This is a genomic window from Nocardioides pacificus (genome assembly GCF_054775955.1).
This window is the reverse complement of record NZ_BAAHCI010000011.1, coordinates 110193-167402: the sequence shown is the minus strand read 5'-3', so window position 1 is coordinate 167402 and position 57210 is coordinate 110193. Positions and strand designations below refer to the sequence as shown.

49 protein-coding genes (2 of these 49 running past the window's edge) are annotated in these 57210 nt (G+C 72.4%); 13 read left to right on the top strand and 36 right to left on the bottom strand.

Going from position 1 to position 57210, the window contains the following annotated elements:
* Window positions 1–1721, top strand: partial view of a glycoside hydrolase family 65 protein gene (locus ACYU7L_RS14400; protein WP_460798806.1) — the 3' portion only. 826 nt of this gene lie to the left of the window's left edge; only the last 1721 of its 2547 coding nucleotides appear in the window; its start codon lies beyond the left edge, outside the window; its stop codon occupies window positions 1719–1721.
* Between the two features lie 160 nt (window positions 1722–1881).
* On the opposite strand, the gene ACYU7L_RS14395 is transcribed toward ACYU7L_RS14400, so the two are convergent.
* Entirely contained in the window at window positions 1882–2961 is a 1080-nt protein-coding gene (locus ACYU7L_RS14395; protein WP_460797827.1) for a WD40/YVTN/BNR-like repeat-containing protein, read from the bottom strand.
* 245 nt (window positions 2962–3206) lie between these two features.
* Here ACYU7L_RS14395 and ACYU7L_RS14390 point away from each other — a divergent pair, with 245 nt between their 5' ends.
* The 4 genes from ACYU7L_RS14390 (at window position 3207) to ACYU7L_RS14375 (ending at window position 6628) form a co-directional block, all read left to right on the top strand.
* Window positions 3207–4058, top strand: a complete 852-nt coding sequence (locus ACYU7L_RS14390) for an EamA family transporter (RefSeq protein ID WP_460797824.1) — start codon at window positions 3207–3209, stop codon at window positions 4056–4058.
* Between the two features lie 122 nt (window positions 4059–4180).
* Window positions 4181–4426, top strand: a complete 246-nt coding sequence (locus ACYU7L_RS14385) for a hypothetical protein (RefSeq protein WP_460797822.1) — start codon at window positions 4181–4183, stop codon at window positions 4424–4426.
* Window positions 4427–4523: 97 nt separating this feature from the next.
* Window positions 4524–5465 (top strand): alpha/beta fold hydrolase, encoded by a 942-nt coding sequence (locus tag ACYU7L_RS14380; RefSeq protein ID WP_460797819.1) that lies wholly within the window; start codon window positions 4524–4526, stop codon window positions 5463–5465.
* Entirely contained in the window at window positions 5462–6628 is a 1167-nt protein-coding gene (locus ACYU7L_RS14375; protein WP_460797817.1) for a PQQ-dependent sugar dehydrogenase, read from the top strand. The genes ACYU7L_RS14380 and ACYU7L_RS14375 overlap by 4 nt, the downstream gene beginning before the upstream one ends.
* Here the strand turns inward: ACYU7L_RS14375 and ACYU7L_RS14370 are convergent.
* The 10 genes from ACYU7L_RS14370 to ACYU7L_RS14325 form a co-directional block, all read right to left on the bottom strand.
* The gene (locus ACYU7L_RS14370; protein ID WP_460797813.1) at window positions 6625–7467 is read right to left on the bottom strand and encodes an ECF transporter S component; all 843 of its coding nucleotides are present in this window, start codon (window positions 7465–7467) and stop codon (window positions 6625–6627) included. The two genes, ACYU7L_RS14375 and ACYU7L_RS14370, sit on opposite strands and share 4 nt — an antisense overlap.
* Window positions 7464–9068, bottom strand: coding sequence for an ABC transporter ATP-binding protein (locus ACYU7L_RS14365; protein WP_460797811.1), 1605 nt, complete (start codon window positions 9066–9068; stop codon window positions 7464–7466). The genes ACYU7L_RS14370 and ACYU7L_RS14365 overlap by 4 nt, the downstream gene beginning before the upstream one ends.
* On the bottom strand, window positions 9065–10291 hold the full coding sequence (locus tag ACYU7L_RS14360) for an energy-coupling factor transporter transmembrane component T (protein WP_460797809.1): 1227 nt from the start codon (window positions 10289–10291) through the stop codon (window positions 9065–9067). Before ACYU7L_RS14360 ends, ACYU7L_RS14365 begins: the two co-directional genes overlap by 4 nt.
* Complete coding sequence (locus tag ACYU7L_RS14355) at window positions 10288–11205, bottom strand: hypothetical protein (protein ID WP_460797807.1); 918 nt, start codon at window positions 11203–11205, stop codon at window positions 10288–10290. Before ACYU7L_RS14355 ends, ACYU7L_RS14360 begins: the two co-directional genes overlap by 4 nt.
* A gap of 3 nt (window positions 11206–11208) precedes the next feature.
* Window positions 11209–12879 carry a prenyltransferase/squalene oxidase repeat-containing protein gene (locus ACYU7L_RS14350; protein WP_460797805.1) on the bottom strand — a complete coding sequence of 557 codons (1671 nt, stop codon included), beginning with the start codon at window positions 12877–12879 and terminating at the stop codon, window positions 11209–11211.
* A gap of 240 nt (window positions 12880–13119) precedes the next feature.
* Window positions 13120–14334: a prenyltransferase/squalene oxidase repeat-containing protein gene (locus ACYU7L_RS14345; RefSeq protein WP_460797803.1), complete on the bottom strand. Its 1215-nt coding sequence runs from the start codon at window positions 14332–14334 to the stop codon at window positions 13120–13122.
* Between the two features lie 94 nt (window positions 14335–14428).
* Entirely contained in the window at window positions 14429–15937 is a 1509-nt protein-coding gene (gene gatB / locus ACYU7L_RS14340; RefSeq protein ID WP_460797801.1) for an Asp-tRNA(Asn)/Glu-tRNA(Gln) amidotransferase subunit GatB, read from the bottom strand.
* Window positions 15934–17457 carry an Asp-tRNA(Asn)/Glu-tRNA(Gln) amidotransferase subunit GatA gene (gene gatA / locus ACYU7L_RS14335; protein ID WP_460797799.1) on the bottom strand — a complete coding sequence of 508 codons (1524 nt, stop codon included), beginning with the start codon at window positions 17455–17457 and terminating at the stop codon, window positions 15934–15936. Before gatA ends, gatB begins: the two co-directional genes overlap by 4 nt.
* Window positions 17457–17756 carry an Asp-tRNA(Asn)/Glu-tRNA(Gln) amidotransferase subunit GatC gene (gatC, locus tag ACYU7L_RS14330; protein ID WP_460797795.1) on the bottom strand — a complete coding sequence of 100 codons (300 nt, stop codon included), beginning with the start codon at window positions 17754–17756 and terminating at the stop codon, window positions 17457–17459. Before gatC ends, gatA begins: the two co-directional genes overlap by 1 nt.
* A gap of 22 nt (window positions 17757–17778) precedes the next feature.
* Window positions 17779–17982, bottom strand: a complete 204-nt coding sequence (locus ACYU7L_RS14325; RefSeq protein ID WP_460797793.1) for a YgaP family membrane protein — start codon at window positions 17980–17982, stop codon at window positions 17779–17781.
* Between the two features lie 72 nt (window positions 17983–18054).
* Between ACYU7L_RS14325 and ACYU7L_RS14320 the strand changes: the two genes are divergently transcribed.
* From ACYU7L_RS14320 to ACYU7L_RS14310, 3 genes are all read left to right on the top strand, one after another.
* Window positions 18055–18414 (top strand): ArsR/SmtB family transcription factor, encoded by a 360-nt coding sequence (locus ACYU7L_RS14320; protein WP_460797791.1) that lies wholly within the window; start codon window positions 18055–18057, stop codon window positions 18412–18414.
* A gap of 187 nt (window positions 18415–18601) precedes the next feature.
* The gene (locus ACYU7L_RS14315; protein WP_460797787.1) at window positions 18602–19963 is read left to right on the top strand and encodes a PP2C family protein-serine/threonine phosphatase; all 1362 of its coding nucleotides are present in this window, start codon (window positions 18602–18604) and stop codon (window positions 19961–19963) included.
* Window positions 19960–20991, top strand: a complete 1032-nt coding sequence (locus ACYU7L_RS14310; protein WP_460797785.1) for a cobalamin B12-binding domain-containing protein — start codon at window positions 19960–19962, stop codon at window positions 20989–20991. The genes ACYU7L_RS14315 and ACYU7L_RS14310 overlap by 4 nt, the downstream gene beginning before the upstream one ends.
* A gap of 39 nt (window positions 20992–21030) precedes the next feature.
* Here ACYU7L_RS14310 and ligA read toward each other — a convergent pair whose 3' ends face one another.
* Window positions 21031–23181: an NAD-dependent DNA ligase LigA gene (gene ligA, locus ACYU7L_RS14305; RefSeq protein WP_460797783.1), complete on the bottom strand. Its 2151-nt coding sequence runs from the start codon at window positions 23179–23181 to the stop codon at window positions 21031–21033.
* 104 nt (window positions 23182–23285) lie between these two features.
* Between ligA and ACYU7L_RS14300 the strand changes: the two genes are divergently transcribed.
* Window positions 23286–23939: an alpha/beta hydrolase gene (locus ACYU7L_RS14300; RefSeq protein ID WP_460797781.1), complete on the top strand. Its 654-nt coding sequence runs from the start codon at window positions 23286–23288 to the stop codon at window positions 23937–23939.
* Window positions 23940–23962: 23 nt separating this feature from the next.
* Here the strand turns inward: ACYU7L_RS14300 and ACYU7L_RS14295 are convergent, their stop codons facing one another.
* From ACYU7L_RS14295 to ACYU7L_RS14285, 3 genes are all read right to left on the bottom strand, one after another.
* A complete protein-coding gene (locus ACYU7L_RS14295) occupies window positions 23963–24961 on the bottom strand; it encodes an LLM class flavin-dependent oxidoreductase (RefSeq protein ID WP_460797779.1) in 999 nt (332 codons plus the stop codon).
* 303 nt (window positions 24962–25264) lie between these two features.
* Window positions 25265–26749, bottom strand: a complete 1485-nt coding sequence (locus ACYU7L_RS14290) for an HNH endonuclease signature motif containing protein (RefSeq protein WP_460797777.1) — start codon at window positions 26747–26749, stop codon at window positions 25265–25267.
* A 204-nt stretch (window positions 26750–26953) separates the two neighbouring features.
* Window positions 26954–27289: a hypothetical protein gene (locus tag ACYU7L_RS14285; protein WP_460797775.1), complete on the bottom strand. Its 336-nt coding sequence runs from the start codon at window positions 27287–27289 to the stop codon at window positions 26954–26956.
* A gap of 169 nt (window positions 27290–27458) precedes the next feature.
* Here ACYU7L_RS14285 and ACYU7L_RS14280 point away from each other — a divergent pair, with 169 nt between their 5' ends.
* Window positions 27459–28118: a TetR-like C-terminal domain-containing protein gene (locus ACYU7L_RS14280; RefSeq protein ID WP_460797774.1), complete on the top strand. Its 660-nt coding sequence runs from the start codon at window positions 27459–27461 to the stop codon at window positions 28116–28118.
* A complete protein-coding gene (locus ACYU7L_RS14275; protein ID WP_460797771.1) occupies window positions 28115–29713 on the top strand; it encodes an MFS transporter in 1599 nt (532 codons plus the stop codon). The genes ACYU7L_RS14280 and ACYU7L_RS14275 overlap by 4 nt, the downstream gene beginning before the upstream one ends.
* Before the next feature lie 98 nt (window positions 29714–29811).
* On the opposite strand, the gene ACYU7L_RS14270 is transcribed toward ACYU7L_RS14275, so the two are convergent.
* From ACYU7L_RS14270 to ACYU7L_RS14220, 11 genes are all read right to left on the bottom strand, one after another.
* Window positions 29812–30348, bottom strand: coding sequence for a type 1 glutamine amidotransferase domain-containing protein (locus ACYU7L_RS14270; RefSeq protein WP_460797769.1), 537 nt, complete (start codon window positions 30346–30348; stop codon window positions 29812–29814).
* 47 nt (window positions 30349–30395) lie between these two features.
* Window positions 30396–30953, bottom strand: coding sequence for a hypothetical protein (locus tag ACYU7L_RS14265; RefSeq protein ID WP_460797767.1), 558 nt, complete (start codon window positions 30951–30953; stop codon window positions 30396–30398).
* A gap of 69 nt (window positions 30954–31022) precedes the next feature.
* Window positions 31023–32030: a uroporphyrinogen decarboxylase/cobalamine-independent methonine synthase family protein gene (locus ACYU7L_RS14260; RefSeq protein WP_460797765.1), complete on the bottom strand. Its 1008-nt coding sequence runs from the start codon at window positions 32028–32030 to the stop codon at window positions 31023–31025.
* Window positions 32027–33148 (bottom strand): tRNA 2-thiouridine(34) synthase MnmA, encoded by a 1122-nt coding sequence (mnmA, locus tag ACYU7L_RS14255; protein WP_460797763.1) that lies wholly within the window; start codon window positions 33146–33148, stop codon window positions 32027–32029. The genes ACYU7L_RS14260 and mnmA overlap by 4 nt, the downstream gene beginning before the upstream one ends.
* On the bottom strand, window positions 33148–34404 hold the full coding sequence (locus ACYU7L_RS14250) for a cysteine desulfurase family protein (RefSeq protein ID WP_460797761.1): 1257 nt from the start codon (window positions 34402–34404) through the stop codon (window positions 33148–33150). Before ACYU7L_RS14250 ends, mnmA begins: the two co-directional genes overlap by 1 nt.
* 21 nt (window positions 34405–34425) lie before the next feature.
* Window positions 34426–35577, bottom strand: coding sequence for a glutamate 5-kinase (proB, locus tag ACYU7L_RS14245; protein WP_460797759.1), 1152 nt, complete (start codon window positions 35575–35577; stop codon window positions 34426–34428).
* An 11-nt stretch (window positions 35578–35588) separates the two neighbouring features.
* On the bottom strand, window positions 35589–37136 hold the full coding sequence (gene obgE / locus ACYU7L_RS14240) for a GTPase ObgE (protein WP_460797758.1): 1548 nt from the start codon (window positions 37134–37136) through the stop codon (window positions 35589–35591).
* A 94-nt stretch (window positions 37137–37230) separates the two neighbouring features.
* Window positions 37231–37485 (bottom strand): 50S ribosomal protein L27, encoded by a 255-nt coding sequence (gene rpmA / locus ACYU7L_RS14235; RefSeq protein ID WP_460797757.1) that lies wholly within the window; start codon window positions 37483–37485, stop codon window positions 37231–37233.
* A gap of 46 nt (window positions 37486–37531) precedes the next feature.
* Window positions 37532–37840, bottom strand: coding sequence for a 50S ribosomal protein L21 (rplU, locus tag ACYU7L_RS14230; RefSeq protein WP_460797756.1), 309 nt, complete (start codon window positions 37838–37840; stop codon window positions 37532–37534).
* Window positions 37841–38086: 246 nt separating this feature from the next.
* Window positions 38087–41737 (bottom strand): Rne/Rng family ribonuclease, encoded by a 3651-nt coding sequence (locus ACYU7L_RS14225; protein ID WP_460797754.1) that lies wholly within the window; start codon window positions 41735–41737, stop codon window positions 38087–38089.
* A gap of 336 nt (window positions 41738–42073) precedes the next feature.
* Window positions 42074–42790: a TIGR03936 family radical SAM-associated protein gene (locus tag ACYU7L_RS14220; RefSeq protein WP_460797752.1), complete on the bottom strand. Its 717-nt coding sequence runs from the start codon at window positions 42788–42790 to the stop codon at window positions 42074–42076.
* A gap of 60 nt (window positions 42791–42850) precedes the next feature.
* Between ACYU7L_RS14220 and ACYU7L_RS14215 the strand changes: the two genes are divergently transcribed.
* Window positions 42851–43594 carry an SDR family NAD(P)-dependent oxidoreductase gene (locus ACYU7L_RS14215; protein ID WP_460797750.1) on the top strand — a complete coding sequence of 248 codons (744 nt, stop codon included), beginning with the start codon at window positions 42851–42853 and terminating at the stop codon, window positions 43592–43594.
* 367 nt (window positions 43595–43961) lie between these two features.
* Here the strand turns inward: ACYU7L_RS14215 and ACYU7L_RS14210 are convergent, their stop codons facing one another.
* Window positions 43962–45143, bottom strand: a complete 1182-nt coding sequence (locus ACYU7L_RS14210) for a winged helix DNA-binding domain-containing protein (protein ID WP_460797748.1) — start codon at window positions 45141–45143, stop codon at window positions 43962–43964.
* An 85-nt stretch (window positions 45144–45228) separates the two neighbouring features.
* Here ACYU7L_RS14210 and ACYU7L_RS14205 point away from each other — a divergent pair, with 85 nt between their 5' ends.
* On the top strand, window positions 45229–46533 hold the full coding sequence (locus tag ACYU7L_RS14205; RefSeq protein WP_460797746.1) for an MFS transporter: 1305 nt from the start codon (window positions 45229–45231) through the stop codon (window positions 46531–46533).
* A gap of 120 nt (window positions 46534–46653) precedes the next feature.
* Here ACYU7L_RS14205 and ACYU7L_RS14200 read toward each other — a convergent pair whose 3' ends face one another.
* From ACYU7L_RS14200 to ACYU7L_RS14160, 9 genes are all read right to left on the bottom strand, one after another.
* The gene (locus ACYU7L_RS14200; RefSeq protein WP_460798804.1) at window positions 46654–48660 is read right to left on the bottom strand and encodes a TIGR03960 family B12-binding radical SAM protein; all 2007 of its coding nucleotides are present in this window, start codon (window positions 48658–48660) and stop codon (window positions 46654–46656) included.
* Between the two features lie 75 nt (window positions 48661–48735).
* Window positions 48736–48903 (bottom strand): hypothetical protein, encoded by a 168-nt coding sequence (locus ACYU7L_RS14195; RefSeq protein ID WP_460797744.1) that lies wholly within the window; start codon window positions 48901–48903, stop codon window positions 48736–48738.
* Window positions 48904–49107: 204 nt separating this feature from the next.
* Entirely contained in the window at window positions 49108–50604 is a 1497-nt protein-coding gene (locus ACYU7L_RS14190; RefSeq protein ID WP_460797742.1) for an HNH endonuclease signature motif containing protein, read from the bottom strand.
* Window positions 50605–50855: 251 nt separating this feature from the next.
* Window positions 50856–52073 (bottom strand): rod shape-determining protein RodA, encoded by a 1218-nt coding sequence (gene rodA / locus ACYU7L_RS14185; RefSeq protein WP_460797740.1) that lies wholly within the window; start codon window positions 52071–52073, stop codon window positions 50856–50858.
* Entirely contained in the window at window positions 52073–54199 is a 2127-nt protein-coding gene (gene mrdA, locus ACYU7L_RS14180) for a penicillin-binding protein 2 (RefSeq protein WP_460797738.1), read from the bottom strand. Before mrdA ends, rodA begins: the two co-directional genes overlap by 1 nt.
* Window positions 54200–54226: 27 nt before the next feature.
* On the bottom strand, window positions 54227–54739 hold the full coding sequence (gene mreD / locus ACYU7L_RS14175; RefSeq protein WP_460797736.1) for a rod shape-determining protein MreD: 513 nt from the start codon (window positions 54737–54739) through the stop codon (window positions 54227–54229).
* 19 nt (window positions 54740–54758) lie between these two features.
* The gene (gene mreC, locus ACYU7L_RS14170; protein ID WP_460797734.1) at window positions 54759–55709 is read right to left on the bottom strand and encodes a rod shape-determining protein MreC; all 951 of its coding nucleotides are present in this window, start codon (window positions 55707–55709) and stop codon (window positions 54759–54761) included.
* On the bottom strand, window positions 55709–56737 hold the full coding sequence (locus ACYU7L_RS14165) for a rod shape-determining protein (RefSeq protein ID WP_460797732.1): 1029 nt from the start codon (window positions 56735–56737) through the stop codon (window positions 55709–55711). The genes mreC and ACYU7L_RS14165 overlap by 1 nt, the downstream gene beginning before the upstream one ends.
* 120 nt (window positions 56738–56857) lie before the next feature.
* Window positions 56858–57210: the 3' portion of a hypothetical protein gene (locus ACYU7L_RS14160; protein WP_460797730.1), read on the bottom strand. Its footprint extends 250 nt past the window's final position; only the last 353 of its 603 coding nucleotides appear in the window; its start codon lies beyond the right edge, outside the window; it ends in the stop codon at window positions 56858–56860.

Sequence of the window (57210 nt, the reverse complement as noted above, 5' to 3'; positions counted from 1 at the left end):
GACGGATCCGGCTCACCAAGACCGTCTCCTACCACACCTCGCGCGGCGTGCCCGTGCGCGAGCTCTCCGACCGCTGCGACCGCACCCTCGACCGGGCCCGCCACCACGGTGTCGAGCGCTACCACGCCGAGCAGCGGGAGTGGTTCGACCGCTTCTGGGAGCGCAGCGACGTCCTCGTCGACGCCGGCACCGAGACCCAGCAGGCGATCCGGTTCACGCTCTTCCAGCTCGCGCAGGCGAGCGGGCGGGCCGACCACCAGGGCATCCCCGCGAAGGGGGTGAGCGGAGCGGGCTACGAGGGCCACTACTTCTGGGACACCGAGATCTATGTGACCCCGTTCCTCGTCTACACCCAGCCCGAGATCGCCCGCAGCACGCTGCACTTCCGCACTCGGATGCTGCCCGCGGCGCGCGACCGGGCCCGCGAGCTCGCCACCCGGGGCGCGATGTTCCCCTGGCGCACGATCAACGGCGAGGAGGCCTCGGCCTACTACGCCGCGGGCACCGCCCAGGTCCACATCGACGCCGACATCGCCTATGCCCTGAGCAAGTACGTCGCCGCGACCGGCGACGTCAGCTTCCTGACCCGCGACGGCATCGACGTGCTCGTGGAGACCGCCCGGATGTGGGCCGACCTGGGGTTCTGGCGCTACAACGGGGGCCCGTCCTTCCACATCCACAGCGTCACCGGGCCCGACGAGTACACGACCGTGGTCAACAACAACCTCTTCACGAACGTGATGGCGCGCTTCAACCTCGAGCGCGCCGCCCGGGCGGTCGAGGAGGTCCGCGGTCTGGACCCGGAGGCCTACGACCAGATGGTCACCCGGCTCGCGCTGGGCGACGACGAGGTCGCGGAGTGGCGCGCCTGCGCCGAGGGGATGTACATCCCCTTCGACGACGGTCTGGCCATCCATCCCCAGGACGACCACTTCCTCGACCGCGAGGTCTGGGACCTCTCCCGCACTCCCGCCGAGCTGCGGCCGCTGCTGCTGCACTACCACCCGCTGGTGATCTACCGCTTCCAGGTGCTCAAGCAGGCCGACGTGGTGCTGGCGACCTTCCTCCAGGGCGACCGGTTCACCATGGAGGAGAAGAAGGCCAACTTCGAGTACTACGACCCGATCACCACCGGCGACTCCACGCTCTCGGCCGTGGTCCAGTCGGTCATCGCCGCCGAGGTGGGCTACCACGAGGTGGCGATGGACTACTTCCGCCGCTCGCTCTTCGTCGATCTGGGCAACCTGCACGGCAACACCGCCGACGGGATGCACATCGCCTCCGCAGGCGGGCTCTGGACCTGCCTGGTCAACGGCTTCGGCGGGATGCGCGATCACGACGGCTACCTGACCTTCGACCCGCGCCTGCCGGTCTCCTGGCCCTCGCTGAGCTACAAGCTGCTGTGGCGCGGCACCCGGGTGCGGGTGGACCTCACCCAGACCGACCTGTCGGTGACGGTCGACGAGGGCACCGGCGAGGTGCCGTTCAGCGTCCGCGGCACCGAGTACGTCGTGCGGCCGGGCGAGCCGGTCTCGATCGGCCTCGACGGCCACGGCCCGCGCCAGGACGGCACCCTCGGCACCCGGCCGCTGCTCGGCGGGCGCCGCGCCGACGGCTCCCGGATCACCGCCGGGGTGCCCGACCCCAGCCGGATGCCCGAGCACATGCCGCCCATCGACGCCGGCGCCCAGCCGCTGCCGGTCCAGCCCGGCCAGAGCTGACGGAGGGGCTGACGGGTTCGGCTGACGGGCTGGTCCTGCCTGTCGGTTTCCCCGGTCAACACGCGATTCCCGCACTTCCCACGCGATCCTTCACGTGGGAAGTGCGGGTTTCGTGTGGGGACCGGGGAAACCTGGGGAGCCTGGGACTCAAGGTGCTCGCTCAGACGACGCCGGCGCGGACCACCATCACGTCGGGGAGGTCGCGGGCCACCTCGCGCCAGCTGTCGCCCACGTCCGCCGACGCCCAGACGCTGCCGTTGCGCGCTCCGACGTACACCCCGGGCGTGGGGTGGGCGTCGACGCACATGGCGTCGCGCATCACGCCCACGTAGAACCCCTCGGGCAGGCCCTTCGAGAGCCGGGTCCAGCTCTCCCCCGCGTCGCCCGAGCGCCAGACCGAGGCCTGGGCACCGGGCGGGTAGCGGCCCTCGGCTCCCGCCAGCGGGAAGACGAAGACGGTGTCGGGCTCGTGCGGGTGCACCGCGATCGGGAAGCCGAAGTCGGCCGGCAGCCCGTCCGCGATCGACACCCACGAGCCGCCCTCGTCGTCGGAGCGGTAGACGCCGCCGTGGTTCTGGGCGAAGAGCCGCTCGGGCCGTGCGGGATGGCGGGCCACCTTGTGCACGCACTGGCCGAACTCGGGGTACTGCTCGCCCTCCGGCAGGAACTCCGCCCGGATGCCGGTGTTGCGCGGGTGCCAGCTCGCTCCCCCGTCCGTCGTGCGATAGACCCCGCCGGTGGAGAGCGCCACCGTCACCGAGTCGGGGTCCGTGGGGTGCGGCAGCACGGTGTGGAAGGCCTGACCGCCGAAGCCGGCCGACCACTGGGGGCGGTGCGGGTGGTCCCACAGCGCCCGCTCGAGGGCGAAGGTCTCGCCGCCGTCCTCGGAGCGGAAGACCGCGCCGGGCTCGGTGCCGGCCCAGACCGTCCGCTCCCCCACCCCGGGCTGGAGCTGCCAGACCCGCTCCACCGAGGCGTCGGTGCCCTCCGGGAAGCCGATGCCCCCCGGCGTCTCCTGCCAGCTCGCGCCCAGGTCGTCGGAGCGGCAGACCTGGGGGCCGGTCCACGGCGACGACGCCCCCACCAGCAGCCGCGGCGTCTCTCCCCTGGTGTCGACCAGGCAGGAGTAGACCTCCATCATGTTGAAGTGGGGACCGTCCCACTCCCACTGCTCGCGGGCGTCGTCCGAGCGCCCGATCCACAGCCCCTTGCGCGTCCCGACCAGCAGCACCGTCGTCATGTCGCCTCCACAGCTGAGCTCCGGGCCCGGCCGGGCCCCTCGGTGAGCGGACTCCCCCCAGCCCACAGATTCATCGCCGACCCGTCAATCCCTCGACCGATCTCCCGCGTGTCGGTCGAGGGAGTGACGGGTCGGCGGGGTGGGGGGTGGCGGTGGGCTATAGCGTGTGCGCGATCTGGGGTGCGGCGGGTGCGTGGCTGGTGATGGCTGGCGGGTTGCCGGTCGGGGGAGCTGGGAGGACTGGCGTGAGCCGAGCGGTGTGGCTGGTCCTCGTCGGGATCGCCTCGGTCCAGGTCGGGGCGGCGGTCGCCAAGGACCTGTTCGACCTCGCCTCGCCCACCACGCTCGTCTGGCTGCGACTGGCCACCAGCACGCTGGTCCTCACCCTGGTCGCCCGGCCGGTGCTGCGGGGCCGCTCGCGGCAGGACTGGCTCGTCGTGTGCGGCTTCGGCGCCAGCCTCGCGCTGATGAACTGGGCGATCTACCAGTCCTTCGCCCGGATCCCGCTGGGCATCGCGGTGACCATCGAGTTCGTCGGGCCGCTGACCCTGGCGGTGCTCGGCTCACGACGGGCCCGCGACCTGCTATGGGTCGCCCTGGCCGGCCTCGGTGTGCTCCTGCTGGGTCTGCGCCCGGCCGACCTGGACTGGGCCGGGGTGGCGTTCGCGCTGCTCGCCGGCGCCGGCTGGGCGTCGTACATCCTGCTGAGCGCGAGCACCGGCGCCCGGTGGCCGGGCTTCAGCGGACTGGCGGTGGCGAGCATCGTGGCGACGCTGCTGCTGAGTCCCGCCGCGCTGTACGGCGGGCACAGCGAGCTGGTCGACCCGCGGATCCTGCTGCTCGGCGCGCTCGTCGGGCTGCTCAGCTCGGTGGTCCCCTACAGCTGCGAGCTGGTCGCGCTGCGCACCATGCGCCCGGCGGTCTTCGGCATCCTGATGAGCCTGGAGCCGGCCGCTGCGGCGCTGGCCGCGGTCGTCCTGCTGCAGGAGTACCTCAGCCCGCTCCAGTGGCTCGCCATGGCCTGCGTGGTCGTGGCCAGCGCGGGCGCCACGCGGTCCTCCGGGGGCCCGGCGCACACCGAGCCGGCACCCGACTGAGCGCTGACGCCTCGTTCACCCAGATGTCACAGAGCGTTGACGCCTGCGACGCGACGCCCTCCTAGGTTTGTCCGCATCGGGCCCGACGGCTCGTCTCGGACCGCCAGTGATCGGGGCCAGCAATGACTCATCTGCGCCGCTCGTTGACGGCTATCCCGCGCTGGACCACCTCGCTCGCGAGCGCTCGCGCCGCGGCCTGGTCGGTCCAGTCCCAGCAGGGATCACGCCGCAACGCCATGATCGCCTCCACTGCTCTCGCCCAGCGTCGTGCGGAGCTCAACGAGGTCGAGGAGTACCTCGCCGCTGTGGGCGAGGCCTCCCTGCCCCTCACCTCACCGGAGGACGCAGCGACAGCTGCCCACGGTTGAGCCCGTCGGTCGGCCTCCCCCGGCCGGCGGGCTCGATCGGTGGCCCTCCCGCCGAGATCCGACCACCGGCGTGGCGCCGTGAGGCACAATCGCCGCTGTGAGCGCACTCCGCAGTCCTGGGCCGGGCATCCCTGATCCGGCGACCGACCACGCCCCCACCGTGCACGTGTACGACGTGGAGAGCGGCGACGGGACCGTGCTGCAGGCGTGGACCAACGACCCGGACGGGCTCATCGACGGGCCCACCGTGGTGCTCTGCAACGGTCTGGGGACCAACTTCTGGGCCTGGCCAGCGCTGCTCGACCCCGCGTGCGGTGTCCGGGTCGTGTCCTGGTTCCACCGCGGTACCGGCGGCTCCGAGCGCCCCCTCGAGGCGCACCGGGTGGGCGTCGAGCACCTCGTCGAGGACGCGCTCGCGGTGATGGACCACGCCGGCATCGAGCGGGCCCCGCTGATGGGGTGGTCGATCGGCGTCAACACGATGTTCGAGCTGGCGACCCGCCACCCCGACCGGGCCGCCGGCCTCTTCGCCGTCGCCGGTGTGCCGGGCGAGACGTTCGCGACGATGCTGCGCCCGCTGCACCTGCCCCGCCCGGTGCGTCAGGCGGTGGCGGTCTCCGTGGCCCGGGTGCTGCGCTACGGCGGTCCCGCGCTGAGCCCGATCGCCCGGCGCCTGCCGATCGGGCCGCGCGCCATCGCCGCGCTCTCCCACAGCGGCTTCATGCTGCCGGTGGCAGATCCGGAGGTCACGGCGCGCGCCGTCAAGGAGTTCCTCACGACGCCGCTGGACTGGTACGGCCACCTCGCGCTGCACACCCACAAGCACGACCGGGTCTCCCTGAGCCAGGTGCAGGTCCCGGTCTTCCTGGTCGCCGGACGCTACGACCTGATGGCCGGAGCCCCGGACATGCTCAGCGCCGCCGAGCGGCTCGACGACGCGACGTACGTCGAGCTGGCGGGCAGCCACTTCCTCCAGCTCGAGCAGCCGGAGGTCGTGCACGAGCTGCTGGTGGAGTTCCTGGGCAGGCTCGAGCCGTGACCCGCCGACCCCTGGCCCGCCTACCCCTGGCCCGCCGACGCACAGCCGTCACGCTGGCGGCCCTCCTGCTCGCCGGGGCGCTCGCGGCATGCGGCGAGGACGAGCAGGACCCGGGGTCGCCGACGGTCACGGCCGGCTCCACCCCCGGCGTGGAGTCCTCCCCCTCCGAGCCGGAGACGAGCGAGTCGAGCCCGGGCGGCGGCAGTCCCACCGTCGTCGAGACGGTGGTGACGGGTCTGGCCGTCCCGTGGGGCGTGGACTTCCTGCCCGACGGCGCCGCGATCGTCACCGAGCGCGACTCCCGACGGGTGCTCGTCGTACGGCAGGGGCGGGCGCGCGAGATCGGCGTGATGGAGGCGGCGGCGCCGCAGGGCGAGGCCGGTCTGCTGGGGGTGGCGGTGTCGCCGGACTTCGCGCAGGACCAGACGCTGTTCTTCTACCTGACGACCGCTGACGACAACCGCGTGGTGCGTGCGAGCTTCGACGGTCGGCGGCTCGGCGAGCCCGAGGTCGTCCTCGACGGGATCCCCGCCGGCTTCATCCACGACGGGGGACGCCTGGAGTTCGGGCCGGACGGGCACCTCTACGTCTCCACCGGGGAGATCGGCGAGCGCTCGCTGGCCCAGGACCCCGACTCGCTGGGCGGCAAGATCCTGCGGATCACCACCGACGGCGACCCGGCGCCCGGCAACCCCGTCCCCGACTCCCCCGTCTGGTCCCTGGGGCACCGCAACGTCCAGGGCCTCGCCTTCGACGACGACGGCGACCTGTGGGCCTCCGAGTTCGGCGACTCGAGCTTCGACGAGCTCAACCTGATCGAGGCGGGCAACAACTACGGCTGGCCGGAGGTCGAGGGACGCGGCGAGCGCGGCGGGCTGACCGACCCCCAGGTGGTGTGGTCGACCGGAGAGGCGTCTCCGTCGGGGCTGGCCCACCTCGACGGCAAGCTCTACCTCGCGGCGCTGATGGGCGAGCGGCTGTGGCGCGTCGACGTCGCGAACGGGCGCGCATCGGCACCGAAGGACTTCTTCGTCGGCGAGTACGGCCGGCTGCGCACCGTGGTCGTCGCCCCCGACGGCAACCTGTGGGTCACCACGTCCAACCGCGACGGGCGCGGCGACCCGGCCGCCCAGGACGACCGGATCCTGCTGGTCCGTCCCTAGCTCACGGCAGGCTCGACGGCCGGGACGCGGTGCACGACGACCCGGCGCGACGCTCGCCGCAGCGTGGTGAGGATCGCCGGGCCCAGGATCACGAGGGCCAGGGCGGTGGTGATGGCTCGGCCGGTGTCGAAGCTGCTGGTCGAGGTGAGCAGGGTGTAGACCCCGAACCGCTCGAGGTTCTCGAGCAGCGGGGCGCCGGCGACGTAGGACAGCTCGCCCTCGTGTCCCGGGACCGCGATCCCCAGGACGTAGGGCCAGCCCTGCAGGTTGAGCAACAGGCCATAGACGTAAGCCGCCACCACGCCGTACGCCGCGAGCAGCGCGATCTCGGCGCGGCCGGTCAGCGTGCGCCTGCCCAGCCGTCCGGGCAGCAGCCCGGCACCCATCCCCACCCAGCCGGCGACGAGCATCTGGAACGGCAGCCACGGGCCGACGCCGGCGGTGACCAGCGCGGAGGCGAACAGCGACGTGCACCCGAGCACGAACCCGAAGCCCGGCCCGAAGACCCGCCCGGCCAGGATCAGCAGGAAGAAGACCAGCTCGACCCCCGCCGTACCGGCGCTGATGCCGCGCAGCACGGCGTTGACGGCCGTCAGCACCCCGAGCACCGCCAGCACCCGGGCGTCCATGCCGCCCTCGCTGAACTCCGCGAGCACCACCGCCAGGACGACCGGCAGCAGCAGCAGGAACAGGAACGGCGGGTCGACGCGCTGCTCCTCGGTGACCTGCACCAGCAGCGGCCAGACCATCATCATCAGCCCGGCCACCGACGCGACGGCGAGGACGGCCGCGGAGCGCAGCCCCAGCGGGACGGCGCTCGGAGTGGACGACGGGGTCATCCCACCGCCTCCAGGCAGGCGGCCACCTGGTCGACCGAGAACCACGGTGGGCCGAGGATCTTGGTGACCTGCGGCGCGAACGACGGGGACTCCGCCATCACCCGACGCACCGGCCCCGACGAGACGACCTCCCCCTCGGCGAGGACGACGACGTCGTCGGCGACCTGCGCGACGAACTCGACGTCGTGGGTCGCGACGAGCACGGCGCGGCCGTCGGCGGCCAGGTCGGTGAGGATGCGGGTGAGGACCCGCTTGGCTGCATAGTCGAGGCCGCGGGTGGGCTCGTCGAGGAGGAGTACGGCGGGGCGCGCGGTGAGCACGATCGCGAGCACCAGCGCGAGCCGCTGTCCCTCGGAGAGGTCGCGCGGGTGGGACGCGTCGGGGATGCCGGGGACCAGCCGCGTCAGCAGGGCCCGGCAGGTGCCCGGATCAGCGTCGGCGGACTCGTCGGCGGCGGAGCACTCCTCGGCAACCGTCTCGAGGTAGAGCAGGTCCGCAGCGGTCTGCGGCACCAGACCGACCCGCTCGCGGCGGGCCGCGGCGCCCAGGGTGGCGGGGTCGGCGTCGAGGACGCTGACGGTCCCCGCGCGCCGGCGACCCGAGCCCTGCAGCGCCCAGATCAGCGACGACTTGCCCGACCCGTTGCGCCCCATCAGCGCGGTCACCCGGCCGCTGTCGAGGTCCAGGTCGACGCCGCGCACGGCCACGCACGCGCCGTGGGCGACCGTGACGCCGTGGGCGCTGAGCACGGTGCTCCGCCCGCCGTCGACGGGAGTGACCGGCGGCGGGTCGGTGAGCCGGCCGCGCAGGTCGCGGGCGAGGCGACGCGCGTCGCGGACGCTGAGCGGCAGCGGCTCCCAGTGGGCCAGGCGACCCAGCTCGACGATCGGGGGTACGACGGGCGAGGTGCGCAGCAGGTCCGCGGGCTCGCCGACCTCGACCCGTCCGGCTCCGGTGAAGAGCGCCATCCGGTCGGCGAAGGGGACCACGCGCTCGAGGCGGTGCTCAGCCAGCAGCACGGTCAGCCCCAGGTCCTGCACCAGCCGGGTGAGGATCGCGAGCACGTCCTCGGCCGCGGTCGGGTCGAGGGCCGACGTGGGCTCGTCGAGGACCAGCACACGTGGGTGCATGGTGAGGACCGAGCCGATCGCGACCCGTTGCTGCTGGCCGCCCGAGAGGGTGCGCAGGTCGCGGTCGCGCAGCTCGGCGATGCCGAGCAGGTCGAGGGTCTCCTCGACCCGGCGGCGCATGGTCTCCGGGGGCAGCCCGAGCTGCTCCATCCCGTAGGCGAGCTCCTCCTCCACGGTGTCGGTGACGAACCCGGAGGCGGGGTCCTGCCCGACGTAGCCGATGGCGTGCGCCCGCTCGCGCGGGGGGAGGTCGATGATGCTGGCCCCGTCGAGCAGCACGTCGCCGCTCAGGACTCCCCCGCTGAAGCGGGGCACCAGCCCGGTCACGACCCCGAGCAGCGTCGACTTGCCCACGCCCGTGCGTCCCGAGACGAGCATCAGCTCGCCCTCCTCGAGGGTGAGGTCGACGGCGTCCAGCACCAGCGGCGCGGCCGCGTCGTAGCGGAAGGTGATCCCACGCAGCTCGATCATGCGGCCGGCTCCTTGCTGTGACGACGGGTGGTGGCTCGGGCGCCGGAGCCTTCCGGGCGGGAGTCAAGGGGTGCGGGGGGAGGTGACGACGGAGGGATGGGAGTTGTCGTGGCGGCTCCACCGGCGCTGCGGGCGCCGGCGGCGAGGCGAGGCGGCGGCGTCGCCACCGCCGGGACCAGCGCGGCCAGCAGTCCGACGAGCGCCACCACGCTCAGCACCGGCCAGGAGGTCACGCCCGGGTGCGCGGCGAGCACGTCGTAGCGTCCGACCCACCACAGTGCCACGCCTGCCGCGGCCCCCGAGGCGACCGTGACGAGCTCGGCGGTGTGCCACCCGTCGGGGCGGTAGCGACTGCGCTCCACCCGACGGCCGGCGCTGACCAGCCCCAGCACCGCGGACCCGACGCCGAGCGCCAGCATCGGCAGCGCCAGCCAGCGGGGGGCGGTCTGGTCGAGCACCGCGTAGGTGCCGACGCAGACGCCGCCCAGCCCCAGGAGCATCAGGGCGCCGGTCCCGGCGCGGCGACGGCGCGTCAGGGCACCGCTGCGCCCGTAGCCCCGCGTGTCCATCCCCGCCGCCAGGCTCAGCGACCGCTCGAGCGCGTCCTCGAGGATGGGCACCAGGAGCCGGCGCACGCTGCGGATCCGGCCCTTCGGCCCCCCGCGCAGCTGCTGGGCCGCGCGGACCCGCCGCACGCTGTCGGCCAGCTGCGGGAGCACGCTGACGGCGACGACGAGCGAGGTACCGATCTCGTAGAGCGCGGGCGGCACCGACTTCAGCAGCCGCTTGGGGTTCGCCAGCGCGTTGGCCGCCCCGAGGCTGATCACGATCGCGGCGAGCCGCATCCCGTCGTACAGGCCGAAGAGGAGGGACTCGCGGGTCACCGGCCCCAGCAGCCGGATCCCCAGCACCCAGCCGGGCAGCGGGATCTCGGGCAGGGTGAAGAGCACCGTCTGCCCGTCGCTGCCACCGAGCAGGATCCGGAACAGCACCCGCAGGACCACGATGACCAGGCCGATCAGCAGGTAGAGCTTGAACGCCCGCGCCCAGGGCTGGTCGGAGCGCCGCGCCGCGACGACCACCACCGCGACCCCGACGACGAGCGTCAGGGCCAGCGGGTTGGTCGTGCACGACGCGGCGACGGCCAGACCGATCGCCCACAGCCACCACGAGACCGGGTGGAGGTCACGTGGCAGCCGGGTGGCGCGGGCGGGAGTGGTCACGGCAGGGAGGCCCCCCGCCGCCGGCGTACGACGGTCGCCACCGCGGCCGCGACGACCAGCAGGACCAGCACCAGCGCGGTCACCCAGCCGGGCACGCCGCTCTGGTCGTCAGCGGGATCAGCTGCCTCCGGTGTCGCCGACGCCGGGTCGGTCGCGTCCGTCGACTCCGCAACGGCCGTGGGTGTCGCCGAGGGGGACGCCGACGGATCGGCGCCCTCGCCCTTGCCCTTGCCGGGCCGGTCCTCGCCCTTGGCCGGGGCGTTCGAGGCCGCAGATGACGGATCGTCCGACGGCTCGGCGCCTGGGGCGCTGGAGGTCCCGGCTGGGCTCCCGGGGTTCGAGGTTCCCCGGTCCGCCGCGCCGCCCTTGCCGCCGCCGGAGGCGCTGCCGTCCCCGCTCCCACTGCTCGTGGCGGGCGCGGAGGGCGCCGCGGTGCGCGGGCTCGGCGTGGTCCCGGGCGGGCTCTTGGCCTGGCTGCCCTGCCAGGCGAAGGCGACGTAGCCACCGTCAGGCACCTCGAGCGACCCGGCCCCGGCGGTCGCGTAGGACCAGGAGCCGCTCGTGCCGTCGGACCAGTACAGCGCCCAGTAGGCGTCGGCCGGAGGGGTGTTCACACAGGGGTCCGCCGACGGAGCGCCCTTGACCCGGCACACGAAGCTCGGCTGGCGCTGGACGTAGTCCAGCGAGAACCCGGCAGCCGGGAAGATCGCACTCGCGGTCTTCCCACCCCCCGAGGACGCGCAGACCTGCTGGACCCCGCCGCCGAGCTCGTTGAAGTCGACGACCACGGTGACGCCCGACGTTCCCGAGCAGCCTGCGGCGGAGGCCGGGGCCGCCAGGAGCACGGGCGCCACGAGCCCACCCGCCGCGGCCAGGACTGCCACGGCGAGCGAGCGCAGGATTCGCGAGGCCACGACTCAGGCCACCTCGAACCGCACGGTGCCGGCCCGGTCGGCGAACTGGCCCCGGACCCGCACCTTGGCGGGACCGGGCTTGCCGCGGACCACGAAGCGGGCGACGAAGGCGCCGGCGCCCGTCGCCCGGCCGGCCGCGACCTTCGTCCCGCGCACGCGGACCGTGACCTTCTCTCCGGCGGCGAGGCCACGCACCCGGACGACCTGCTTCTTGCCACGGGCGACGCTGGCGCGCCGTACGCTCGGGCGCAGCGCCTTGTCCCCCAGGACCGCCAGGCTCACCTGGGTGCTGCCGGTGGCCGTGGTGATCGTCCAGCGCTGGGTGCCGGTCCGCTCGGTGGGGGTCACGGAGACCTGCGCCGTGCCGTCCTGCGACGCCGACGCCGCGACGTGCGTGCGGCTGTCGCTGACGCAGAGCGCGCGCGCCGGGGGCAGCGCCGTCACGCTCAGCCGGACGGCGCTGCCCCCGCGGACGTAGCCGTTGCGCGCCGCGACCTGCGGCGCCTGGTCGACGTCCGGGCGCGACCACAGCAGCGACGGAAGCGCCTGGGCCGTGGCGCGCTGCCACTGGTCGGCAGTGGCGTCGCCGATGCCCTTGTCGATGCCCTGCCGCAGAGCGGCGGCGTCATAGGCCAACGCGCCACCCTGACCCGTCAGCCCGGTCACGCAGGGCGCGAGGTCCTCGGCCTGGTGCCGGCGGACCCAGCTCGCGGCGGACTCGGCGGCGTCGGTCTCCCCGGCGACGCCGAGCGCCCAGCCGGCGAGACCGGTGCTGTTGACGTTGGGCGCCTCCGTGGCGGTGCCGCCGCCGAAGCTTCCGTCGTCGCCCTGCTCCAGCCTCAGCCAGGCCACGGCCTCGTCGCGCGCGGCGGTGATCTCCGGCGTCGCGGGCATCGCGTCGAGGGCGAGGACGGTCATCGCGGTGACGTCGGTGTCCGGGGTGCTCTTGTCCGCGGGACCCGCGTCACAGCTCTGCTCGGTGGCGGTCTTCGAGTCGGTGAAGTAGAGGCGGAAGTAGCCCTCCCCGCACTGCTGGGCCAGCAGGTACGACGTGGCTGCCGCGGCCTCGTCCGACCCCGCCAGGGCGAGAGCCCGGGCCGCGAACCCCTGGCCGATGACGTTGGCGTAGTCGGCGCCGTACTCGTTCGTCGGGTCGACCCCGTCCTCGATCCGTCCGGCGATCGGAGCAGCGTCGGCGGTGCGCGTCTCGAGGCGCTCGATCAGGTCCACTCCGCCGAGCACCGCGTCATCACGTCCTGCGACCTGGGCCAGCACGGCGGCCTTGGCGGTGGCACCGGCGTAGACGTCCGTGGTGTCGTAGTCCGCACCGGTGGTGTAGGAGTCGATCGCACCGGCCACCGCGTCGGTGATCTCCTGGACCGTGGCGTCGTGCCCGCCCACCGCGTCGAGCGCCAGGGCGGTGTCGATGCTCAGCCCGTAGTCGACGAAGCCTTCGTACTGCCTGCTGTGGATCAGCCCGTCGGTCAGCTGGCCCACCAGCCAGCCGGCCCCCGCCTGCGCGGGCGCTTCGTCGTACCCGGGGCCCGGGTCGGCCACCGGGGCCGCCTGGGACGGGAGCATCGTGGCGGTGCCGATGGCACTCGTCGCCAGGGCTCCGGCGGCCAGCAGAGCCGAGAGGCGACGTCCGGCCGGACGTCGCGGAGAGTTCTTCATGGGGTGCCCTTTCCGCTGCAACAGCGGACAGCACCCGGCTGGGCACCACCCGCTGCGTTCCTCGACAGCGTGTGATCTCAGGACGCTCCGAAATGGGTGCTCCGGCTCGCCCCTCGGAAGGGACCTACGGTTGCGGGTCAGCGCCGGACTTGGACCGGCTTTCCCCAGTAACGGGCGTGATGAATTTGTGGCGCTGCGACCCGAACGGCCTCAGCAAACGCAATGTACCAGCGCTGGGCCTCAGCAGTCCTGCCAGCCCTGCGTCTCGTCGTCGCCGGCCCAGCGAAGGGCCGGCAGCGCTTGGACCGTCGAGCTGCGCCACTGGACGCGGGCCTTGTCCAGCGTCTTCGCGTCCCCCTCCTCGGCCGCGCTGAGCGCGGCGTCGTCGTAGGCCACCGCCCCCGCCTCACCGGCCAGCCCCGGCACGTCGCAGGCCTGATCGGTGATCTGCCGGGCCGCCAGCCAGTCGGCCGCCCGGCTCGCGGCGTCCTCCTCGCCCTGGCTGCCCAGCGCCCACCCGACGAGCCCGGTGCTGTTCGCGTTGGGGGCCTCCGTGGAGGTCCCCCCGCCGAAGCTGCCGTCCTCGAGCTGCTGGCCGAGGAGCCAGGAGACGGCGCTGTCGACGGCCGCCTCGACGTCCGGGTCGTCCTGCTGCGGGGCGAGTGAGAGCACCGCCAGCGCCGTCACGTCGGGGTCCGGGGCGCTCGCCTCGGCGTCGCCGTCGTCGCAGCCCTGCTCGGCGGCGTCGGGGGCGGTGAAATAGAGCCGGAAGAAGCCGGCCTCACACTGCTGCGAGAGCAGGTACGACGTAGCGGCGCCGGCCTCGTCGGACCCGGCGGCGGCGAGCGCGCGCGCGGCGTACGCCTGGCCGATCACGTTGGCGTAGTCGGTGCCCTTCGGGTCGGTGACCTCGTCACCGAGCCGGCCCGCCACGGGCGCCTCGTCGGCCACCCGCTGCTCGAGCCGGTCGATCAGGTCCACCTCGCCGAAGTCGGTCGCCTCGGCCCCGGCGACCTGCGCCAGGACCGCGGTCTTCGCGACGGCTCCCGCGTAGACGTCGGCCGAGCCGAAGGCGACCCCGGTCGTATAGCTCGCGACGTGCTTGGTCATCGTCTCGGCGATCTCCGCGAGGGACTCGTCGTAGGCCGGCAGCGGCTCGAGGGCGAGGGCGGTGTCGATGGTGAGCCCGTAGTCGGCGCCGTACTCGCCGACGAGCACGCCCTCCTCCCGCTGGTCCAGCAGCCAGTCTGCGGCTGCGTCGGCTCTCGGGGAGTCCGGCGCGGGGACCGACGGCGAGCCGCTGTCGGAAGCACCCTCCTTCGTCGCACCCGGGTCAGACGACTCGCCACCGCAGCCGGCGACGGCCAGCGTCAGCGCCAGGACGGGAGCCGCCAGCACCCCCGCCGTACGACGTGCGCGGGCGGAGCTGGAGACAGGAGCAGGACGCGACAGCATCAGAGGCCTTTCTGGGGCACGGAGAGAGCACGACGACCCGTCACTCCCTCCTCCGGACACGGCGTGTCTGGTCGAGGGAGTGACGGGTCGGCGGTCAGGACAGCTTTTCCACGATCAGCTCGCGGACGCGGCCGGCGTCGGCCTGGCCGCGCATCTCCTTCATCACGGCACCGATGAGCGCGCCGGCGGCGGCGACCTTGCCGTCGCGGATCTTCTGCGCGACGTCGGGGTTGGCGGCGATGGCGTTGTCGACGGCCGCACCGAGCGCGCCGTCGTCGGAGACGATCGCGAGCCCGCGGGCCGCGACGATCTCGTCCGGCGTGCCCTCGCCGGCGACCAGGCCCTCGAAGACCTGGCGCGCCAGCTTGTCGTTGATCTTGCCGTCGTCGACGAGCGTCTGGACCCGGGCCACGTCGGCCGGGCTGACGCCCAGCTCGGCGATGTCGGCACCGGAGTCGTTGGCGCGGCGGGCCAGGTCGGAGAGCCACCACTTGCGGGCGGCCTGCGGGGTGGCGCCGGCCGCGATCGTGGCCTCGACCAGCGCCAGCGCGCCGGCGCCGACGGTGTCGCGCATCTCCAGGTCGGTGAAGCCCCAGTCGGACTGCAGCCGCGCCCGACGCTCGCGCGGGGGCTCGGGCAGCGAGGCCCGCAGCTCCTCGACCCACTCGCGCGACGGCGCCACCGGCACCAGGTCGGGCTCGGGGAAGTAGCGGTAATCCTCGGCGTCGGACTTCTCGCGACCGCTGGTGGTCACGCCGGTGTCCTCGTGCCAGTGGCGGGTCTCCTGCAGGATCGAGCCCCCGCCGTCCAGGATCGCCGCGTGGCGCTGCATCTCGTAGCGCACCGCCCGCTCCACCGAGCGCAGCGAGTTGACGTTCTTGGTCTCGGTGCGGGTGCCGAGCTTGCCGTCGTCCTTGGGCGAGAGCGACAGGTTGACGTCGCAGCGCATCGAGCCCTGGTCCATCCGCGCGTCGGAGACGCCGAGGGCCAGGATCATCTCGCGCAGGTGCGCGACGTAGGCCTTGGCGATCAGCGGCGCCTTCTCGCGACTGCCCATGATCGGCTTGGTGACGATCTCGATCAGGGGGATGCCGGCGCGGTTGTAGTCGACCAGCGAGTAGTCGGCGCCGTGGATGCGACCGGTGGAGCCGCCGACGTGCAGCGTCTTGCCGGTGTCCTCCTCCATGTGGGCGCGCTCGATCTCGACGCGGAAGGTCTCGCCGTCGACCTCGACGTCGGTCCAGCCCTCGAACGCGATCGGCTCGTCGTACTGCGAGGTCTGGAAGTTCTTCGGCATGTCCGGGTAGAAGTAGTTCTTCCGCGCGAAGCGGCACCACTCGGCGATCTCGCAGTTGAGCGCGAGCCCGATCCGGATCGCGGACTCCACGGCCTTGCGGTTGACCACGGGCATCGCACCGGGCAGGCCCAGGCAGGTCGGGCAGACCTGCGTGTTGGGCTCGGCGCCGAACTCGGTGGGGCAGCCGCAGAACATCTTGGAGTTGGTGTTCAGCTCGACGTGGACCTCCAGGCCCATCGCCGGGTCGAACTTCTCGAGCGCCACCTCGAAGGAGAGCAGGGGCTCACCGGTCACGGACGTGGTCATCGGGCCGCTCCTTCCAGGGCAGGCGCCTGGGCGAGCAGCGGGCCGCCCCAGGTCTTCTCGAGCAGCGTCTCCAGAGCGGCACCGACCCGGTAGAGCCGGTCGTCGGCGAGCACCGGCGCCAGGATCTGGAAGCCGACCGGCAGGCCGTCCTCCTCGGCGAGCCCGGCGGGCACCGAGATGCCGGGGACGCCGGCGAGGTTGGCGGGGATCGTGGCGAGGTCGTTGAGGTACATCGCCAGCGGGTCGTCGAGCTTCTCGCCGAGCTTGAACGCCGTGGTGGGCGCGGTCGGCGAGACGAGCACGTCGACCTTCTCGAACGCCGCGTCGAAGTCGCGCTTGATCAGCGTGCGCACCTTCTGCGCCTGGCCGTAGTAGGCGTCGTAGTAGCCGCTCGACAGTGCGTAGGTGCCGAGGATGATCCGGCGCTTGACCTCGTCGCCGAAGCCGGCGTCGCGCGATGCGCGCATGACCTCCTCCGCGGACGGGGCGTCGACGCCCTCGGGCAGCACCCGCAAGCCGTAGCGCATCGCGTCGAACTTTGCGAGGTTGCTGGACGCTTCGCACGGCATGATCAGGTAGTAGGTCGCGAGCGCGTGCACGAAGCTCGGGCACGACACCTCGACGACCTCGGCGCCGGCCTCGACCAGCAGGTCGAGCGACTCCTGGAAGCGGCCACGCACACCGGACTGGTAGCCCTCGCCGCCGAGCTCGGTGATCACGCCGACCTTGACGCCGGTCATGTCGCCGCTCGCACCCTGGCGGGCGGCGTCGACGAGCGCGGGGAGCGGCTGGTCGACGCTGGTCGAGTCGAGCGGGTCGTGCCCGCCGATGACCTCGTGCAGCAGCGCCGCGTCGAGCACGGTGCGGGTGACGGGACCGACCTGGTCGAGCGAGTTGGCCATCGCGACCAGTCCGTAGCGGGAGATGCCGCCGTAGGTCGGCTTGACGCCGACGGTGCCGGTGACGGCACCGGGCTGACGGATCGAGCCTCCGGTGTCGGTGCCGAGGGCCAGCGGCGCCTCGAAGGCCGCCACGGCCGCAGCCGAGCCGCCGCCGGAGCCGCCCGGGATCCGGTCGAGGTCCCACGGGTTGCGCGTGGGGCCGTACGCCGAGTGCTCGGTCGACGATCCCATCGCGAACTCGTCCATGTTGGTCTTGCCGAGGATCGGCAGTCCGCCCGCCTTGAGGCGGGCGACGACCGTCGCGTCGTACGGCGGGATCCAGCCCTCGAGGATCTTCGAGCCGCAGGTCGTGGGCAGCCCAGTCGTGGTGAGGACGTCCTTGACGGCGATCGGCACGCCGTCGAGCGGGCTCGCGAGCGTGCCGGCGGCCCGGCGCTCGTCGGACGCCGCGGCCTGGGCGAGCGCGCCCTCGGCGTCGACGTGCAGGAAGGCGTGGACGGGGCCGTCGACCTCGGCGATGCGGTCGAGGTGGGCCTGGGTCAGCGCGACCGAGGTCGTCTCACCCGAGGCCAGCAGGTCGGCCAGCTCGGCGGCGCTCTTGCGGGTCAGGTCGCTCATCAGGCCTCCTCCCCCAGGATCCGAGGCACGCTGAAGCGCTGCTGCTCGGACTCCGGCGCACCGGCGAGCGCCTGCTCGGCGGTCAGGCCGGGCACCACGACGTCCTCGCGGAAGACGTTGGTCAGCGGCAGCGCGTGCGAGGTCGGGGGGACGTCGTCCCCGGCCGCGCCGTTGATCGAAGCGACCGACTCGAGGATCACGCTCAGCTGGGGCGCGAGATGGTCGAGCTCGGCGTCGGACAGGTCGATCCGGGCGAGGTTCGCCAGGTGCTCGACCTCGTCTCGGGTGATTTCAGGCATGGGGGGAATCCTAGGCCCCTGCTCAGCGGAAGGCGCAGCCGCTCTCGATGCCGAACCTGCGGAACACAGCCGCGGCCGGGCACAGGCCGGTGACACTCGCCTGCAGCAGGTTGAGCGCCACGAAGGTGGTGAGCAGCAGCCACCACGGCGAGACGAAGGCGGCCAGCAGGACGCTGAGCAGCGTCATCGTCCCGGCCATGGCGAGCACGGCGCGATCGAGGTTCACGAGGTTCTCCGGTTTCCTGGGCCCACGGGCGGGGCCACCGCATAGATATTAGCACTTGCTAATGTGTGTCCCATGACCACGACGGCTCGAGGACAGGAAGACGCAGCCGCCCTGCGTGAGCACAGCGGCCCGGCGGCGGCGCTGCTCAAGACGATCTCCAACGAGCGCCGCCTGGTGATCTGCTGTCTCCTGCTGGAGGCGGACCGCAGCGTGGGCGAGCTCGGCGAGGCCCTCGCCGACTCCCACAGCCCTCTGGCCCAGTCAGCCCTGTCGCAGCACCTCGCGCTGCTCCGGGACGCGGGCGTGGTCACGGCGCACCGCGAGGGCCAGCACGTCCGCTACGCATTGGCAGCCGGGCCGGCCGTGGGCATCATCGGCGCCCTGCACGCGGCGTACTGCCGGCCCCAGCCGAATGCCCAGCGGAGCACCTAGCCGCCCTGCCGCGGGGGCTGCACTCACGTGCGCGGACCCGACGGGGATTGAGTCCCGCCGCGTTGGGCACCGGCGACCCGGCGACGAGGCTTCCAGGAAAATCGGCACCTCATGCCTAGAATCTGTCGGAACCCATCGGCCGCCGGTCGAGGCCACGGGTCCCTCACGGGGCAGCAAGGGGGACGCGGTGCCAGCACCAGTCCGTGAACGACACGCTCGACTGCTCGCCCACTCCCGCGCCTCCGAGCCACGGGCCCGGCTGGCCCAGGCCTCGTCGCGCGCCGAGTTCCTGCTCCGCCTCTCGCGCACCGTCTCCGCCGTCCAGCACCCCGGACGAGCCTCCGAGGCGATGGTCTCCCTGCTGGTCGAGGAGATGGTCGACTTCGCTCAGGTGACCCTGTGGTCCGGCACCCGCCAGATCACCAGCGCCGCGGTGCAGGGCTCCCCGATCCGCTCGACCCAGGACTACCGCGCGGACCACGCGACGCCGGCCCTCGACGAGACGGCCCGCCAGGGCATCACCGAGCAGGTGATGCTCTCCACCCGCCAGCCCGCCCGCCGCGCGGTCATCGACTCCGTGGTCGCCGACGCCTCGGTGGCCGACGACCTCGACCGGATCGGGACCGAGATCCTGGTGCTGCTGCCGCTGACCTCTCGCGGGCGCACCTTCGGCGTACTGAGCCTCGGCCGGGCGCCCGGCTTCGCCTTCGACGAGGGCTCCCTGGGATTCCTCGACGACCTCGCCCAGCGGATCTCCGTGGTGCTCGACGCGACGTTGGTGGTCGCCGAGAGCCGCCACGTGGCCTCGGTGCTGCGCGAGTCGCTCACCCCGCCCCGGATCCCGGAGATCGCGGACCTCGACATCGCGACGTTCTATCGCGTCGCTCACGAGCACGAGGCCGTGGGCGGCGACTTCTTCGACGTGCACGGTCCCGTCGGCGACCAGACGGTCCTGCTCGGCGACGTCGCCGGCAAGGGCGTCGAGGCGGCCGTCGCGGCCAAGCGGATCCGCAACGCCGTCCGGACCGCCGCGCACGTCAACCGCTCCCCCGGCTGGATCCTGGGCCTCGTCAACCGCGTGCTGGTGTCCGAGGCGACGGAGTACTCCGAGACCCTGGCGACCGCCGTCTGCGCCCGGCTGCGCCCCTCCCCGTCCGACGGGCCCGCGGGCTCCGAGCGACTCACGGTCGATCTCGCCGGCGCCGGCCACCCGGCCGCTCTCGTGCTGCGCGCCGACGGCACGCTCGAGCAGGTCGCCTCACGAGGTCCGGCTCTGGGCCTGGACGAGGCGATGGTCTTCGAGGAGACCACGATCGAGCTCGCGCCCCACGACACGCTGGTGCTCCACACCGACGGCATCACCGAGGCCCGCGGCAGCATGGACATGTACGGCGAGCAGCGCCTGCACGATCTCCTGCGCCAGCTCGCCGGCGGCTCCTCCTCCGCGCTCGTGGAGGGCGTGGCGATGGCGGTGAGCACCCACATCCGCGACCACGAGCACGACGACATCGCGCTGATCGCGCTGCAGTTCCGTCCGGGTTGCCAGTGACCGACCTCGTCACCGGCGATCACGAGGACTACTGGGGCGCGGTCCAGGCCCGCGACGAGCGGCGCGCCTACGCCGTTGCCGCCGCCCTGCGCGACCGCGGCGTGACCGTCGCCGAGGTCCTGCAGCACGTCGTGATGGGCGCCCAGCGCCGGGTCGGGGACCACTGGGCGAGCAACGACTGGACCGTCGCCGACGAGCACGCTGCGACCGCCGTGAGCGAGTACGTCGTGCGGCGCCTCGGCGCCGACCTGCCCGCGCCCGCCCCCGGGGGCCCATGCGTGCTCGTCGGCTGCGTCGAGCGCGAGTGGCATGCGCTCCCGGCGCTGGTGGTCGCCGAGTCGCTGCGCTCCTGGGGTCAGGAGGTGACCTTCGTCGGGGCCGCTGCCTCCTCCGAGGGACTCGTCGGTCGGATCCTCGACAGCGGGCCACGCGCCGTGCTGCTCAGCGCCTCGCTCTCCAGCTCGCTGCCCCGGGTGCGCCGCCAGATCGAGGCGGTCCGCGGCACCGGGACGCCCGTCATCGTGGGCGGGCACGCCTTCGACGACGCAGGAGTGCGGGCCGGCCGGCTCGGCGCCACGGCGTACGCGGCCACCCCCGAGGCCGCCCTCGACCTGCTCGCCACGATACCCCACCACGTGACGGCCGCACCGGCCTACACGCACCCCGGCGCGATCGAGGCGCAGACCCTGCACGCCGAGGCGGACGTGCTCGTGCGTGACATCGTCAACGGCGCCGACCGCACGCTGGGCATCGTCGGAGCCCACGCCGAGGCCCTGGCCCCGGATGACTGGCGGGTGGTGCTGGCGACCTATGTGCCGCACGTCGTGGACTGCGTCGCCGGTGGTCTGCTGACCCAGGACCCGACCGTGCCTGACGACGCCCGGGGGTGGCTCGACGAGGTGATGCATCGGCGCGGAGCACCCGAGGGTGTCGTCGACGTGCTGTGGCGTCAGCTGGTGACCCGGCTGCGGGAGTATCCCCAGGCGGTGCGGCTCCTCGAGGAGTCTCGAGCGGCGCCGGAGCGCTGACGGACTGACCGGAGTCAGCGCACCGGTCGCGGGCAGGCTCTACGCGTCCCCAGCTTCGGACCCAGCTTCGGACCCACCTGCCTCCGCCCCCTCGGCCGGGGCCACGGCGCTCGGCCCGTCGGCCAGCAGCCTCTCGAAGCCCTCCTCGTCGAGGATCGGCACGCCGAGCTGCTCGGCCTTGTCGGCCTTGGACCCCGGCGAGTCGCCGATCACCACGAACGCGGTCTTCTTCGACACCGAGGAGGCGGCCTTGCCCCCGCGGGCGAGGATCGCCTCCTTGGCCTGGTCGCGGCTGAACCGCTCCAGTGACCCGGTCACCACGATGCTCATCCCCTCCAGCGTGCGCGGCACGGACTCGTCGCGCTCGTCGGCCATCGCGACGCCGGCGCGCTGCCACTTGTCGACGATGCCCGCGTGCCAGTCGACCTCGAACCACCGCACGACGGACTCGGCGATGGTCGGTCCGACCCCCTCGGCGGCCGCCAGCTTGTCGAGGTCGGCCTCGCGGATCGCGTCCATCGACCCGAACTCCTGCGCCAGGGCTCGCGCCGCCGTCGGTCCGACGTGACGGATCGACAGCGCGACCAGCACCCGCCACAACGGCACCTGCTTGGCCTTGTCGAGGTTGTCGAGCAAGCGACGCCCGTTGGCCGACAGCACCCGCCCCTCCCCCTCGGACTTCTTGGCGGCGCGCGTGAAGAGCTCGGTGCGCAGCAGCTTGTCCTCGTCGAGGTCGAACACGTCGCCCTCGTCGGTGATCACCTCCGCGTCGAGCAGAGCGGTGGCGGCCTCGTAGCCCAGCCCCTCGATGTCGAACGCACCCCGGCCGGCGACGTGGAAGGTCCGCTCCCGCACCTGCGCCGGACACTTCTGGTGGTTGGGGCAGCGCAGGTCCTTGTCACCCTCCTTCTGCTGGGCCAGCGGCGTCCCGCAGGCGGGGCACTCGGTGGGCATCACCCACTCCGCCAGCCCTTCGGGCCGCAGTGCCAGCACCGGACCGACGATCTCGGGGATCACGTCGCCCGCCTTGCGCAGGATGACGGTGTCGCCGGGTCGCACGTCCTTGCGCTTGACCTCGTGGCCGTTGTGCAGGGTGGCCATCTCGACCGTCGAGCCGGCCACGCGCGTCGGCTCCATCACGCCGTACGGCGTGACCCGGCCGGTGCGGCCGGTGTTGACCTCGATCGCCAGCAGCTTGGCGTTGACCTCCTCGGGCGGGTACTTGAACGCGATCGCCCACCGCGGCGCCCGACTGGTGGAGCCCAGCCGGCGCTGCAGCCGCACGTCGTCGACCTTGACCACGACGCCGTCGATCTCGTGCTCCACCTCGTGCCGGTGCTCGCCGTAGTGCTCGACGAACTCCCGCACGCTCTCGAGATCGGGCAGCACGCGCACCCGCTCGGACACCGGCAGGCCCCACGCCGCCAGCGCGTCGTACGCCGTCGACTGGGAGGTGGGCTCGAAGCCCTTCCTGGCACCGATGCCGTGGCAGACCATCCCGAGGGCACGGGTGGCGGTGACGCGCGGGTCCTTCTGCCGCAGTGAGCCGGCGGCCGCGTTGCGCGGGTTGGCGAAGACCGGCTTGCCGGCCTCGGTCATCGCCACGTTGAGCCGCTCGAAGGCCTCGACGGGGAGGAACACCTCCCCGCGCACCTCGACCTGCTCCGGCACCGGGAACTCGTCGGTGCCGGTGAGGCGGTGCGGGATGGAGTCGATGGTCTTGACGTTGGGTGTCACGTCCTCACCCGTGCGCCCGTCGCCACGCGTGAGGGCGCGGACCAGTCGCCCCTTCTCGTAGAGCAGGTTGATCGCGAGCCCGTCGACCTTGAGCTCGCACAGCAGCGCCGGCGACTCGACGCCGTCGCGGGCCAGGCGGGCGTGCCACTCGGCGAGCTCCTCCAGGGAGAAGGCGTTGTCGAGGCTCTCCATCCGCTGCAGGTGGTCGACGGGGGTGAACTCCGTCGACACCGCCCCCCCGACCTTCTGGGTGGGCGAGTCGGGTGTGCGCAGCTCCGGGAACTGCTCCTCGAGCTCCTCGAGCTCGCGCATCCTGCGGTCGAAGTCGGCGTCCGAGAGCGTGGGCGAGTCGAGGACGTAGTAGCGCCAGCGCGCCTCCTCCACCTCCTCGCTGAGCTCCTTGTGCCGGTCGCGCGCTTGGTCGGAAGCCTCCGACACCCCGGATGAAGTCATGGGGACATCTTGCCGTGCGGCACCGACACCGCCACGCCCTCCCCGGTCGCAGTTCGCCCTCGGCCGCCTGCTCCCGCTCAGGGGCGCTCGGGCATCCTGTCCTCGTGCTCCGTCCCTCCTCGCCGTCGGCCTCGGGCCGGCCCCAGCCGTCCCCCGCCTTGCGCCGCGCCGACGTGTCCGGCACCCCGCGCGGCGTGGTGCTGATGCTGCACGGCGGCCTCCAGCACTCCGACCTCCCGGTCGACCTGCGCAGCGCCTCGTTCCTGCGCACGGCTGCCATGCATCGCGTCATCGCCGGCCGCGTCCGCGCCGCCGGCGTCAGCGCCTGGCTGCTGCGCCACCGGGTGCGCGGCTGGAACGACGGCGACCCCGTGCCGGACGCCCGCTGGGCGCTGGAGGAGGTACGACGCGCGCACGGCGCCGTGCCCGTCGTACTGCTCGGGCACTCGATGGGCGGCCGCACCGCCGTCCACGTCGCGGACGACGCGTCGGTGGTCGGCGTCGTCGGGCTCGCGCCCTGGTGGGCGCCTGGGGAGACGGTGCGGACCCTGGCGGGACGGCACCTGGTCGGGGCGCACGGGACGGCCGACGAGATCACCTCGCCGATCGCGACGCGCGCCTACGTGGAGCGGGCCCTCAGCGTGGCGGCGTCGGCTGCGTTCCAGGACATGGGGCCGGTCGGTCACTACCTGCTGAAGGGCGTGCGAGCCTGGAACGACGTCGCCGTCAGCCGCTCGCTGGCGCTCCTGACCGACTGACCTGGCGTCGCCGGAGCTCGCGCTCAGCCTGACTTCTGCGCCCGGACCGCCGGCAGCACCGTCTCGCAGACCAGGCGCAGGCTGGCCCACGACGGCTCGGCCGGCATCCCGCCGCACAGGGGGTGGCTGGTGACCAGGCGGACCTCTCGGCTGCGGCACCGCTCGACCAGGTCGTCGGGATGCAGGACGGCATAGACCTCACCGGCGCGCAGCTGCTCGATCGACGTGGAGGCGTCGCGCACGAAGGACGACATCGATTCGCCGTGCCAGCTGTCGTAGGCGCGCGCGTCGGCCAGCAGGTGGCTCCCCCACCGCTCCCAGAACTCGTCGGGATCGGCACTGCAGAACACCGTCGCCGGGCCAGCAGGCGGCAGCACCACCATCCCGGGCTCCTGGCCGAGGGCGACGCACTCGTCGCGGTAGAGCTGCGCCAGCTCGCGGTCCGCCACCTGCGGCGCGAAGCCGAGGCCCAGGCGCGCCGCCCGTCGCGCAGCCGGGGCGGAACCACCGCCGTAGAACAGGAAGGGGTGCGGTCGTGAGTAGGGCATGGGAGTCACGCGTACGGTCCGCCCCTCGTGCTCGAACGGCTCCCCCGACCAGGCGCGCAGCATCACCTCGATCGCGGCCTCGATGTCGTGACCCCGGCTCTTCCAGGGGCGCTCGAACATCTCGTACTCCTCGCGCCGGTAGCCGAGCCCCAGGGTCAGGCTCACGCGCCCGGAGCTGATGTGGTCCAGCACTGCGATGTCCTCGGCCAGCCGGAGCGGATCGCTGAGGTTGGCCAGCAGCGCGGAGATGCTGATCGGGATCCGCTCGGTCCGGCCCGCGACTGCGGCCGCCGCAACCAGCGGCGAGGGCAGATAGCCGTCGTCGGTCGCGTGGTGCTCGGACAGCGTGATCGCGTCGAGGCCGTTCCCGTCGACGTACGCCGCCTGGTCGAGGGCGCGTGCGTAGTGCTCACGCCGCTCGTCGGGTGTCGCCCCCGGCGCACGGAAGTCGTAGCGGACGACGAAGGCGGTCATGCCCGACAGCCAAGCAGAGCGCCTCGGCTCCGTGTGCGGCCGTGAGCACTGAGTGGACAGGTGTCTAGGCAGCGGGGTCCCGCTCTCGCGAGCAGGGCGCGCCACTCCGCCTCGTTGATCGAGCAGGTTGCGCCCGTCGCCTTCGGTGGTCGAGCAGGTTGCGCCCGTCGCCTTCGGTGGTCGAGCAGGTTGCGCCCGTCGCCTTCGGTGGTCGAGCAGGTTGCGCAGCAACCGACGTCGAGACCCGTTGATCGAGCAGGGCGCGCAGCGCCCGACATCGAGATCCCCAGTGCTCACCGGGTGCTATTCGCGGCGTGGTCGGTGCCGAACCCAGTCAGGTGGCTGGGCCGGTGGTCGGTCGGGGTCTCGGTGTCGCCGTCGTGGGGGTGGCTGGAACTCGGGCAGCCCGTCGCTGGGGTTGAGCCGTACTTCCCAGGGCGTGTGGTGGATGGTGCGGTGGTGGTGCCCGCACAGCAGCACCATGTTGTCCAACGATGTAGGGCCGCCCTCGACCCAGTGGGTGATGTGGTGGGCGTGGCACATCACCGGCGGCCGGGTGCAGGCAGGGAACGCACAGTGCCGGTCGCGGACGACGAGAGCCCGCCACAACGCCGGGGTGACCAAGCGGTGGACCCGGCCGACATCAAGCCGCTCACTGCCGCCACTCAACGGGTGAGGCAGCGCGACCGGGGTGATATCCGCGTCGCAGGCCAGACGCCGTGCTGTGGCCGCGGAGATCGTGAGTCCTTCGTCGGTGACCCCCAGCCCGGCAGCCAGGTCCGCGGCAAGGCCGGTGTGATCGAGTCCGAGCAGCGGCCAGTCGATCCCACCCTCCAGGGTGGTGGGCGCAGTCCGGTCGAGGTGGCCGGTGAGCGCGGTGTAGTCGATGGTGACCGTGACCCGGGGCCGGGCGCCGTGGCACTCGGGGGCCTGGTCGGTGTCCAGGCCGTGCTGGGCGTTCTGAATCAACGCATCCCACAAGCGTGCGCCGTGGTCGCGGGGATCGATCACCTCACCACTACAACCGCCATCACCGGTGCCGTTCTCCTCACCAGAGTCGACGGCCGGTTGCGGCTTGGTGAGTGGCAGGAGCGCTGCCTTGAGGATGGCGGCGTCCTCCACCGACCCCCGGCCTTTCACGCGGACACCGCCGGCGCCGTCATCGACGATGGACAGGAACCGGTCGAGGTGGGCGGCGCGTTCCTCGCGATCGAGGGCCTTCTCGAGGTCGCGTTCGGTGCGCTCGGGGTCGATGACGTGGATGAGGTGGCGGGCTGCTTTGGCGAGCTCGGAGGCATCCAACACCCCAGCCTCGGCCAACAACAGAGCCTCGGCCTCGGCACGGAGCTGCGGGTTGGTGGGCAGTTGTTCGATGGCCTCCACGATCACCGCTGCCTGCTCGGGCGACACGTCCCCACGACGTAGCGCTTCGAGGGTGGCGCGGCGCTCACCGCGCAACAGGCCGGCGTGGTCGACCGCCCGTTTGCCTTGGGCGCGGCGGAGGCCGGCGAGGTGGGTGAACCAGTCGCCGGTTGAGGCCCACGCCAGTTCGGTCTTCGCCGCGGCGCGTGCATGGACCTCGGCCAACAACTCGGCCTCGAGGGCAGCCACGTGGGCGCGCAGCGCCTCCAACGCGGCGACGCCTTCGAGGAGGTCATCGCACGGGCGGGTCGCCCACAGCACGGAGTCCAGCCCGGTCAGGGCACGGTCGGCCAGACCGACCATCCCGACCGCGCCACCGATGGCACCGGAGTCGGTGTCGTCGGGGCCGTTCGGGGTCGTCGCCATGCAGATCACTCAAACAGGTGCCACCGACAATGCACCCCGGTTTGACCTGCTCTGGGCTCGAATAGTGGACAACATTCGAAACTTTTTCTGGCGGCCCATCAACTGTCCACAGGGTCGGGTCTCGACGTCGGTTGCTGCGCAACCTGCTCGACCAACGAGGGTGGCGCGCCCTGCTCGAGCAGCGAGGGACGCGGGTCTGGGTCGTCAGCGCCGGCGCTTGGCGAGCTCGAGGCGTTGAGCCGGATCGAGGCCCTCCAGCACGAAGCGCTCGGCCAGGGCTGCCACGCCTGCGCTCAGCACGAGGTCATGGCACGTGGCGCACAGGTCCCACCGGGCCGCTGAGGCGAGGGGCGCGCCCGCCGGAGTCTGGGCCGCGTGTCGCCACGGGGCCGGGGCTCCCCCGCACACGCCGCAGCGGTCGTCACCTGGCTCACCCTGCCCCGCAACATCACGTGCGGCAGCGACCTCGGCCGGCTCGCCCTCGACGACCTCATAACCGCCGAAGAACCGCACTCCGTCGCCCTTGGGGTCCGACGTCATCGCCTCTCTCCTTGCGACCCGCCGACACTGGCACCCACCCCGACAGAAAATCAGATGACGGGGAATGGATCCCACCTGGACAATGTTGCGGACAGAACGAAACAGTTTCGTTTCATGTGGCGTTCACGCATCGCCGCTCCGCTCCTCCGCCTCCACCCGAAGGACCCCCGTGCCGATCAGCCCCGACCTCCCCGAGGACACCACCGTCGCTCGCCCGCGCGTCGAGGGCGATCGCGAGGTCGAGATCCTGCGCGCCGCGCTCGCCGTACTCTCCGACGTCGGTTACGACCGGCTGACGATGGACGCGGTGGCCACGGCGGCGAAGGCCTCGAAGGCGACGCTCTACCGTCGCTGGGACGACAAGGCGAGCCTCGTGATCGACGCCGTCCTGCAGGTGAAGTCGGCTCCGCACACACCCGACACCGGGAGCCTGCGCGGCGACCTGCTCGAGGCCTTCTGCGGTCTCGGGGGCCTGATGGGTCCGGAGTCCAATGCCGCCTTCGCCGGGCTCATCACCGCCCTGCACCGCGATCCGGCACTCGCCGAGCAGTTCCGCGAGCGCGTGGTCGCCCCCAAGCTCGACACCGCCCGTGAGATCTACTCGCGCGCGGCGGCTCGGGGCGAGGTCCGCGAGGACCTCGACCTCGACCTGCTCGGTCCCGCCCTCGCGGGCATCCTCATCCACCGCCTGATCGTGCTCGGGGAGCAGCCCACGCCCGAGCGCGTTGCGCGCGTCATCGACCAGATCATCCTCCCGGCCGCCCGTCCGGACGCCCCACCGGCCACCCTCCCGGCAGACCGGCCCCACTCCTCCAAGGAACTCTCATGACCGACACCGCCTCCACCACCAAGGTGGCCCGAGCACCGGGTGAGCACTCGCACCTCGGGTGGGCCTTGGTGATCATCTCGATCGCTCAGCTGATGGTGGTCCTCGACTCCACCATCGCCAACATCGCCCTCCCCTACATCCAGGCCGACCTCGACTTCAGCGACAGCGGACTGACCTGGATCGTCACCGGCTACGCCCTCGCCTTCGGCGGCCTGCTCCTGCTGGGTGGCCGCCTCGGCGATCTCTACGGGCGCCGCAAGGTGTTCATGATCGGCCTGCTCGTCTTCGCCGTCGCCTCCCTCCTCGGCGGTGTCGCGTGGAACCAGGAGTCGCTGCTCGCGGCCCGTGGGCTCCAGGGCCTCGGCGCGGCACTCGCCTCGCCCGCGGCCCTCGCGCTGATCACCACGACGTTCCCGGCCGGCCCCCAGCGCAACCGCGCCTTCGCGATCTATGCCGCGATGTCCGGCGCCGGCGCCGCGGTCGGCCTGATCCTCGGTGGCTGGCTCACCGGGTCCGGCATGGAGTTCCTCGGCACCGACATCCAGGGCTGGCGACTGACCTTCCTCATCAACGTGCCCATCGGCGTCGTCGCCGCCATCGCGTCCGTCAGGGTGCTCGCCGAGTCCGAGTCGCACCCCGGCGAGCTCGATGTCCCCGGCGCACTCACCGGCACGCTCGGTCTGCTCGGGGTCGTCTACGGCCTCTCGCGCGCCGCTGAGGAGGGCTGGACCGACACCGTCACGCTCGTCAGCCTGATCGCCGGCGTCGCGCTGCTCGCCCTCTTCGCCCTGATCGAGTCGCGCGCGGAGCACCCGCTGCTGCCCTTCCGCATCTTCGCCAACCGCACCCGGGCGGCGAGCTTCGTCGCGATGATGCTGATGCCGGCCGCCATGTTCGCGATGTTCTTCTACCTCTCGCAGTACGTCCAGAACGTCATGGACTACTCACCGCTGCGGACCGGCTTCTCGTTCCTGCCGTTCTCGGTCGGCATCGTGCTCGCTGCTGGTATCTCCTCGAACCTGATCAACCGGGTCAACCCCCGCTACCTCGCGGGGGTCGGCACGCTGCTCTCCGCCAGTGCGCTGCTGGGCTTCTCGCGGCTCCCCTACGACACGGCCTTCCCGGTCAGCGACGTGAGCGGCAGCTATGCGACCGACATCCTGCCGTTCATCGTGCTGATGTCGCTGGGCATGGGCCTCACGTTCGTGCCGCTCACCCTGACGGCCGTGCACCACGTGCGCGCGGCCGACTCCGGCATCGGCTCGGGCGTGCTCAACACGATGCAGCAGGTCGGTGGCGCCCTGGGTCTCGCGACCCTGGCCACCGTCGCCACCCAGGTCTGGACCTCCACGGGCGACAAGCTGGCGAAGGCGTCGGAGGCGGCGATGGCGGCCGGCGGCCCCGCTCCGACCGAGAGGCAGATCGCGGCGATGCAGGAGATCGCCCAGCAGCAGGTCTTCACCGACGGCGCCACCACGGCGTTCCTCGTCGGCGCGGGCATGACCCTGCTGGCCTCGCTGGTGGTCTGGCTCTTCCTCGACGTCAAGCACCAGGAGCTGGCGACCGACGGCCCCGAGGGCGTCCACGTCGGCTGAGCTCCACTTCGACCAGCGCACACGTCGTACGACGCGCGAGGGCCACCCCGGTCACCGGGGCGGCCCTCGTCGCGCACCAGCGTCGCTGGACAGCAGGCTCAGCCGAGCGCGTCCTCCACTGCCTTGATGAATGCCGGCAGGTCGTCGGGGTTGCGGCTCGTGATCAGGTTGGCGTCGACCACGACCTCCTCGTCGACCCACGTGCCGCCGGCGTTGCGGATGTCGTCGGCGAGGCTCGGGAAGCTCGTCAGCCGCTTGCCCGAGGCGAGGCCGGCCGAGACCAGCAGCCACGGTCCGTGGCAGATCACCGCCAGCGGCTTGCCCGCCTCGTGCACGGCCCGGACGATCTGCTGGGCGCGCTCCTCGGTGCGCAGCCGGTCGGCGTTGACGGTGCCGCCGGGGATGATGACGGCGTCGACCGAGGCCGGGTCGAGCTCGTCGAGAGTGCCGTCGACGGGGACCGTGATGGTCTTGTCGGTGTCGTTCTGCATCGCCTGGAGCGGCTCGGTGCCGGTCGAGTAGACCTTCACCTCTGCGCCGGCCGCGGCGAGCCGGTCGCGGGGCTCGGTGAGCTCCGGCTCCTCGAAGTAGTCGGTGGCGACGATCGCGATCCGCTTGCCACTCAGGTCCGCCATGGTGGCCTCCTTCGTCGTCGGTGTGCCTGACCGACGACCGGTACCCACTACAGGCTGATCTCCACGTGGAAGCCACCCCTGCCCGGTCCATTCCTGTCCGGCCCATCCCCGTCCGGCCCATCCCCGTCGGGTGAGACCGGCCCGAGCAGGCCGGCCACGGCAGCCAGCACCAGGATGCTCCCCAGATCGACGCCGGAGGTGTCGTGGTGCGCGCGCTGCCACGCGTGATAGGGGCTCGCCACCAACGCCAGCAGAGCGGTGAGCGACGCCGCGCCCAGCGCCAGGTGGAGCAATGGCCACAGGTCCTCGGGCTGTCCCAGCAACAGCCCGATGGCATCGAAGACGACACTGAAGCCCAGGATGAGGACGGCGACGGCGAGTCGGATGGGCCGCCCCGCCATGACCCCACCAGCGACCCAGGCCACCACGACGGCAGTGAGCACCATGGACACCACCAGCCCACTGTCCGGCTCAGCCGGTCCCTCGTCGCGGATGTAGGCGATCGACTCGATGATCGCCAGGACGCCGACCAGCCAGGCGGCCGTAGGTGGTGGCGGACACCGGTCGGCAGCGAGTACGGCGGGAGCGGGGCTCGGGTCGGTCATCGTCATCCCCCTGGTGTGCGCTGGTCGAGGTCAGCCTGCCAGATGACGGCCCCGTCGACCCGCGCCTGCTCAGCTCGAGAGGTTGCGAGCCACCGTCTGCTGCAGCCGCAGCGCGCGCCGTGCCCAGTCCCACGAGGCGCCGGCGAGGCCGCAGGTCCCGGTGACGACGATGCGGTCCCCCACCTCGGCCTGGTCCAGTCCGAGCATGTCGAGCCAGCGCAGCACCCGCTCGGTGAGCTGGGCGTCGTCGGGAGCGGACTCAGGATCGCTCGAGGGGACGATGCCGAACGCGACGGTGTCGCCCGTCTCCAGGGCCTCGGCGAGCACGTCGAAGTCCGCGGCCGACATCTGGTCGAGGTCGACGCTGAGCCCTCGTGCGCCCGCGCCGCGGACCAGAGCGAGGTCCGTCCCGGGCGCGCAGGAGTGCACCCACGGCTCCGCTCCCGCCTCGGAGATCGCGTCGAGCACCCAGCCGAGCTGCTCGGAGGCCTCCGGCCGGTCGATCGTGCGGTGCCGGCCGAAGCCGGACGCCGTCGGGATCCGCGCGGTCATCACTGCGGCGAGCGCGGGCTCGTCGACCTGGACGACGAGCCGCTCCACGCCGGGCACCCGACGGCGGACGTCGGCGACGTGGGAGCGCACCCCCTCCGCCAGCGCCTGGGCGAGGTCGCGACGGGCGCCGTGGTCGGAGAGCACCTTGTCCCCGCGCGGCTTCTCAACCGTCGCGGCGAGCGTCCAGGGTCCGGCGACCTGGATCTTGAAGACACCGGTGTGGCCCTGCGCCTGCTCCTCGAGGGTGTCGAGGTCCTGGGCCAGCAGGCTCCGTGCCCGGCGGTGGTCGACCCCGGCGGCATCGGTGAGCCGCCAACCGGCGGGCTGCAGGTCGGCGCCGATGCCCGAGACCACCGCGAGCGCACGCCCGGTCATCCCGGCGGTGATGCCGCGCCCCGGGAGCTCGGGCAGGTGGGGTAGGTCGGGCAGCTCGCCGAGCACCATCCGCACCGCCTCGCCGTACGCCGTGGCGTCGTCGCCGGGCATCGAGCCGACGCCGGTGGCCCGGGCGGTGAAGGAGCTCATGCGAGGGCCTCGCTGCGAGCGGTGGCGCTGATCGTCGCAGAGCCGACGACGCGGGTGCCGTCATAGACGACGGCGGCCTGGCCGGGCGCGATGCCGGTCGCGGGGTCCAGCAGCTCGATGTGCACGTCGTCACCGTCGACGCGCACGACCGCGCGGTGCTCGTCGCCGTGGGCGCGCAGCTGGACGCTGCCGTGCAGCGGCTCGGTCGGGACCGACCCACACCAGCGCGGCCGGATGCCGCTGATCCGGTCGACGGTCAGCGCCTCGCGCGGGCCGACCCGGACCGTGCCCGAGACCGGCTCGATGTCGAGCACGAAGCGCGGCTTGCCGTCCGGTGCGGGCACCCCGAGCCGCAGGCCCTTGCGCTGACCGATCGTGAAGCCGTAGGTGCCCTCGTGGGTGCCCAGCACCTCGCCGCTGTCGGCGTCCACGATGTCCCCTGACAGCTGCCGGGCCTGCTCCTCGCCCAGACGCTGCGGCAGCTTCTCGCGCAGCCACCCCGCGTTGTCGCCGTCAGCGACGAAGCAGATGTCGTGGCTGTCGGGCTTGTCCGCGACCAGCAGCCCGCGCTCGGCGGCCTCGGCACGGACGTCGGTCTTGGTGGAGCCGCCCAGGGGGAAGAGCGAGTGGGCGAGCTGGTCCTGGTCGAGCACCCCGAGCACGTAGGACTGGTCCTTGCCGTGGTCGACGGCGCGGTGCATCTCGATCAGCCCGTCCGCGCCGGCGCGCAGCTGCGCATAGTGGCCGGTGGCCACCGCGTCGAAGCCCAGGGCCAGCGCCCGGTCCAGGACCGCGGCGAACTTGATCTTCTCGTTGCAGCGCAGGCACGGGTTGGGCGTGCGCCCCGCGGCGTACTCGTCCATGAAGTCCTCGACCACGTCCTCGTGGAAGCGGTCGCTCATGTCCCAGACGTAGAAGGGGATCCCGATCACGTCGGCGGCACGCCGGGCGTCGTTGGAGTCCTCGATCGTGCAGCAGCCGCGCGCTCCGGTGCGGTAGGACTGGGGGTTGCGCGAGAGCGCCAGGTGGATGCCGGTGACGTCGTGGCCGGCCTCGGCGGCGCGCGCGGCGGCGACGGCGGAGTCCACTCCCCCCGACATGGCGGCGAGGACGCGCATCAGCGCACCCTGCGGTTGGCGGCGCGGGCCCGCTCGACCACGGGAGCGATCGCCTCGACGAGCGCGTCGATGTCGCTCTGGGTCGTGGTGTGGCCCAGCGAGAAGCGCAGCGAGCTGCGGGCGTCCTCGTCGTCGCAGCCCATCGCGAGCAGCACGTGCGATGCCTGGGGCACCCCGGCCGAGCACGCCGAGCCGGTGGAGCACTCGATGCCACGGGCGTCGAGCAGCATCAGCAGCGAGTCGCCCTCGCAGTCGGGGAAGCGCAGGTGGACGTTGCCGGGCAGACGGCGCACCGGGTCGCCGTCATAGATAACGTCCGGCACGGCCGTGCGGATCCGCTCGACGAGCTGGTCGCGCAGCGCGGAGAGCCGCGTGGCGTGGTCGGGCTGGTGCTGCACGGCGTGCTCGACAGCGGCGGCGAACCCGGCGATGGCCGGGGTGTCGATGGTGCCGCTGCGCACGTCGCGCTCCTGGCCGCCGCCGTGCAGCAGCGGCGTGAGCTCGAGCTCGCGGCGTACGACGAGCGCGCCGACGCCGTAGGGACCGCCCACCTTGTGCCCGGTCAGCGTCAGTGCGTCGACGCCCGAGTCCGCGAAGTCGACCGGCACCGCGCCGATGGCCTGGACGGCGTCGGTGTGGACGGGGATGGCGTGGGCCGCGGCGATCTCGACGATCTCCGGGATCGGCTGGAGCGTGCCGACCTCGTTGTTGGCCCACATCACGCTCACCAGCGCCACGGAGCCGGGGTCCCGCTCGATCGCGTCCCGCAGGGCGTCGAGGTCGAGGCGGCCGTGCTCGTCGACGCCGAGCAGCTCGACCCGGGCGCCGTCGCGCTCCTCGAGCCAGTGCAGGGGGTCGAGGACGGCGTGGTGCTCCACGGAGCTGGCGAGGATGCGGGTGCGTCGCGGATCGGCGGTGCGTCGGGCCCAGTAGAGGCCCTTGACCGCCAGGTTGTCGGCCTCGGTGCCACCCGAGGTGAACACCACCTCGCCGGGCCGGCACCCCAGCGCCCGCGCGATGGTCTCGCGCGACTCCTCCACCACGCGGCGGGCACGGCGTCCCGAGGCGTGCAGCGAGCTGGGGTTGCCCGCCCCGAGCTGTGCGGTCATCGCCTCGACCGCGGCCGGCAGCATCGGCGTGGTGGCGGCGTGGTCGAGGTAGACACTGGGCTGGCCCTCTGCGGGCCGGCTCTCTGCTGGCCGACTTGGGGAGAGCCGGCTGCCGGGCAGGTGGGGCACAGGTGAGGGGGCGGTCATGGCATCGTCCAGAGTACGGCGTCAGCCACGGCCGAGCAGGACCAGGTCATCGCGGTGCACGACCTCGCGCTCGTAGCCGGCGCCCAGCTCCTGCTTGAGGACATGGCTGGTCTTGCCGAGCAGGCTGGGCACCTCGTCGGAGTCGAAGTTGACCAGGCCGCGCGCCACCGAGCGTCCCTCGGGGTCGACCAGGTCGACGGGGTCGCCGCCGACGAACCGGCCGGTGACGCCCGTGACACCGGCGGCGAGCAGCGAGGCGCGGCGCTCCACGACCGCCCGCACCGCACCGGCATCGAGCTGCAGCGTGCCCTTGGGCTCGGTGGCGTGGCGCAGCCACAGCAGTCGGGTCGGGCGGCGCCGGCCCGTGGGATGGAACAGCGTGCCCACCGGGTCGCCCGCCAGGGCCGCACCGGCCTGGTCGGCCGAGGTGAGCACCACGGGGATCGCCGCCCCCGTCGCGATGCGTGCGGCCTCGACCTTGGTGACCATGCCGCCGGTGCCGACGCCGGCCGAGCCGGTGCTGCCGATCCGGATGCCGGCGAGATCGTCACCGGCCGCCACCTCCGCGATGAGCGAGGTGCCCGGCTCGGCCGGGTTGCCGTCGTACAAGCCGTCGACGTCGGAGAGCAGCACCAGCAGGTCGGCGTGGACGAGGTGGGCGACCAGCGCGGCCAGGCGGTCGTTGTCGCCGAAGCGGATCTCTCCGGTCGCGACCGTGTCGTTCTCGTTGACGATGGGGATCACGCCGAGCTCGAGCAGCCGCGCGAAGGTGCGGTAGGCGTTGCGGTAGTGCGCGCGGCGGACCACGTCGTCGACCGTGAGCAGCACCTGACCGGTGGTGATGCCGTGACCGGCGAGGAACTTCGTGTAGTGGCTCACCAGCAGCCCCTGGCCCACCGACGCCGCGGCCTGCTGGGTCGCGAGGTCACGAGGGCGCGAGCTCAGGCCCAGCGGAGCCAGGCCCGCGGCGATCGCCCCCGAGGACACCAGCACGACCTCGGTCCCCCGGGCGCGTACGGCGGCGAGCACGTCGACGAGCCGCTCGAGGCGACCGAGGTCGATGCCGCCTGCCGCGGTCGTCAGCGAGGAGGAGCCGACCTTGACGACGACCCGGCCGGCCCCCGTGACCTGCGCGCGGGTCACGGAGGGCCTGGCCACGGAGGGTCTGGCCACGGTGCTGCCCGTCACCGGCTCGCGTCGGGGTCGGACTCCGCCCAGTCGGGGTCGTCGGCGCTGCCGATCTCGTAGGACATCGGACCCACGTTGGGCCGTGCCTCCTTGTCGAGGCGGCGGGCGACGTCGGCGCGGGTCTCGTTCTCCGCACGGTCGGGCAGCAGCTCGTCGATCGCGCGGCGGCGGCGGGCCGCCGGGCGCGACTCCTCGAAGCGCTGGTCCTCGCCGCGACGCCCGAGCATCTCCGCTCCGGCGTCGATCCCGGGCTTGAAGTCGAAGACCACCGAGTTGTCGGGGTCGCCGATGAGGACGGTGTCGCCCTCGACGGCGCCGAGCTCGACGAGCTTGGTCTCCACGCCGATCCGGTTGAGCCGGTCGGCGAGGAAGCCCACCGCCTCGTCGTTGCTGAAGTCGGTCTGGCGCACCCAGCGCTCGGGCTTCTCCCCCAGCACCCGCCAGCCGTCACCGGTGCGGGTGACCTCGAAGTCGCCCTTCTGGTCCACGCCCCGGGGACGGATCACGATGCGGGTGGCCTCGGTGGTCGTCTGAGTGGCACGGGCCGCCTGGACGATCTCGGCCATCGCGTAGGTGAGCTCCTTCATGCCGGCGCCCGACGCGGCCGAGACCGGGTAGACGAACAGGCCGCGCTCGCGCAGCTCGTCGACGACCATGTCGGCGATCTCGCGACCGTCGGGCACGTCGATCTTGTTGAGCGCCACGAGGCGCGGGCGCCCCTCGAGGCCTCCGTAGCGGCTGAGCTCGTTCTCGATGATCTCGAGGTCCTCGATCGGGTTGCGACCGGGCTCCATCGTGGCGGTGTCGATCACGTGCACCAGCGCGGCGCACCGCTCGATGTGGCGCAGGAAGTCGTGGCCGAGGCCGCGTCCGTCGCTGGCACCCTCGATGAGTCCGGGCACGTCCGCGACGGTGAACGTCGTCTCGCCGGCCGTGACCACCCCGAGGTTGGGGACCAGCGTCGTGAAGGGATAGTCGGCGATCTTCGGACGGGCCCGGGAGATGGCCGCGATCAGCGACGACTTCCCGGCGCTCGGGAAGCCGACCAGGCCGATGTCGGCCACGACCTTGAGCTCGAGGACGGCGTCGATCTCGTCGCCCGGCTCGCCGAGCAGGGCGAAGCCGGGGGCCTTGCGCTTGGAGGAGGCGAGCGCGGCGTTGCCGAGCCCCCCACGGCCACCGCTGGCGATGACCATCTCGGTGCCGGCGCCGACCATGTCGCCGAGGACGTTGCCGTGCTTGTCGCTGACCACAGTGCCGTCGGGGACCGGCAGCACGATGTCGGCGCCGTGGGCGCCGTTCTTGTGCGCGCCGGCACCGTGGCCGCCGTGCTCGGCGACCCGCTTGGGGCTGTGGTAGTAGTCCACCAGCGTCGTGACGTTGGGGTCGACACGCAGGATCACCGAGCCACCCGGCCCGCCGTTGCCGCCGTCGGGTCCGCCCAGCGGCTTGAACTTCTCACGGTGGACGGAGGCGACTCCGTTGCCACCGCGACCGGCGCTGATGTGGAGCGTGACCCGGTCGACGAACGTCGGGACAGCCATGGGTACTCCTGAGGGTAATGAGAAATGCCGAAAGGGCGTCCCCCGATTCTAGGGACGCCCTTCGGTGAGGTCTGTGACAGACGAAAGCGTCAGGTCACTCGCCAGGGACGATGTTGACGACCCGGCGACCGCGCTTGGTGCCGAACTCGACGTCACCGGCGACCAGGGCGAAGAGGGTGTCGTCCCCGCCGCGGCCGACGCCGCTGCCGGGGTGGAAGTGGGTGCCGCGCTGGCGCACGATGATCTCGCCGGCGTTGACGGCCTGGCCGCCGTAGCGCTTGACGCCCAGACGCTGAGAGTTTGAGTCCCGACCGTTCTTGGTCGAGGCTGCGCCCTTCTTGTGTGCCATGAGTTCAGTCCTTAGTCGATTGCAGAGCCCGGCCGCTGAGGCAAGCTCAGAGGGAGATGTCGGTGACCTTCACCTGGGTGTACTTCTGACGGTGACCCTGGCGCTTCTTGTAGCCGGTCTTGTTCTTGAACTTCTGGATGATGATCTTGGGGCCCTTGGTGGCACCCATGACCTCAACCGTGACAGAAGCCTTGCCGAGCTTGGCAGCGTCCGAGGTGATCGTCTCGCCGTCGACCACGAGCACGACCGGCAGCTTCACCGACTCGCCGACACCGGTGGTCAGCTTGTCGATCTCGATGACGTCGCCGACGGCAACCTTCTGCTGGGTGGCGCCTGCGCGCACGATCGCGTACACCGCGGTCTCCTTCGTCGTTTTGCTGCATGTAAGTCCGGGTCTGGGGCGCCACCACCGGCCGCTCTGGACGAGCGCTGGGCACACGGCCGCGAGGCCGAGCACCGGGTGGGGGTTCCACACAGAAGGGCACCCACGACCAATCGTCGGGGCACGCCGAGGGTCAATACTACGGACACCGGGTCCTCACCGCAAAACGAACCCCTCGCGGGGGTCGTCCGCCTCGGCGAGGCGAGGACCCGGTCGCCCTCAGCGCTTGCGGGCGCCCTTGTTCTTCACGGGCACGTGGGGGGTGTCGTCGCCGGATTCAGCACCGGTCTCGCCACCCTCCCCCGAGCCACTGCCCGCGCCCGGAGCCGCCGTACGGCGTCCACGGGTGCGGGTCACGACCTTGGGTGCCGGCGGCGTCACGAGGGGCGCCTCGGCGACGGACGTGGGGTCGGGCTGCTCCTGGACCTTCACCGCCACCGGGGCGGTGGTGACCACGCGCGGGGCGCGGCGGGTGCGCACGACCCGCGTGGTGACCTGGGAGGTCCCGACGGGAGTGGGCTCGGGCACCTCCTCGGGCCGGGTCTCGGACGGGACCGGCTCCGGCGCGACGACCGGCGCCGGGTCAGCAGTCACCGGGGCGTCCGGCTGGGCAACGGGCTGGGCTGCCGACTGGGCAACCGACTGGGCTGCCGGCTCCGGAGCAGACTCGGCCTCGGGCGACTCCGCCTGCTCGGCGCGGTTGGCACCGCCCCGACCACGCGAGCGCCGGGACCGGGTGCGGACCTGGGGCGCCTCGGTCTCCGTCGTCACCCCTGCGCCGGCGCCTGCCGGCTCATCGGCGGCGGGCTGGGTCGACGAGGGCGCCTCCGGCGCCTCGGCCTCGTCGACCGGGGGCTTCTCGGCGTTCTCGGGTCGCGCCACAGCGGCGATGTCCTTGGGGGTGGGAACGACGACCGGACGCCCGTCTCCGGATCCGCCTCCCGCTCCGCCGTCGGAGCCGCGGGTGTCCCCGCGGTTGTCCCCGCGGTTGTCCCCGCGGTTGTCCCCGCCGGAGTCGCGACCCTTGCCGCCACGGCTGCGACGAGCGCCGCGACGGCCCTCGTCCTCGGCACCGCGAGGCTCGACCGGCGCGTCGTGGATCACGACGCCACGGCCCTGGCAGTGGTCGCAGTTCTCGCTGAAGGACTCGACCAGACCGGTGCCGATCCGCTTGCGCGTCATCTGCACCAGACCCAGCGAGGTCACCTCGGCCACCTGGTGCTTGGTGCGGTCACGCCCCAGGCACTCGACCAGACGGCGCAGCACGAGGTCGCGGTTGGACTCGAGCACCATGTCGATGAAGTCGACGACGATGATGCCGCCGATGTCGCGCAGCCGGAGCTGGCGGACGATCTCCTCGGCGGCCTCGAGGTTGTTCTTGGTGACGGTCTCCTCGAGGTTGCCCCCGGAGCCGGTGAACTTGCCGGTGTTGACGTCGACGACGGTCATCGCCTCGGTGCGGTCGATGACCAGGGAGCCACCCGAGGGCAGCCAGACCTTGCGGTCGAGCCCCTTGGCGATCTGCTCGTCCACCCGGTAGGTGGCGAAGATGTCCGGGCCCTGCGTCTCGTCGTAGCGCTCCAGGCGCTCCACGAGGTCGGGCGCCACGTGGGAGACGTAGTTCTGCACCGTCTCCCAGGCGTCGTCACCCTGGATGACGAGCTTGGAGAAGTCCTCGGTGAACAGGTCGCGGACCACCTTGAGGGTCAGGTCCGGCTCGCCGTAGAGCATCTGGGGCGAGCTGCCCTTGGTCTTGGACTCGATGTCCTTCCAGCGCGCCGTGAGCCGCTCGACGTCGCGGGTCAGCTCCTCCTCGCTGGCTCCTTCGGCCGCGGTGCGCACGATGACGCCGGCGCCCTCCGGGACGATCTCCTTGAGCAGCGCCTTGAGGCGGCTGCGCTCGGTGTCGGGCAGCTTGCGGGAGATGCCGCTGGTCGTGCCGTCGGGCACGTAGACGAGGAACCGGCCGGCGAGGCTGACCTGGCTCGTCAGCCGGGCGCCCTTGTGACCGATCGGGTCCTTGGTGACCTGCACCAGGATCGACTGGCCGGACGAGAGGACCGACTCGATCTTGCGGGGCTGGTTGTCCTTGTGCCCGAGCGAGGACCAGTTCACCTCGCCGGCGTAGAGGACCGCGTTGCGGCCCTTGCCGATGTCGACGAAGGCGGCCTCCATGGAGGGCAGCACGTTCTGCACGCGACCGAGGTAGACGTTGCCGATCAGCGACGTCTGCGACTCGCGCGCCACGTAGTGCTCGACCAGGACCTTGTCCTCGAGCACGCCGATCTGGGTGAGGTCGCCGCGCTGGCGGATGACCATCACGCGGTCCACCGACTCGCGGCGGGCCAGGAACTCGGCCTCGCTCACGATCGGCGCGCGGCGGCGCCCGGCCTCGCGACCGTCGCGGCGGCGCTGCTTCTTCGCCTCGAGGCGGGTCGAGCCCGAGATCGAGGTGATCTCGTCCTCGGCCGACCGGGGGCGGCGCACGCGGGTGACGGTGTTCTCGGGCTCGTCGTTCTCGCCGCCCGAGTCGTCACCGGCACGACGGCGACGACGCCGGCGACGCGACGTACCGCCCTCGCCGGACTCCTGCTGGTCGTCGTTGTCGCTCGAGCCGCGGGCGGGCTCGGCGTCCGAGGAGTCGGCCTCGCCGTCCTGGTCGTCGGAGTCCTGGTCACCGTTGGAGGCGTCGTCGCCCGTCTTGCGGCGACGGCGGCCGCCGCGGCGGCGACGGCGACGGTTGCTGCTGCCGCCCTCGGTGTCGTTGTCGGTGTCGTTGTCGTCGGTGTCCGTGTCGTCGTCCGAGCTGTCGTCGGACTCGTCCTCGACGTCTGCAGCCGGACGCGCGGCCCGGCCACCGCGGCGGCTCGAGCGGGTCCGCGGCTGGCTCGGGGCAGCCTCGCTCTGGTCCTCGGACTCCCCCTCGACCGAATCGGTCGACGGGGCCTCGGTGACGTCCCCGGTGGGCTCGGGCGTCTCGGCAGCGGGCCGGCGGCGCGACCGCTTGCGAGGAGCCGGCGCGTCGGACGTCTCACCCTCGGCAGCGGCCGGGGCAGCGGCAGGCTGGGAGGCGGCCTCGTCCGAGTCCGGGGCGTCCGCGGCGGGCGCGGCGGTCTTCTTGGCGGCGGCCTTGCGCGGGCGGCGCACGGCCTTCGTCGGGTCCGGGGCCTGGAAGAGCAGGGCGGTCTGGGGTGCGGTCGACGGGGTGGTCCCCGACGGCGCCAGCGCGGCGGCGGCCTCGAGAGCGAGGCGAGCCTCGATCTCCTCCTCGGTCTCCTCCGGAGTCGCGACCGGGGTCTCCGCCTCGATCGGCAGCTGCTCGGCCGGCGCGGCGACGGCCTTCTTGCGCGTGCGCTTGGCGGGAGCCTTCTTCGCGGGCGCAGCAGCCTCGGACGTCCCAGCATCGGATGTCTCGGCCTCGGGCGTCCCATCCTGGGGCGCCTCAGCCGGCGTCTCGCTGGCGGCGGGCTTGGCCGCAGCCGTCTTCCTGGCCGCTCGCTTGCGCGGTGCGGGCTTCTCCTCGGCGACCGGAGTCACGTCTGGGGCCACATCCGTCGGAGCTCCCTCGACGGGCAGCTCCTCGGCGGGCGCGGCGGCCGCCTTCTTCGTCGTACGGCGTGCGGTGGTCTTGCGCACGGTCTTCGTCACGGTGGGCTTGGACTCAGCAGTCCCAGCCGTCTCGCTCTGGCCCGTCTCGGCCGGCTCAGCCGGGGCCGGCTCGGCTGCGGCCGTCTTGCTCGCGGCCGACTTGGTGGTCTTGCGCGCCGCCCGCTTGCGGGGCGGCGGTGCGGCGGTCTCCTCCGCTCCGGTCGCACCGGACTCGTCCGGGGTGGAGGTGGTCGACTCGTCGGCCGGGTTCTCGTCGAGCATGTGTGCTCCTCTGCCCGGCTGCGTGGTGCGCGCCGAGCATGTCCGACGCCGCGGCCCGAATGCTCAGGACCGGCGACGCAAAGCCTGCGTGTGGCGGCGACCCCCTCCGCGGGATGCGTCAACGGCTGCGCGTCGTTCACCTGCCGCGGTCGTCGGGCCCGGGCTGTCCCTGTCACAGACGGTCCGGCCGCGTCGCGGTCTGGTGACGACCTTCATCCGTTGTGCCGACCCGATTGTCCGGACCGGCGAGAACGTCGTCGGGTCGAAGCGCGCGGCGTTGGGACCACACCTACGACCGTGGCGAGTATCGCACACGCGAGCCAGGATCTCGGCATGTCAGGAGACCAGCGGGTCGCCCACCGTGCCCGTCTCGGCGTCCAGGGGTCCCTGGGCGATGCGGGTCAGCAGCGGCGCCGCTCCCGTCTCGAGTCCGCTGACCTGCCGCAGGCCGGTCAGCACGTCGTCGGGTCGGACCGAGGGCACGGCATGGCGTACGACGAGGTCCACGCGGCTGCCGGAGCCGGTGGGCGCGGGAGCGGCGGCGAGCGCGATCACGGCCTCGCGGCAGTCGAAGGCGCGCAGCCCCTTCTTGGTCATCCGCTCCACGGTCACGCTCTCGGTGGCCAGGAAGGCCTCCACCGCTCGGGCCGTGTCCGCGGGGGCTGCCTCGATGTCGATGGCCCAGCGGCTCGCCTCCAATAGGTCGGCCAGCGACCCGCCGGGCGAGACCGCGACCTCGAGGACGTCGAGTCCCGTGGGCAGCGCCTCGTCCAGCGCGACGTGCACGGCTTGGGGATCGACGACCTCGGCGAGCCCGATCTCGAGGAACTCCGCCTCGCTGGCCGACCCCGTCGGCGCCGCACCCGCGTAGGAGATCCGTGGGTGCGGGTTGAATCCTGACGAGTAGGCCATCGGGATGCGGGCGCGGAACACCGCCCGCTCGAAGGCGCGGCTGAAGTCACGGTGGCTGGTGAAGCGCAGGCGTCCGCGCTTCGCGTACCGGATCCGGAGACGCTGGACGGGAGGGGCCTGCTGCTCTGGCTGGTCGCGCACCCGGACACCTTATGCTCCTGGCTCCCACCGTCATCAGGGCCGCCACCCCGAGGAGCACGCATGAGCAGCACCCGTCCCGTCGCCGTCGTCACCGGAGCCAGCAGCGGGATCGGAGCGGCCACCGCACGAGCGCTGGCCGGCGCGGGGTACGACGTCGTGGTCGGCGCGCGCCGCGTCGACCGGCTCACCGAGGTGGCTGAGGCCTGCGGCGCGACGGCGTACCCCCTCGACGTGACCGACGACGCATCGGTCGCCGAGTTCGTGGGTCGCCTCGAGCGCTGCGACCTGCTCGTCAACAACGCCGGCGGCGCGCTCGGGGCCGATCCCGTGGGGCAGGCCGACATCGAGGGCTGGCGCTGGATGTACGAGGTGAACGTGCTGGGCACGCTGCGGATGACCAAGGCGCTGCTGCCGATGCTGATCGCCTCGGGCGACGGCCAGGTCATCAACATCGGGTCGATCGCGGCCCGTGAGCCCTACCGCGGCGGCGCCGGCTACAACGCCGCCAAGCACGGCGTCGCCGCGCTGACCCGGGTGCTGCGCATCGAGCTGCTCGGCCAGCCGGTCCGGGTGTCCGAGATCGACCCGGGCATGGTGGAGACGGAGTTCAGCCTGGTCCGCTTCGAGGGTGACCAGGCGAAGGCCGACGCCGTCTATGCCGGAGTCACGCCGCTGACCGCCGACGACGTGGCCGAGACCGTGCGCTGGGTGGCCACCCGGCCGCCGCACGTCAACATCGACCAGATCCTGATGCTGGCGCGCGACCAGTCCAGCGCCCAGGTCGTGCACCGGGTGACGGACTGAGCACGGACCCGCGGACCGGCCGGGAGGACACACCGAGCACGACCGACAGGTCGCTCACCCACCATGAGCCCGGGGCGGAGCGCGTCAGCGCCTGGTGGGGCCTCCTCGGCGGGCTGTCGGTCCAGCTCGCCCTCTCCGCAGCCGCGTGGTGGGGCACCGACGACGGGGAGCCTGGCCTCAGCCTCTCCGAGCTCGGGTCCTGGGCCCCGGTCGCCGGCGGCTGGGCGGCCCTCATTCTCGTCGCCGGCCTCGGCGCCGCCCGGTCGTGGCGGTGGCGGCGCTTCGGACTGGCCCTGATCGCCGGGACCTACGTGGGCGCCGCCGTGTTCTCGAGTCTGGTGCTCTCGAGTCTGGTGCTGCCGCGTCCCTAGCTCCCTCGGGCCTGCCTCATCAGCGGTGACGGATAGACCGTGCCCACCCGGACGCCGCCGATCCAGGAGGTGAGGCGCTCCGCCTCGGTGGCGAGGGCCCGCTCGGCGGCCGGGTCGAGTGGCTCGGCGGGAACCACCTCGACGACGCCGTCGGCGTCCTGCACCCAGCAGCCCACGATGCGGCCGTTCCACCAGGCGGTGGTGCCGGCGTTGCCGTTGCGGTCGAAGAGGACCGACCCGTGCGGCCCGAGCAGGAAGCCGCGCTCCTGCCAGCCCATCGTCGTGGGGTCGAGGACCGGCAGCAGCGCCGCCCAGGGCTCGCCGTACGCCACGGGGTCGAGGTCGTCGGGCAGCACCCAGCCCGTCGTCGCGCCGTCGAGAGACACCTCCACGGCCTCGACGTCGGCCAGAGCGGCGCTCACGGCGGCACCGGTCGCTCCCAGCCACCACCGCAGGTCCGCGCTGGTGCCGGGTCCGAACGTGCGCAGCCAGCGGCGGACCAGCTCGGCGTAGCCCTCCCGGCTCCCCCACGGCTCGGGTCGCTCCCCCAACCAGCGCTCCATCGCCGCGTAGCGCGGTCGTGAGCCGCGCCAGTGCGTGGCGTTGCGGCCCCGGACGACGCGCGCCTCGGCGCCGAGCACGGTGAGCACCCGCGGCGCGACCGGGAACGCCCCGCCATAGGACTTCTCCGGGGTCACCACCACCCGGCCGTCGAGCTCCGGCAGCTGCTCGCGCAGCTCCTGGGTGGAGAGCTCCTCGCCCCCGGCCAGCCGTGCCTCGACGGCCGCGCAGGCCGCCTCGACCCACTCCGCCCCGTCGGGGGCGATGCCGGAGGCCACGACGTCCTTGGCCAGCCGCCTGCGCTCGGTCGCCGCCACGCGAGCCGACGCGCTCCCCCACGCGGCGGGGAGCAGGTCGCGGGGGAAGACGAAGAGGGTGCGGCGCATCGCCAGCTGCTTGACCAGCGAGCGCTCGTCGTACAGCTCGGCGTCGACGTCGGCCGTGGCCAGACCGTCCACGCGCGCCGCCAGGGACAGGTGCACCGTCGCCGGCTCGGTGGCGTGCAGCACGGTCATCGCGCGGGTCGCGCTCACCGCGTCGGGGAGGCGGGTGCCCACTGCCAACCCGTGACGTACGGCGAGACGCGCTCGCCGCTCGTCGTCGGTGATGTGGCGCAAGCGGCCTCCTCGTGCGTGGGCTTCGGCGGGCCCGTGACAGGTCCCCCGACCGCCGGCGGTTCGAGCAGCCTGAGAGCATCACCTGGTGTCTGAGCGTTTCGAGTCCCACCCTGCCACGTCGTCGTCCCCGGACGGACCCTCCGCCCTGTCCGGCGATCCCCTCGAGTCCGAGCTGCCCAGCGAGCCCGGGCAGCCGGGTGGTCGGCCCGGGATGGGTCTCGCCCCCTGGCTGGCGCTCGCGGGTCTGGTGCTGCTCGCCTTCAACCTGCGTCCGGCCGCAGTCAGCGTGGGCCCGGTCCTCGCCGAGGTCACCGACGGCGTGGGCATGTCCCACACGACAGCGGGTCTGCTCACCTCGCTGCCGGTCGTCGCGTTCGCGGTGTTCGGCGCAGCGGCGCCGGCGCTGGCCCGGGCCATCGGCGTCCACCGCGTCACGCTGCTGAGCCTGGTCGCCGTCGTCGTGGGCCTGGGCGGACGGGCTGCGGTCTCCTCCACGCTGCCCTTCCTCGTCCTGTCAGCGCTGGCGCTGGCCGGGATGGCGACCGCCAACGTGCTGCTGCCGTCGCTGGTGAAGCTGCACTTCCCCGACCGGGTGGGCCGGGTGACCGCGCTCTACACGACGGCGATGGCCATCGGCATCACCGCCGCGCTGATGCTCACGGTGCCCATCGCCGAGGCGGCCGGCGGGTGGCGTGCCGGCATCGGCACCTGGGCGGTGCTCGCCCTGGTGGCGGCGCTCCCCTGGCTGCGGCTGGTCGCCCACGACCGTCACCTCGACGCCGGGGCCCACGGCGTACGACTCGGCGAGGTCGCGCGGACCCGGCTCGGGTGGGCGATGGCGCTGTTCTTCGGGCTGCAGTCCATCCACGCCTACGCGGTCTTCGGCTGGTTCGCCCAGCTCTGGCGCGACAGCGGCTGGTCGGCCACCGCTGCGGGTCTGATCCTCGGCATCGTCGCCGCGGTGAGCATCCCGCTGTCGCTGTGGCTGCCCGCCGCAGCGGCCCGGCGCTCGGACCAGCGCGGCATCCTGCTGGCCGTGATGTCCTGCTACCCGATCGGCTACATCGGTCTGATGATCGCGCCGTACAAGCTGGCACCGCTGTGGGCACTGCTGATCGGCATCGGCGCCTGCACCTTCCCGCTGGTGCTGACGATGATCGGCCTGCGCTCGCGCACCCCCTCGGGCACTGCCGCACTGTCCGGCTTCACCCAGTCGGCGGGCTACCTGATCGCGGCCGCGGGGCCGTTCATCGTCGGTGCGCTCTACGACGCCACCGGCGGCTGGACCTGGCCGATCAGCTTCCTGCTCGCGCTGGTGGTCCCACAGCTGGCCGTCGGCCTCTACTGCGCCCGCCCCGCCTACATCGAGGACCACCTCACCCCCCGCTGAGCAGGCGCGAACGCACGCGGTCGAGTCGGCGCAAGCGCACGCCGTACGACGGTCGAGTCGGCGCAAGCGCACGCCGTACGACGGTCGAGTCGGCGCGGGTGCGACCGCGCCGACTCGGCGTCAGACGACGCTGAGCGGGAGGAGCTGGCGACCGGTGGGACCGATCTGGATCTCGGTGTTCATCTCCGGGCACACGCCACAGTCGTAGCAGGGCGTCCAGCGGCAGTCCTCGACCTCAGTGAAGTCGCCGTCCGGGTCGCCCGCCGCGATGGCGTCCTCCCAGTCGGCCCACAGCCAGTCCTTGTCGAGACCGGAGTCCAGGTGGTCCCAGGGCAGCACCTCGTCGTAGCCGCGCTCGCGGGTGGTGTACCAGTCGAGGTCGACATCGGTGCCGGCCAGCGCCTTCTCGGCGGAGGCGACCCAGCGGTCGTAGGAGAAGTGCTCGCTCCAGCCGTCGAAGCGGCCGCCGTCGCGCCAGACCTCCTCGATGATCCGACCGACCCGGCGGTCCCCGCGCGAGAGCAGGCCCTCAATCGTGCCGGGCTTGCCGTCGTGGTAGCGGAAGCCGATCGCACGGGCGAACTTCTTGTCGGCACGCACGATGTCGCGCAGCTTCTTGAGGCGTGCGTCGGTGGTCTCGTGGTCGAGCTGGCCGGCCCACTGGAACGGCGTGTGCGCCTTGGGCACGAACCCGCCGATGGAGACGGTGCAGCGGATGTCGTTGGTGCCCGCGACCTCGCGGCCCTTGGCGATCACCTTGCGCGCCAGGTCGGCGATCTCGAGGACGTCCTCGTCGGTCTCGAGCGGGAGGCCGCACATGAAGTAGAGCTTCACCTGGCGCCAGCCGTGCGAGTACGCCGCGGCGACGGTGTTGATCAGGTCCTGCTCGGTGACCATCTTGTTGATCACCCGGCGCATCCGCTCCGAGCCGCCCTCGGGCGCGAACGTCAGCCCCGAGCGTCGGCCGTTGCGGGAGAACTCGTTGGCCAGGTTGATGTTGAAGGCGTCCACGCGCGTGCTCGGCAGGCTGAGCGAGACGTTGGAGTCCTCGTAGCGGTCAGCCAGCCCCTTGGCGACCTCGGCGATCTCGGTGTGGTCGGCACTCGAGAGCGACAGCAGGCCGACCTCGTCGAAGCCGGACTTGCGGATGCCGTTCTCGACCATCGCACCGATGGTCTCGATCGAGCGCTCGCGCACCGGACGCGTGATCATTCCCGCCTGGCAGAAGCGGCAGCCGCGCGTGCAGCCACGGAAGATCTCCACGCTGAAGCGCTCGTGCACGGTCTCGGCCAGCGGCACGAGGGGCTTGGCCGGGTAGGGCCACGCGTCCAGGTCCATCAGCGTGTGCTTGCGGACCCGCGCCGGCACGCCCGGCAGCCGGGGTACGACGGCCGCGATCTCGGCGTCGGGTGTGTAGGTCACGTCGTAGAACTTGGGGACGTAGACGCCACCGCTCACCGCGAGGCGGCGCAGCAGCTCGTCGCGTCCGGAGAGGCCGAGCTCGTCGTTGCCGGGGCAGCCCTGCGTCTTCCACTCCCGGACGACCTCGGAGATCGCCAGCACGATCTCCTCGCCGTCGCCCAGGACCGCCGCGTCGATGAAGTCGGAGATCGGCTCGGGGTTGAACGCTGCGTGTCCGCCGGCGATGACGACCGGGTCGGCCTCGGTGCGGTCGACCGCGTGCAGCGGGATCCCGGCGAGGTCGAGCGCGTTGAGAAGGTTGGTGTAGCCGAGCTCGGTGGAGAAGCTCACGCCGAACAGGTCGAAGGCGCCGACCGGACGGTGGGAGTCGACGGTGAACTGCGGGATGGGACCGTGCTCGTCGCCCTCGCGCATCACCTTCTCCATGTCCGCCCACACCGAGTACGTGCGCTCGGCCACGATCCAGTCGCGCTCGTTGAGCACCTCGTAGAGGATCTGCACGCCCTGGTTGGGCAGGCCGACCTCGTAGGCGTCGGGGTACATCAGCGTCCAACGCACGGTCGGACCCTCGGGGGCACAGTCCCACTCCTTGACGGTGGAGTTGAGCTCACCGCCGACGTACTGGATCGGCTTCTGCACCGACGGGAGCTTGGGCTCCAGCCGGGGGAAGACGGACTCAGGGCTTCGCTGGTCGAGACCAGTCACGGACACGTCGGAACCTCACGGGTATGCGGGTGGGGGGTCAGCCGTCAAGGGTACGTCGCGCGCGGCAAGGAATGCTCATTCGTTGATGCGAGCGAGTTCCTCGAGCGCGCTGCGAGCCTGATCCAGCTCGACCTGGGCCAGGGCGATCAGGTCCTCCAGCCCCTTGACTCCGAATCGGTTGCTGACCGTGTGCACCGCCTCACCGATCGCAGGGTCGACAGTCTCCTCGATGTGCTCGCTCATGGGCCCATGCTCGCACTAGGGCGTGCTTCGGGCGAGGCCCACGCGCCCCAGGTGCCCGTTCATCGAGCAGGCCGCGCCCCAACGCAGCCGTTGATCGAGCAGTGCGCGCGCGGTACTCGTTGATCGAGCAGGGCGCGCGCGGCACTCGTTGATCGAGCAGGGCGCGCAGCGCCCGACGTCGAGATCCCCCGTGTTCACCGGGCGCTATTCGCGGCGTGGTCGGTGCCGCACCCAGTCCGGTGGTTGGGCTGGTGGTCGGTCGGGGTCGCGGTGTCGCCGTCGTGGGGGCGGTTGGAACTCGGGCACCCCGTCGCTGGGGTTGAGACGTACTTCCCAGGGCGTGTGGTGGATGGTGCGGTGGTGGTGCCCGCACAGCAGCACCATGTTGTCCAACGACGTGGGGCCGCCGTCGACCCAGTGGGTGATGTGGTGGGCGTGGCACATCACCGGGGGCCTGGTGCAGGCAGGGAACGCGCAGTGGTGGTCGCGTACGACGAGGGCCCGCCACAGGGCGGGGGTGACCAGGCGGTGGGCCCGGCCGACGTCGAGCTGTTCGCTGGAGCCGGCCAACGGGTGGGGTAGCGCGACCGGGGTGATGTCGGCATCACAGGCCAGCCTGCGTGCTGTGGCCGCGGACATCGTGAGTCCTTCGTCGGTGACCCCGAGTCCGGCAGCGAGGTCTGTGGCGAGTCCGGTGGTGGTACCGGTGTGGTCGAGGCCGAGCAGTGGCCAGTCGATCCCACCCTCGAGGGTGGTGGGCGCAGTCCGGTTGAGGTGGCCGGTGAGCGCGGTGTAGTCGATGGTGACGGTCACCCGTGGCCTTGCACCGTGGCACTCGGGGGCCTGGTCGGTGTCCAGGCCGTGCTGGGCGTTCTGAATCAACGCGTCCCACAAGCGTGCGCCGTGGTCGCGGGGATCGATCACCTCACCACTACAACCGCCATCACCGGTGCCGTTCTCCTCACCAGAGTCGACGGCCGGTTGCGGCTTGGTGAGTGGCAGGAGCGCTGCCTTGAGGATGGCGGCGTCCTCCACCGACCCCCGGCCTTTCACGCGGACACCGCCGGCGCCGTCATCGACGATGGACAGGAACCGGTCGAGGTGGGCGGAGCGTTCCTCGCGGTCCAGCGCTTTCTCGAGGTCGCGTTCGGTGCGCTCGGGGTCGATGACGTGGATGAGGTGGCGGGCTGCTTTGGCGAGCTCGGAGGCATCCAGCACCCCGGCCTCGGCGAGGAGGAGTGCTTCGGCCTCGGCGCGGAGGGTCGGGTTGGTGGGGAGCTGCTCGATGGCGTCGACGATCACGGCGGCCTGCTCGGGGGACACGTCCCCACGACGTAGCGCTTCGAGGGTGGCGCGGCGCTCACCGCGCAGGAGTCCGGCGTGGTCAACGGCGCGTTTGCCTTGGGCGCGGCGGAGGCCAGCGAGGTGGGTGAACCAGTCCCCGGTCGATGCCCATGCGAGCTCGGTCTTCGCGGCGGCGCGGGTGTGGACCTCGGCCAGCATCTCGGCTTCGAGGGCGGCCACGTGGGCGCGCAGCGCCTCCAACGCGGAGACGCCTTCGAGGAGGTCATCGACGGGGCGGGTGGCCCACAGCACGGAGTCCAGGCCGGCCAACGCATGGTCGGCCAGACCGAGCGCACCGACGGCGCCGCCGAGGGCACCGGAGCCGGTGTCGTCGGGGCCGTTCGGGGTGGTCGCCATAGACATCACTCAAACAGACGGCACCGACATTGACCCCCTATCTGACCTGGTCTGATCTCGAATTGTGGACAACATTCGAAACTTTTTCTGGCAGCCCACTAACTGTCCACAGGGCCGGGTCACAGGTGGGGGTCTCGACGTCGGTTGCTGCGCAACCTGCTCGACCAGCGAGGGCACGTGGGGGTCTCGACGTCGGTTGCTGCGCAACCTGCTCGACCAACGAGGGGGTGCGCAAGCTGCTCGACCAGCGGTCAGCGGCCGACGAGCGAGCGCTGCTGCATGACGTAGCGCGTCGGCAGCGGGGCGGTGGAGCGCAGGTGGATGTTCTGGAGCAGGCCGATGGCGAGCATGCCGGCGAACATCGACGATCCGCCGTACGACACGAACGGCAGCGGCACACCGGTGACGGGCATGATGCCGAGGCACATGCCGACGTTCTGGAAGGCCTGGAAGCCGAACCAGCAGGCGATGCCGGCGGCCGCGACCCGGCCGAAGACGTCCTCGGACTGGACGGCGATCGCGAGCGCCCGCCAGATCACCACGCACATCAGCGCGATCAGCAGGCCCGCCCCGAGCAGGCCCAGCTCCTCGCCGGCGACGGTGAAGATGAAGTCGGTGTGCTGCTCGGGCACGAAGCCGGAGCGGGTCTGCGAGCCGTCAAAGAGGCCCTGACCGAAGAGCCCGCCGTTGCCGACGGCGATCCGGGCCTGCTCGACGTTGTAGCCGGCCCCGCGCGGGTCTAGGTCGGGGTTGGTGAAGGCCAGGAACCGGTCGACCTGGTAGTCCTTGAGGACGCCGGCGGAGATCCCCGCGACCGCGCCCGCGACGCCCAGCGCGAACAACCCGGCCAGCCAGCGCCGCGGGGCCCCGGCCACAGCCAGGACGCCGAAGACGGTGGCGGTGAGCACGAGCATGGTGCCGAGGTCAGGCTGGGAGAGGATGAGCGCGGCCGGTACGGCGGCGATCGCCAGCATGCCGATGACCTCGACCGTGCCGACGCTGCGCCGCCAGGAGCCCTCCATCCGCTCCGCGACCAGCAGCGCCATCGCGATGATGACCGCCAGCTTGGCGAACTCCGAGGGCTGGATCGACATCCCGCCGAGCTGCACCCACGACCGCGAGCCGTTGATCGTCGACCCCATCGCGAGGACCAGCACCAGCCCCACCAGCGAGGCGAGGTAGATCAGTGGCGCCACGATCCGCAGCCAGCGGTGGTCGGTGGCGAGCACGATCACCATCAGCACCAGGCCGATGGCCACGTTGACGAGCTGCTTCTTCAGGTAGGCGGTGGGGTCTCCCCCGGTCAGGTCCTCGCGCGTCGACGTGGCCGACCACACCAGCACCGTGCCCAGCAGCACCAGAGCGAGCACGGCGACCATGAGCACCCAGTCGACCCCGGGAGCCCGCAGCCGGCTCGAGGCCGGGCTGCTGGTCCCCCCGGCTCCGCGGACGGGCGTGCGCAGACTCATCAGCCCCTCCCCCTCGCCGGAGGCAGGATGGAGCCGTCGTCGGCGAACGTCGGGAGCTTCTCAGGCGGAGTGGTGCCGGGGATCGCGGCCTGGGCTGGTACGACGCGCTCGCCGCGCACGCCGTACAGCGCCTCCCAGATCTTGCGGATCGCGGGACCGGACGTGCCGGACCCGGTGCCGCCCTGGGAGACCATCATCACGACCACGTAGTCCTTCGAGTACGACGCGACCCACGAGGTCGACTGCTTGCCGTAGACCTCGGCCGAGCCCGTCTTGGAGCGCACCACGACGTCCTCGAGGGGGAAGCCACCCATCCGCCACGACATGGTGCCGACGCGGGTGACGCTCTTCAGGGCCCCGTCGATGTAGTCGATGACCTTCGCCGGGATGTCGATACGACCCGCCCGCTTCGGCTTGATCACTCGCTTGACCTGCCCGTCGGTGCCGACGATGGCCTTGCCGACCCGCGGCTCGTAGAGCGTCCCGCCGTTGGCCAGTGCGCCGTAGGCCCGGGCGAGCTGCAGCGGCGTCACGATCGTGTCGCCCTGACCGATCGCGAAGTTGACCGCGTCGCCGGCCCGGTAGGCGAACCCCTCGATGCAGAACTCGCGGGCGAACTTGTAGACGAAGTCGCTGGTCTTGTCGTCCTGCGGCTTGTCGGCGAGGCCGCAGTAGTAGTCCTTCTGCGACTCGTAGTAGGCGCGCTTCCAGCGCCGGTCGGCGATCCGGCCCGGTGCCTCGCCCGGCAGGTCGATCTCGGTCTCGGCACCGAAGCCGAACTCCTTGGCGACGTCGACCAGCGGGTCCTTGGCCGTGACGTCGGCGACGTCGGAGCCGAAGCGCTGCCAGTAGTCGTAGCCGATCCGGTAGAAGAACGTGTTGCACGAGACCTCGAGGGCCTTCGCGAAGCCGATGGAGCCGTAGGCGCCCGACTCGTAGTTCTTGAAGTCGCGGTTGCCGACCCGGAACGCCGACGAGCAGGCCAGCTGTGTGTCGGGCGAGTAGCCGTTGACCAGCGCCCCCGCGGTCATGAACGGCTTCCAGGTCGAGCCCGGCGCGAACTGCCCCTGGGTGGCCCGCTGCAGCAACGGGGTGCCGGCCCTCTCGGAGTAGAGCCGGCGCAGCTGGGTCTCGGTGATGCCGCCGACCCACACCTCGGGGTCGTACGTCGGCTGGCTGGCCATCGCGACGACGCGGCCGGTGTCGGCCTCGAGCACGACCGCGGCACCGGAGTCGGCGGCGTAGTTGCGCCCGGTCACCTCGTCACGGGTGGCTCGAGCCGTCTTGATCGTCTGCGCCAGCTGGCTCTCGACGATCCCCTGCACCTTCGCGTCGATCGAGGTGACGAGGGTGTCGCCCGGCTGGGCCTCGACCACGCCGTCGTCACCCAGCACCCGGCCCATCGAGTCGACCGCGACCCGGTTGTAGCCGGGCATGCCGCGCAGCCACGCGTCGTACTGCTTCTCGACGCCGGCGCGGCCCACGGACGAGGCCCCGTTGACGGAGTCGTCGTCGTCCTCCTGCGCAACGTCGAGCTCGTCCTCGGTGATCGGGCTGAGGTAGCCCAGCAGGTGCGCGGCGTTGACGCCGTAGGGCTGGGGGTAGGCGCGCACGCTCTGCTGCTCGGCCAGCACCGCGGGATAGTCCTCGGGCTGCTCCAGGATGCTCAGCGCCACGCTCTTCTCGACGTCGTAGGCCACCGGCACCGGCTGGTAGGGGGAGCCGTTCCAGCAGCTGCCCTCGACCGCCCCGGCATCACCGCAGTCGAGGAGCTTGGCGCGGATGCGCGCGGGCTTGAGCCCGACCGCCCGGCCGACCCGGGTCAGGAGCTCGGCCTGCGAGGGCTCGTCCAGCTTGCCGAGCAGGGTCCGGTCGATCGAGACCGCCCACGAGGTGCGGTTGGCCACCAAGGGGCGCCCCATCGCATCCACGATCAGCCCTCGCTGGGGCTGGACCACGACCTCGCGCACCGACTGCGAGGCGGCCTGGGCCTGATACTCCTCGCCGCCGAGGACCTGGAGGTACCACAGCCGCGCGAAGAGCGTGGCGAACAGCGACAGCACGAGGACCTGAACCACGATCAGCCGCAGCCTGCTGCGGCGCGCGGCGCGGTCGCGCTCAGTCATGGGAGCTCACCCTCGAGGTCATCGAGCTCATGCCGGCACCCGCCCGGGCTGGAGCCGGCTCAGCAGCGCCAGCATCGGCGGGAGGACGAACGGCGTGAGCACGACGTCCCAGGCCACCCCGATCGTGATGACCTGCAGGAGGTCCGGGACGCTCACGATCGGGTCCTTCAGCACCAGCCCGCTGAGCGCGAAGATCGAGGTGCCGACGAACGACGACGCGGCCACCGTCGCCACCACCGCGGCCACCGAGGGGCGCGCGTCCTGGCGCACCCGGCCCGCGACGTACCCCACGACCACCAGGGCGAGCGCCCACCGTCCGGCGACGTGGTCGGCGGGCGGGGCGAGGTCGAGGGCGACGCCGGCGAAGAAGCCGAGGACGGCGGCGGCCTGGGGCCCCCGGCTGAGAGCGGTCGCCACGACGACCAGCAGGCACAGGTTGGGGACGACCCCCTCCCAGGCGACGTGGGAGAAGACCGTCACCTGCAGCACGACGGCCGCGACCACGGCGAGCGCCGCAAGCCCGATGCGCGCGGCCCTCACGCCGCCACCTGCCGGGCGCTCAACCGACGCTCCCGTCGGCCTCGATCACGTCGCGGTCGCTGCGCGTCCCTGAGGCGACCACCACGCCGACCAGGTCGAGGGCGCTGAAGTCGACGAAGGGGTCGATCACCGCGCGCCGCGACGTCTCGCGCGGGCTGCTGTAGACCTGGGTGACCCGACCGATCGGGATGCCCGGGAGGTACGGCGCACCGCCGTCGCTGCCCCAGGTGACGACGACGTCGTCCTCGGCCGGCACGACCGCACCGTCGACCAGCTCCAGATCGAGGCGGCCCTCGTCGCCGATCACCCCCCGCCCTCGCAGGAAGCCGACCTCCATCGACCGACCGACCCGGCCGCCGACGACCGAGTCGGCGTCGAGCACGAGCAGGACGGTGGCCGTGGTCCGGGTGGCGCGAAGCACCCGGCCGACTAGGCCGTCGTTGTTGAGCACGGTCATGTCGGCGTCGATGCCGGCGTCGGTCCCGGCGTCGATGGTGACGGTGCGGGAGAACGACTGCATCGGGCCCAGTGCGATCACGCGCGCGGGCACCAGCGCATGCCCGCCCTTGCGTGCGGCGGCGGTGAGCCCGTCGAGCTCGGCGAGCCGGTTGCGGTCCAGGTCGCTGGTGGCCACCTGCTGGCGCAGCGCAGCGTTCTCCGCCTCGAGCGCGGCGAGGTCGGCCTGCAGGGCGTCCTTGGAGCGGAACCAGTCCGGGACGGAGGTGAAGGGGCGTACGACGCCGGCCGTCACCGACTCGACGGGGCCGAGGGCCTCCCCCACCATCCGGCGGGCCGGCTCGAGCGGCGAGTCGGACCCGCCGCGGGCGTCGAGCGTGATCAGGCTCAGGCTGGCCAGCACCAGCGCGACGATCAACGCGCGCGAGGGGCGGTGGCGCGCGTCGAGCCGGTCGAGGCCGCGCCAGCGCTTCTCGCGGTCGACGCCGTCGCGGCGCAGGTCGGGTCCGGCCATCAGAACCGCCGGGGCTCGGAGACGAGGACCTGCTGGAGGGCCTCGAACTCCTCGACGCACTTGCCGGCCCCCAGGGCCACCGAGGTCAGCGGGCTCTCGGCCACGTGGACCGGCATGCCCGTCTCGTGACGGATGCGCTCGTCGAGCCCGCGCATCAGGGCGCCGCCGCCGGTCAGCACGATGCCGCGGTCCATGATGTCGCCGGCCAGCTCGGGGGGCGTCTGGTCGAGCGTGGCGCGCACGGCGTCGACGATCGCGTGCAGCGGCTCCTCGAGCGCCTGGCGCACCTCCGCGCTGGAGACCACGACCGTGCGCGGCAGGCCGGAGACCATGTCGCGTCCCCGGATCTCGGCCTCGGGCTCCTGGGGCAGCGGGAACGCCGACCCGAGGGTCATCTTGATCTCCTCGGCGGTGCGCTCCCCCAGCATCAGGGAGTACTCCTTCTTCATCCAGGCGATGATCGCCTGGTCGAGGTCGTCGCCCGCGGTCCGCACGCTCAGGGACGTGACGATGCCGCCCAGAGAGATCACCGCGACCTCGGTGGTGCCGCCGCCCACGTCGACGACCATGTTGCCGGTGGCCTCGTGGACGGGCAGGCCGGCGCCGATCGCGGCCGCCATCGGCTCCTCGACGATGTAGACGCGGCGCGCGCCCGCCTGGTAGCCGGCCTCCTTGACCGCACGCTGCTCCACCGCGGTGATGCCGCTCGGCACGCAGATCACCATCCGGGGCTTCGCGAAGTAGCGGCGGCGGTGGACCTGGCGGATGAAGAAGCGCAGCATCTGCTCGGTCGCCTCGAAGTCGGCGATCACGCCGTCCTTGAGCGGGCGGATGGCGGTGATGTTGTCGGGGGTGCGACCGATCATCCGCTTGGCCTCGTGGCCCACGGCGAGGATCTCGTTGGTGCTGGAGTTCAGTGCGACGACCGACGGCTCGTCGAGCAGCACGCCCTTGCCCCGGACATAGACCAGGGTGTTGGCGGTGCCGAGATCCACGGCCATGTCGCGGCCGATGAAGCTATTCGCCATGCCGTCATGCCTCGCAGGTCGACTCGTCTGGGGAAGGGTGGGCGACCCGACAGTCGACCCTCGACGAGGGTAAGAGGCGCGAGCCCGCGTTTGTGGCAGGACACGCTCGACCCGCTGGCCCTACCCCAGATCGAGCGGGTCGCTCCCCTGCCGCTCGCCCCACGCCTCACGCTGGTCCTCCGGCACCTCGACGCACCGTCCCCGCAGGCCCACCACGACGAAGTGGTCCTTCCCGGCGTACTCCGTGAGCTGGACCCGGACGTCGCTGTCGTCGCGGGTGGCGGTCACGACGGTCCGCTCCCCCTCCGCGCTCGGCTCGTCCAGCACGTAGCCGTCGTCCTCCAGAGCCGCACCGAGTCGCTCGATGACCGTCCGCTCGCCCAGCCCGTCGAGGCGCGCGGAGGCGCCGTAGGAGAAGTCGCGATAGGTCCAGTCGGGGCCGGCCGTGGTGCAGCCCTCGAACCGACTGTCGC

What these genes read in the sequence shown, in the direction of transcription:
- gatC (WP_460797795.1), bottom strand. Translation starts at nt 17,756, where the DNA reads ATGCCTGAAATCACCCGAGACGAGGTCGAGCACCTGGCGAACCTCGCC.
- ACYU7L_RS14385 (WP_460797822.1), top strand. Translation starts at nt 4,181, where the DNA reads ATGACTCATCTGCGCCGCTCGTTGACGGCTATCCCGCGCTGGACCACC.
- ACYU7L_RS14345 (WP_460797803.1), bottom strand. Translation starts at nt 14,334, where the DNA reads ATGCTGTCGCGTCCTGCTCCTGTCTCCAGCTCCGCCCGCGCACGTCGT.
- ACYU7L_RS14275 (WP_460797771.1), top strand. Translation starts at nt 28,115, where the DNA reads ATGACCGACACCGCCTCCACCACCAAGGTGGCCCGAGCACCGGGTGAG.
- ACYU7L_RS14265 (WP_460797767.1), bottom strand. Translation starts at nt 30,953, where the DNA reads ATGACCGACCCGAGCCCCGCTCCCGCCGTACTCGCTGCCGACCGGTGT.
- ACYU7L_RS14270 (WP_460797769.1), bottom strand. Translation starts at nt 30,348, where the DNA reads ATGGCGGACCTGAGTGGCAAGCGGATCGCGATCGTCGCCACCGACTAC.
- ACYU7L_RS14285 (WP_460797775.1), bottom strand. Translation starts at nt 27,289, where the DNA reads ATGACGTCGGACCCCAAGGGCGACGGAGTGCGGTTCTTCGGCGGTTAT.
- gatB (WP_460797801.1), bottom strand. Translation starts at nt 15,937, where the DNA reads ATGACCACGTCCGTGACCGGTGAGCCCCTGCTCTCCTTCGAGGTGGCG.
- ACYU7L_RS14370 (WP_460797813.1), bottom strand. Translation starts at nt 7,467, where the DNA reads ATGACCCCGTCGTCCACTCCGAGCGCCGTCCCGCTGGGGCTGCGCTCC.
- ACYU7L_RS14260 (WP_460797765.1), bottom strand. Translation starts at nt 32,030, where the DNA reads ATGAGCTCCTTCACCGCCCGGGCCACCGGCGTCGGCTCGATGCCCGGC.
- ACYU7L_RS14395 (WP_460797827.1), bottom strand. Translation starts at nt 2,961, where the DNA reads ATGACGACGGTGCTGCTGGTCGGGACGCGCAAGGGGCTGTGGATCGGG.
- mrdA (WP_460797738.1), bottom strand. Translation starts at nt 54,199, where the DNA reads ATGACTGAGCGCGACCGCGCCGCGCGCCGCAGCAGGCTGCGGCTGATC.
- ACYU7L_RS14215 (WP_460797750.1), top strand. Translation starts at nt 42,851, where the DNA reads ATGAGCAGCACCCGTCCCGTCGCCGTCGTCACCGGAGCCAGCAGCGGG.
- ACYU7L_RS14250 (WP_460797761.1), bottom strand. Translation starts at nt 34,404, where the DNA reads ATGACCGCCCCCTCACCTGTGCCCCACCTGCCCGGCAGCCGGCTCTCC.
- ACYU7L_RS14365 (WP_460797811.1), bottom strand. Translation starts at nt 9,068, where the DNA reads ATGATCGAGCTGCGTGGGATCACCTTCCGCTACGACGCGGCCGCGCCG.
- ACYU7L_RS14320 (WP_460797791.1), top strand. Translation starts at nt 18,055, where the DNA reads ATGACCACGACGGCTCGAGGACAGGAAGACGCAGCCGCCCTGCGTGAG.
- ACYU7L_RS14350 (WP_460797805.1), bottom strand. Translation starts at nt 12,879, where the DNA reads ATGAAGAACTCTCCGCGACGTCCGGCCGGACGTCGCCTCTCGGCTCTG.
- obgE (WP_460797758.1), bottom strand. Translation starts at nt 37,136, where the DNA reads ATGGCTGTCCCGACGTTCGTCGACCGGGTCACGCTCCACATCAGCGCC.
- ACYU7L_RS14290 (WP_460797777.1), bottom strand. Translation starts at nt 26,749, where the DNA reads ATGGCGACGACCCCGAACGGCCCCGACGACACCGACTCCGGTGCCATC.
- ACYU7L_RS14295 (WP_460797779.1), bottom strand. Translation starts at nt 24,961, where the DNA reads ATGACCGCCTTCGTCGTCCGCTACGACTTCCGTGCGCCGGGGGCGACA.
- ACYU7L_RS14195 (WP_460797744.1), bottom strand. Translation starts at nt 48,903, where the DNA reads ATGAGCGAGCACATCGAGGAGACTGTCGACCCTGCGATCGGTGAGGCG.
- rpmA (WP_460797757.1), bottom strand. Translation starts at nt 37,485, where the DNA reads ATGGCACACAAGAAGGGCGCAGCCTCGACCAAGAACGGTCGGGACTCA.
- ACYU7L_RS14165 (WP_460797732.1), bottom strand. Translation starts at nt 56,737, where the DNA reads ATGGCGAATAGCTTCATCGGCCGCGACATGGCCGTGGATCTCGGCACC.
- gatA (WP_460797799.1), bottom strand. Translation starts at nt 17,457, where the DNA reads ATGAGCGACCTGACCCGCAAGAGCGCCGCCGAGCTGGCCGACCTGCTG.
- mnmA (WP_460797763.1), bottom strand. Translation starts at nt 33,148, where the DNA reads ATGCGCGTCCTCGCCGCCATGTCGGGGGGAGTGGACTCCGCCGTCGCC.
- mreC (WP_460797734.1), bottom strand. Translation starts at nt 55,709, where the DNA reads ATGGCCGGACCCGACCTGCGCCGCGACGGCGTCGACCGCGAGAAGCGC.
- ligA (WP_460797783.1), bottom strand. Translation starts at nt 23,181, where the DNA reads ATGACTTCATCCGGGGTGTCGGAGGCTTCCGACCAAGCGCGCGACCGG.
- rodA (WP_460797740.1), bottom strand. Translation starts at nt 52,073, where the DNA reads ATGAGTCTGCGCACGCCCGTCCGCGGAGCCGGGGGGACCAGCAGCCCG.
- ACYU7L_RS14225 (WP_460797754.1), bottom strand. Translation starts at nt 41,737, where the DNA reads ATGCTCGACGAGAACCCGGCCGACGAGTCGACCACCTCCACCCCGGAC.
- ACYU7L_RS14190 (WP_460797742.1), bottom strand. Translation starts at nt 50,604, where the DNA reads ATGGCGACCACCCCGAACGGCCCCGACGACACCGGCTCCGGTGCCCTC.